The sequence below is a fragment of the Candidatus Goldiibacteriota bacterium HGW-Goldbacteria-1 genome, assembly GCA_002839855.1.
Classification (GTDB): domain Bacteria; phylum Oederibacteriota; class PGYV01; order PGYV01; family PGYV01; genus PGYV01.
This window is the reverse complement of sequence record PGYV01000006.1, coordinates 115343-173013: the sequence shown is the minus strand read 5'-3', so window position 1 is coordinate 173013 and position 57671 is coordinate 115343. Positions and strand designations below refer to the sequence as shown.

The following is a 57671-nucleotide window of genomic DNA, read 5'->3' as shown; positions in this document are numbered from 1 at the left end:
TTTACAAAGCCGGCTTTAACCACGGTAAAACAGCCCCTTGAAAAACTTGGCTCTGAAGCTTTTGAACTTGCCGTCAGGTGCATAAACGGGCAGGTTGGAAAAGACGAATCCCGCCTTATAATCCTTGACCCCAAATTTATCATAAGGCAGTCGGCGTAGAGCTAAAGTTACAGCTGACAAGTTACAGCTGACAAGTTACAGCTGACAAGTTACAGCTGACAAGTTACAGCTGACAAGTTACAGGTTTTAAAGACACGCATATACCAAATCTAAACCAACCTTTCAAGTATCTGATTTTCGTTCTGGTAGCCGCACCCTTTAGGGTGCGTGGTTTAGATTTGTTTTTAGCAGGGGAATCGTTTTTGCGCGTCCCGTGCATTTTGTGTTTTTACTTCCACTACCGCGGGCTGAAGACCCGCGTCTACCAAATCTAAACCGAGCTTCCGAGCGTCTTTGTTTTATTTATGGGATATGGGTTATAATAGTCTATGGGTTAGGCATTATTCCTCCGTCCCTCTGTGTATCCGACCATCCGTCCCTCAATTTTTACGGGCTGTCCCTGCCAGGCTTGCTCCAACCGAACCCTTTAGGGTGCGTGGTTTAAGATTTTAGCTGTCCCTGCTTCTTACGCTCGTGAACTCGTTTCATCGCAGGGATTTCCGCTCGCAGGCTAGCTTCAACCGCGCCTTAAAAGACGCGCCTACCAAGGCAAGGGCAAACCACCAAAAGGTCTAAACCGAGATGCCGAGCTGCCAACCCTCCGAGCTGCTGTAGTAGGGGGATGTGAATAACTTATTTCCTCCGAATCACACCGGCGTGCGAATTTAATCAGAAAATTTCATTAGAAGTTTTGCGCGCTATAATATATAATAACAAACCTATAAAACGCCAATAAAAGCAGAGAGATTAAAAACAATAACAGTAATACAATAACGTGCGGTACAGGAGGTTTTATCAAAATTGTTAGTTAACATAAGATACATTATGCGACGTTGTGAATATTTGTTTTTTATGTGGAAAACCTGTGCGTTTGTTTCGTGATTTTTGCCATGATTCGCTTGAATTGTTTAGTATTTCTACTTGTAACTTGTAACCTGTAACCTGTAACCTGTAACCTGTAACCTGTAACTTGTAACCTGTAACCTGTAACTTGTAACTTGTAACCTGTAACCTGTAACCTGTAACCTGTAGTAACTTGTAACCTGTAACCTGTAACCTGTAACCTGTAACCTGTAACCTGTAACCTGTAACCTGTAACCTGTAACCTGTCAGCTGTTACTTATCTTTAATCAAATCCTGCGATATTTGCCCTTTTCTGCGTATTTCCCCCAATTCCTGTATCTGTGTGTCAATTTCACCTATAAATGCTCCGGAAATGGCTTTTAAGGCGGTATTTTTAGCTTTTAGACGGGATATCATGGCATCTATGTCGTTTATAACCAGACTCTGCCTGGTATATATGGTCTTAAGCAGTTCGGCCTTATCAGAGCCGTTTTTAAGGCTTATGCTGGCCTGGTCCAGAAACTGGTATGCCGCAAGTCGTTCAAATTCCAGTTTGTCGCCGTAATTTATTGCGGCTACAAGGCTGTCTGTAATCTCTGAAGGATTTTTTAAGGATTCATACAGGCCGGCCCTTTGGCTAAGGATATCCAGCTTAACCTGATCGCTTTGATGGTTTAAACTGTTTATTTCATTTATAAGCCGGCTGCGCTGCTGGACCGTGCGTTCGCGCCGGTTTCTGTCGGCAAAATTCCATAAAGATGCCTTTGCCGGATTCATCCTTAAGGTGTTCAGGATTCTTTCTTTTTCTGCAATTGTTACAAGCAGCTCCTGATGTTTTTTAACTGATTCAGATGCCAAATCGGTTAAAACCGCATCGGCCGGTAAAGCCTGCCATAAAGTTAAAATTGTAATTAGTACAAAAATAGATTTTTTAATCACCGGTTTTCTCCGTGATTGAATATTTTTGAATTTTATACTGCAGTGTCGTCCTGCTTATCTGAAGTTCTTTTGATGCTTTTGTCTGGTTGTAATTATTGTTTTTCAGCGAGGCTTCAATAATCTTTTTTTCAAAGGCCTCCACTATATTTTCAAGTCCGCCGTTTCCCGGTGATTCCGCCTCTGCGGCCGGTTTTCCAAGGGCATCTGTGATGTTAAGTTCGCTGCCCGTGGACAGTATTACCGCGCGTTCAATTATATTCTGCAGTTCCCTTACGTTGCCGGGCCAGCTGTATGCTAAAAGCGCGTTTTTGCCCGCCGTGTTAATCGTAAAACTGCCGCGTCTTGACGCAAATGTCTCCGCAAGAGGCTGTATATCCCCTTTTCTTTCCCTTAAAGGCGGTATGTTAATCGGGAAAACATTTACCCTGTAAAACAGGTCTTCCCGAAACTCCCCTTTTTTTATCAGCTCTTCAAGGTTTCTGTTTGTGGCGCACAAAACCCTTGCGTTTGTGGATAATGATTTACTGCCGCCCACGCGTTCATAAGTTTTATTTTCAAGTACGCGCAGCAGCTTAACCTGAATGTCGGGCGGAATGTCGCCAAGTTCGTCAAGAAAAAGCGTCCCGTCCTGTGCTGTTTCTATCCTTCCTTTTCTAAGCTTGTCAGCGCCCGTAAACGCGCCTTTTTCGTGGCCGAACAGCTCTGACTCTATGACGCCTTTGGCATACGCGGCGCAGTGGACAGGCACAAAAGGCCCTTTTCTGCCGCTTAATTTATGTATGGTGTACGCGATAAGTTCTTTGCCCGTACCGGTTTCCCCTGTAATAAGCACCGTGACGTCGTTTGCGGCTATTTTTGAAATGCCGGTTTTTATAGAATTTATTTCCGGGCTTGTCCCGGCTATTTCGCCAAAGGCGCTGTCCTGCTGGCTTACATATAAGTTCTTGTCTTCTTTAAGTTTTTTAATTTTAAGAAGATTTTCTGTTTTTATTTCAAGTTCTTCAAGCGAAAACGGCTTGGGAACGTATTCATCGGCGCCGGCTTTCATAGCTTCTATGGCGCTGTTTATGGAAGAAAAAGCGGTCATTACTATTACAGGGGAATCCGGGCTTAGTGTTTTAAATTTTTTAAGCAGTTCAATTCCGGTAATGCCGGGAAGTTTTATGTCTGTAATAAGAATATCAAATCCATTGTCGCTAAGCGCGGTTAAAGCTTTCTCCGCGGAATCAAAAGCCGATACTTCATACCTGTCCGACAGCGCGGTTTCCACTGATTCGCGTATGTTTTTTTCGTCTTCTACAAGAAGCACCCTGTTCATCGTTAACCCTTTTTCTGCCCTATTGTGATTATAAATACGTTAAGGCCGTTTTCTGATTTGTATTGAATTTTGCCGCCGTGTTTTTCAATTATATTTTTTGTAATGGCAAGGCCGATTCCCATGCCGCCGGGCTTTGTGGTAAAAAACGGAATGAATATTTTTTCCGCCGCATCTGCGTCAATTAACTGCGCGTTATTGGTTATGGTAATTGTGCGCGCGGGCTCATTATATGTCAGTTTAACCGACAAAGCGCCTGCTTCATAGCTGTTCTTGACAATGTTTTTTACCGCCCGTTCCATAAGAAGAGTATCTATGTTTATAGAGGCTGTCCTGGGGTTTATGTGAATTTCCACATCCGGATACTGGTCTGTTATAAGCGCCATAAAATCAAGCGCCGGAATCTCCTCTCGCATTACGTCTTCTTCTTTAGCGAAATGTATAAAGCGGTCGGTAATGTTATTTAATCTCATTATCTCTTCGCGGATTTTTTCCGCCAGTTTAACGCTGTTTTTTTCCTGTCCCGGCCTTTGTATAAGCTCTGCCAGTGCGTGAATTGCGGCGGCCGGGTTTTTAATCTCATGCGCCAGCCCCATGGCGGTTATCTGAATCTCTTTAAAACGGGTTTCCTGTGATTCTTTCAGAGCCTGAACCATGTTATTTATACCCTGCTGCAGATAGGTGATTTCATCAAATCCGGAAGGTATTAAAGGGTTTTCAGCGCCGGACGAAATCTGTTCCATCGCGGTAACGGTCTGCCCTATCCTTTTTGTGACAAAGTAAGAGAATATAAAAGCCAAAATCATTGAAACAAGAAGCAATAATGCCACTATGGTAAGCTGTGATTTTTTAATATTTGTAAAAGCCTGAAGGGACTCCCCTTTCTGTTCAAGGGTTATGGTGCCGTAAGTTTTTCCGTTTCTTGAATAGTTATGGTAATATTTTTTTATGGGTACGCCGTTGTCAAAAAAAGTGACGGAATATTGCGACCCCATTGCCGTAATGTAACTGTCTAAAAGCGGCTGTGATTGTGATGTGGAAGCGCTTATACCGCCATTAATGCCGAATAAGGTGATATCGGTTTTCCAAAGTTCGGCCTGCTTTTTAAGGGCATCCATAAAATCTGAATATATACCGGTTGAAGCGTAATCTTTTGAAAGTGAAAAAATTATGGGGTCTGTGAATGAATCAATGTGCTGCGCGACCGCTTTTAACCTGCTGTCTGTTTCCGCGTCAAGGATGTTTTTAAAAGCGGTGTTCACAAAAAGGTTAAGCAGAAAAACGTTAATAAGCAGTATTGCCGCGAAGCCGGAAAAAATTTCCCATTTAAGCAGTTTTTTATGCTTCATTTTTAGAAACTGACGGAAGAACCAATTCCTGCGGTGAAATAGCTGTAATTGTACAGGCCAAAGGTTTCATACTGCATGTTGGAATTATAATCCGTAAATGAGGCTTTCGCTGAAACTTCCCACCATTCAAATATTAAATGTTTAAGGTCAAGCGATACTGTATAGTTGTTGTCTTTCTGAAGGTCGGGCTTATATAAGCCCTCTAAATCCTTTGCGTAACGGGTGTTGTAGTTAACTGCTTCCACCATTAAGGCAATAACGGCTGTTGTGGTCTGGCCTTTAAATAACAGGTCCGGGATGCCGTAGTGAATGGTGAAGTTAAGCGTGTGCCCCATGTAATTGTAATAATTTTTAATGTACTTGTCGTCTTCGGGTTCTGTGGTTCCAAGCTGGTCGTAATAATTCTGGTTGGTCAGTTTTACCGTAAGCCCGTATCCAAAAGATACCCCGCTGTAGTCATCAGCGTAATAAGGAATTTCAAGGGTTAAGCGGGAATACTTATCAACCCTGCGTTCATCGGACAGCACTCCGTCAAGGTAAATGATTTTCTGTTCCGTATAAGGCGTGTATTCGTATGAAAATTCAAAGTTTGTAAACCAGTTGGAACTTCCCCATTTGATGTTATCAGAGGCATAAATGTTGTATGAAAGGCTGTCTTTTTCTTTTGTATAAGTGTTGGGGTTGGAATTATTACCGATAAGCTCCTGAACGTCCGGGTCTGATATAAGTGTTGAATAATTAGGAAAACGCCTGTCGGTGTATTTAAACCCGGCTGCAATTTCATTGCCCATATCCCCGATGTCAAAGATATTGATATTTTCAAAGTAGAACCCTTTATCTGCATAATCGTAAAGCCCTTTGCCAACAACTTCATCCTGAGTCTGTTGTGAAAAGTCCTTTCTGTAAAAGCCGCGCAGCCTTAATTCCCATGCGCCGGGGTTAATTTCATAGTTAACACCGTAAGAGATGTAAGCATCCAGCCACTGTGAAAACAGAAAACGCTCATCGTCTATGTTCAGGGGCTGGGCTGTAGAGGCGTAATTTAAAGTTACAGTGGGTATAAACCAGAGCTGCGGCAATAAATCCGTGTTTACCATAAAAGAACCTGCGGCATCAACAGCGCCGCTTAGTTTTTTCTGAAGTTCCTCATCAACGGAGGTATAAGGATAAGCAATATTGGCGTTAAGGTCAAGCGCGGGCGTAAATTCCCAAGCAAAAATACCGGTTATAATTAACAGTAAAAAACATAATGATAAAAATAATTTCTTCACAAAAAGGCCTCCCCTAAATATTTTTTATGGAGTAATTATAACCTTATAAACTGATAATTTCAATTTTAAAATTTGTGTGTGGCCGACAAAGAGATATATAAGTTATTCCCTGTGGAATTGTCCGAATACCGCAGAAAACTGTATTCGGGGCGGATTTCCACGGACATATCCTCTGAAAACTGATATCCCGCTTTTACATCTGCCGAATATGAATGGAAGATATAATGCCCTGCCTCGGGGATGTGATATTCTTTAAATGATAACTTAAGGGCAAGCGAGACAGGGTTAAATTTCTTTTTTAAAGAAGCATAAATCGTGTATTTTTTAAACGAAACGGCGGCATCAACGCTTGCAGCCTCCGCGGAGGTATTTAAAGTTGCCCCGGCAGCGTCATAAACAGCTGACGGATTTATTGAATAAAACACATAATTTCCGGATATTCCGGCTGTAAGATCATCTTCAAAATAATATGATGCAGACAGTTCGGGGGCCGCAGTTGTGTAAGATACGTAGTTTTTTTGTGAATCAGCCCTTCTTCCGGTGTAATATTCGTTTAACACGGGATAACTTACGGTATCAACCGCAAAAGACGCGCCCGGTGTTATTTCAAGGGAATCAAATAATAACGAGGGTAAAAGAGAAACGCTGTGTGATATAAGTCCCACCGGATAACTTACTTCTTCTGCTGCTGTTTCTGTTGCCGAAGAGTAATAGGTGCTGCCGGTATAAAATGTATAACTGCCTAAAAGTGAAAAAATATCATTTATGGGGGTGTAGTAAGAGGCGCCCGCCGAGAACGCGTTTGTATCAACTGATGAAAATGAATAAAGTGCTGTTATCATAAACGCGCTGTCTTCAATTTCCGCGTAAATATCCGCTGAAATTCCTTTTGTCCCTGATGTGTTAAAAAATATTTCTGCCGTAAAATCTGAAGGCAGGGCAAAAGCGGGAATAAAAAAAATAAATATTAAAGGCAGTAATGTTTTTCTCAAAAGCAGGCTCCTATAAATTAAAAAGGGCCGCTTTTAAGCGGCCCTTTTTAACTGAATTTATCTTTTTCCTGACCCTGATTTTGCCCTTTCCTGTGTTCTTTCCTGAACCCTTTCTTTTGCCTGTTCTTTCTGTGTTTCGGACATATTCTTATTCATTTTCTGTGATTTGTTTTTGTTCATTTCTTTATTGCCGCTGCCGTCCTGATTGCCGGCTCTTTCCTGTTTCATTTTCCTTGCCCTTTCGCGTGCCTGAATTTTCTGTTCTTCATTTAAGCCTTCCCATTTTGCTTTAACTTTTTTGGCGGCTTTTGCTTTCTGTTCGCCGTTCATTTTCTGCCACTTTGCGTTTGTCTTTTCTTTTGCTTTAAGTTTCTTTTCTTCTGACATATTCTTCCATTTTGCCTGCGTTTCTTCCATTACCTGTTCCTGCTGCTGCGGGTCAAGTGTTTCAAATGCCTGTTCCTGTGCCGCTGTCTGTATCGGCTGTGTTGTCTGTTCTGCCGCGATAAGCTGAGTGCCTGACAAAAGCAATCCTGTTACAAGTGCGAAAATAATCTTTTTCATTTCTTCCTCCTTCTACCCCGTTTAAGGGAAAATCTTAGTTGTTAGGGTTTAACATTGTCCACCAAAGCAGTTTGGAAACTATGTCTATATCCTGACCGTTAAATTCTGATGATGTAAGGTTAAGTTCCACGTTGGTGAATTTAAGGATATCCGCAAAATCCCTTAAGCCGCCGTTCCACTGCTGAATTGTTCCATAATCGTTTATTAAATACAGTTCTGTCTTTAACCAGCTGCCGTCGTTGTATCTTTTTGTCTGAACCCACTTAAGGTCGGCATTAACCGCTTTGTCGGGGGGATTGGTAAAGGCAATATATTTATTATCTGTTGTTACAACAACATTGGTATAAGCGTAAGGATCTCCGGTTGCTTTCCATGCGGCATACTCTATATCGTTTTTTCCTTCTAGCGGGAGAACAATGTCGCCCGTAAAGGTCTTGTCATCCGCCATTTTTATCCATTTGTATTCCATCGGAAGCAAGTTCTGCCATAATTTGGTCCTGTCAGCGATATATTTCTGATGTTCTTTTATGTCGCCGTCAATCCACAGTGCTGTTTCGTATTCCGGAAGAATCCATAAGTTAGAATCAGCGCCTAATCGTTTGGGCTGAGCAAACAAAAAGTCATCATCAGCATTTCCTGAATATACCATTTCATAACCGTTTCCGCCCAGTACTGCTTCCTGATATCCGTATTTTAATATTGTTTCAACGCGGTGTTCGGTATTTGATATAACGACGCGTTCCTGTGTCCTGTAGAACTTTGGCATATCAATAGAAACCCACGCTTTCTGCCACGCTGAAGAGGGTATTATTTTTGGGAGAGGCGTGTTAAACATATTCATAGCGCGAAGGTAATCTACCCTGTCATCCCTTAATGTGATTGAAAGCAGGTCCACCTGGTTTGGCGCGGGCCTGAAAACGTATTCTTCTATCCTTACCCTTCTGCCTTTAACATCTGTCATATTTTTGCCAAGGTGAAGGTCGGCTTTCATCTCGTTGTTAACAAACCTTAAATCTTCCCATGAATGTTTTAACGCGGAGTTCATTTCGCCGCGCAGTTTGTTTTTAAAGTGTTTCTGTATACGTGCCTGTGCTTTTCTGGTGTCCTCGGTATCTTTTCCGCCGAGGGTCAGTTTAGTTTCGGCTTTGCCCTCTGTCTTGCCTTCTTTTTGAAGTTTCTTCTTTATCATATACTGAATAACGCCATCGCCGTTTTCCTGTTTTAACTGCCTTATAACTTTTATTTCTTCCCTCATAGAATCAAACCTGCGTTCAAATTTCCACATGGAGCTTAAATCTGACGGAGAAGACGGCCTTAAAGCGCCCCTGTTTAATTTTGATTCTTTTCCTTTTCCTACCATTATTCTATTATTATTTCCCTGCGCGAAAAAAGCCACAAGCCCTTCGTTTACCCCAAGCGAAGCGCCGTTGTCATCCGCGTCTATCGCAAGTTCTGTCCCTTTTACGGCAGCGACTGCCATTTTAGTATGAATTTCAAATGTGGAATCTGCGTCGCGAAGTTTATCAACAACGGCAAGAAGGCGGCCCTTTAGAAGGTTAAAAACCGTTACTGCTGATTTGTCTCTTTTAAGTTCGGTTAATTTAAGTTCGGCATTGGACTCAAGGCGAACCATTGTGGCGTCGTCAAAGGTGATTTCAATGTAGCTGTCAGAAAGCGTCTTTATTGACGAGCCTTCAAAAACAGGCATACTTATAGACGCGTTAGCCCGTTTTTTAGCGTCCGGCGCTGTTACGTAAGCCTCTCCGCCGTAATCGGATACCACGGCTATTGAGTGAATAATTGAAGCCGCATTTAAGTTTAAGGACGCAAATACCAGGCAGATTACCGCTAAAAGTGTTTTTGTTATGGTTTTCATTTTCATTACCTCCTAATTTTATTTTCCTGCATCATATTAATAGCAATATACGTGCCGGAAAAAAAGCTATAAAAATAAGGGGTTTTTATGGAAGGGGTGCCGGATTTCCGGCAGGAATGAGTATTTTTGGGCAGTTTATTTCTTGATTGGTGCTGTTGGTAATTTTGCCCTGTCAAACCAGAGATTTTCAATTGCCTGAATTGTTCTAAAGAATTCATCCACGTCAAAGGGCTTGGTGATGTAACAGTTTGCTTTGTTTAAATAACTCTCCGAGATATCAGCCGGCGCGTCAGAACTTGAAAGCACAATGACCGGTATTGAAGAAAGTTTTGGGTCGTTTTTTATCTGTACAAGTACTTCCTGCCCGTTTACTTTTGGCATTTTAAGGTCAAGCAGAATTACATCCGGCACGGGCGCGTTTTTATACTGCCCTTTCTTATTTAAAAAGTTAAGGGCTTCTTCGCCGTCAGACAGTACTATAATTTCATTATGATTATTTTTCTGTTTCAGCGCTTCTATTGTCAGCCGCACGTCAACAGGATTATCGTCAACTATAAGTATTGTTACGTTTTCCATGAAGTCCTCCTTTTTTTTTATCTGATTATTGATTTTACAGTATAAATTATTACCTTACAACTGTTAATTTTTCATTCAATGGTATAAAATTTTTGTATTTATATATTAATTTGCGTTGTAAAGCTGAGATTTTTTTCTGTAAAGTGCGGAACCGGATTTAATGATACTAAGCAGGTGCGCGTTTTCAAAAGGTTCTGTGAAAAAATACATTATTCCCTGCTGCCTTATTTTTGTTTCGGATTCTTTGCCGGTGTCAGTGCTGATAACAATAACCGGAAGAAGGTCATCCTGTTTTTTAAGCAGTTTCAGATTTTCAAGGTCTTCCTGTGATAACTTATCGGCGATTGTATAAATGACAGAGTCGCAGTTTATCTTATTGATATATTCAGGAAGGTCTTTGGAATAAAAATGTGTAACCGAAAAATCTTCAGGTTCAAAAAGTTCTGTAATGCCTTTTAAAACCGGGCCGTGCGTTCCGAAAAAAACTATTGTCATCTGTCTGCTTTGTGTTGATGTTTCCTGTGACATAAAATCTCCTGAATCATTTTTAATATACCCGGGTGGCACTGGAATTAGGGGAATTTGGGGGTTTGGGAGGGTTAAAACGACCAGTGCCGCCCGAAGTATGAGGTAATGTGTTTTTCTTCTAAAGAACCATGTATTTAATGAGTTATTTTTTAGGTGGCAGCACTGAACTGGGGAATTAGGGGGGTTGGGAGGGTTAAATCGTCCAGTGCTGCCATGTTCCATCTGTGTTTTGTTGTTTAAGAGCGTTTTGCAATCCTTATATAAGCAATATGCGTGCCAAATGTATTTTTGTTATTTATAAAGGGAAAATCAGGAAGTGTATTGTAACAGCACTCCATTTTGCAACAGGCAGGTGTATGATTATTAGGACAGTGAAGAAACTATCGCAGAGGCTTAGATGTTTAGAGGCTTGGAATGCTTGGAGGCTTGGAGGCTTGGAATACAAGAGCGTTGGTAGGCGCGCCTTTTAAGGCGCGGCAGTTGTAGTTGGTTTAGATTGCATATTAATTGTTAAGCACGTTTCTTATGATTACGCGGATTTAATTTTTGTATTTGTTTTGTCAATTGTCTAACCGTCCGTTCTTACCAAGCCTCTAAGCATCCAAGCGTCTAAGCTTCTATCAGTACGAAATCCCGTACTTATTCAGCTTCCTGTAAAGCATATCCCTGCTTATGTTAAGGGCTTTGGCCATTTCTGTTTTGTTCTCGCCAAATTTGTTTAAAGCCCTTATGAAAAATTCTTTTTCTGCTGTTTCGATAAAGTTTTTTAAAGTCCCTGTATTATCACCGTCATCCTGTGAAATCTGTACGGGAGAGGTCTGTTGTTTTTTTCTTACCGCTTCCGGAAAGTCGCTTATTTTAATCTCCTGCCCTTCAGACATCACAACCGCGCTGTTTACAGCGTTCTTAAGTTCGCGGATATTTCCGGGCCATGAATAAGCTGTAAGTGCTTCAATAGTTTCTGTGCTGATATTCTTATCGATGCCGGACTGATTTATAAAGTGGTTTATAAGAAGCGGTATGTCGGACGCACGTTCTCTTAAAGCCGGTACCGCTATTCTTAAAACGGATAAACGGTAATAAAGGTCTGTCCTAAACCTGCCTGCGGTTATTTCATTTTCCAGAACTTTGTTTGTAGCCGCAATTATGCGGACATCTGAATGAAGCTCTTCGGTGCTTCCCAGCCTGCGGAAGGTGCCTGTTTCAAGCACGCGCAGCAGTTTAACCTGAGAGGCGCCGTCCATTTCCCCTATTTCATCTATGAAAAGCGTGCCGTTGTCTGCCAGTTCAAACAGGCCTCTTTTTTTACCTGCGGCGCCCGTAAAGGCGCCTTTTTCGTGGCCGAACAGTTCGTTCTCTAAAAGGTCGTGCGGCATCGCGCCGCAGTTAATTGCGATAATAGGCCCGGAAGAGCGGCTGCTTTGAACATGAAGCGCGTTGGCTATAAGTTCTTTGCCTGTGCCGCTATCGCCTTCTATAAGAACCGGAAGGTCTGAAGGCGCGGTTTTTTTAATGAATTTCATCATATTTAAAACAGACGGAGATTCACCGATAATTACAAGGCGGTCTTCGCCCTTTTTAATACTTTGTTTTTCGATATTTTTGGGGGAAGATAATTTTTCTATGGCCCATAAAAGGCGTTTTGAATCATCAGGCAGGATAAAATAGTCATCAATGTCCATTTCGAAAAGTTTGCTCATGATATCGTCCGCTGCATTTCTTTCTGCTATTGCCGCCACTTTTGAACCGGAACGCTCTTCACGAAGTTTCTGAATCAAAGCGTAAGATGTGTCAAAGTCAAAAGAAAGCGATATTAAGGCAAGGTCAAAGTAAGGAATTATATCTGAAGGGACAGAAATATTTTCTTTTTTTTCAAGGTGTAAAAATTCCACGTTATTGGATGATACCAGCTGCCTGAAATAATCCGCCTTTTCTTTTGATGCGTAAATAAGTATTTTCATTTAATCCCCTTTTTACCATTATAGCAAATACGGGAATGAATTGACATAGCGGTTTTAAAAGGCTTTAAGCGTTTCAGTTCAGCCCGAGGCCCGCCTTTGTTTTAGGGGAAGCTTAAATTTGAATACAGAGCCCGGCCCGCCTTCGCCGTCAGATTCCACCCATATTCTGCCTCCGTGGCGTTCCACCACTTTTTTACACAGCGCCAGCCCTATGCCGGTGCCCGGAAATTCATCTTTTGGATGAAGGCTTTCAAAGATTTCAAATATCTTATCAAAATATGTTTTATTTATACCGATACCGTTGTCGGCAACAGCAAATACCACGTTATCATTTTCAATAAAAGAAGTTATTTTTATTTCGGGGATTTCTGACCGGTTATATTTAATGGCATTTTCAATCAGATTGGAAAAAACCTGTTTAAAACCTGTGCTGTCGCCTTCTATGATAAAAACTTCGCCGCTTTCGTATTTGATTACTGCGTTTGAATACATCTTTGAATAAGACATAATTACTCCATTTATAAGTTCTTTAATATTAATGGTCTCAATACCGCTTTCAAACCTGCCGGCTCTGGAATATTCAAGAATGTCCTGTATCTGCGTTGTCATGCGTTCGGCCGCGGTGGAAATAAAATTCAGTATTTCTTTTACTTCGTCATTAAGTGAAGGGCTGTATTTTTTTTGCAGCAGGTCTGAATAAAGGCGCAGGATACGCAGGGGTTCTTTTAAGTCGTGGGAAGATACGTAAGCGTATTGCTCCAGATCCTCGTTAGAACGCTTAAGTTCTTTCATTGTCTTTTCAAGTTCCATGATTTTATCTTTTATACTTACGCGCATTTTTTCAAAGTTTTCCGCAAGTACCGATATTTCATCATAGCCATAAGTGTCAATTCTGTAATTTAAATCGCCTTCGGTAATGGCTTCGGTGGCTTTTGTAAGTTTTACAATTGGAAGCAGGGATTTATAAACAAAAAATGTTAAAAACAGCATTCCTGCAAGAAACGCCGCCCCTCCCGCCGCTATGAATCCGGCGTAAAAAGGTTTGATTTCAGAGTACTTTTCTTTTACCGGAAGTGAATAAACTATAAACCAGTCCCATGACGGGTAATGTTTAAAAATATACCAGAATTTTTCATTTTTGATATTATCCGTGAATTCGCCGCTGTCTTTTGATATTATTTTATTTTTTAAGCGTTCAGGTATTTCTTGTATTTTGATGCCGGTATGTTCCTGGTGTGAAAGTATTTCGCCGTCATGTTTAATTATCAGTATAGAAGCGCCCTTTTCCAGGTTGTTGCAGTAGGTTTTATGTATGTCGAAAAGCGCGGAATCCTGAAAAGCTTTACGGTAAGCATCAATGTTTTGTGACAGTATTAAACGGTCATTTTTTCTTTCCAGAATACCGGATATACCGTCAAATTTATGCGTGATTAGTTCGGTTTTATTATTGTCAATAATTGTTTTAAGGCGGGTGCCGGTAAGCAGAATATAAAAAGCGGAAGACAGAAAAAAGGTGAATATTGCAATGACGAAAACGGCTGTTGTTATGCTGTATCTTTTTTTGTTCATTCTCCCGCAAACCTCGCCTGTTCAATAAATTCCATGGGGAAAATTATTCCCAATTTTTTCGCAAGTTTCATATTAAGAATTACAATTGCGCGGTGTGACTTGGTAATTGGTATTTCAGAAAGTTTTTTGCCGTTTAAAATATCCAGCGCGGTAAGCGCCGAGTACTCTCCGAATTCGGAATTATCCTTGGCATAGCTTATAACTGAAATATCCTCAAGATGCGTTGACACCGTGAATGTTATTACTTTTATATTTTCAAGCACGAACGATTCCGCCTCTGACGTGTTCCATCCCCTAATGCCCGGATTATTTCTTAGAAATAAAGCGTCTGAAGTTTTCTGCATTTCCAGAAAAGCTTTTTTCCACGAATCAAAATCAGTTACAAAACGGACTTCTGAAAATGATACTTTAAGAATATTGTTATAATATTTCAGCGAATCCCTGTCAGTTTCGGTATCGCCGGTAAGCATCGCGATTTTATTGCCTTTTGAATATTTTTTAATGGTTTCAATAAGTTCAAGAAGCAGCTCTACTTCCAGCTGGCCTGTGGCATTCTTATAGGGATATCCGTACTGTTTTTCGTCCCAGTTTACACCGTTAAATACAACGGGAATTTCAGAATTCCTGAAATACGGCATGATAACATATTTGCTTGCTGCGTCATCAAAAGCCAGAATTATATCGGGTTTATATTGGTTTATTTGTTCAACAGCTTGTTTTGCTTTTTGTTTTAGTCTGCCTATATCCGTAATGTTTTTAGAGTCCAGATAGAATACCTGAACATCAATACCTTCGGGTTTTAGTATTTTTAAAGCCGCATCGCGGCTCATTGAATTAGGGATGTAATCCTGATGATATGAATCAACAATAAAAACTTTTTTGCCTTCTTTTGTAGGTTTTGAAGCCTGTTCTGCCGGTTTGCCGCAGCCTATAAAAACCGCTGCCATGCTTAAAGTCAGTAAGAAAAAAAATAATTTTTTCATATAACTGCCCCTGATAATTATATTAAATCCTTTAATAATAATAACATATAAAGGCTATAATACAACCAATCAGTTACCGGCGGTTAAAAAACAGATTGTTATATTTGCCGGACTTGCATCCAAATATATATGCTATTTATTCTTGCCGCAGCAAAGTTTATACTTTTTTCCGCTTCCGCACGGGCAGTGGTCATTTCTGCCTATTTTGGGCTGGTCGCGCCTTATTGTTTCCACCTTTGACGGGGCTTCGCCGGAATTGGCGTACATTTCCCTTTCGTCCAGTTTTGCGGGCTGCTGCGCAACAGGCATTGAAAATTCAGGGCGCAGTTCCTGAGTACGCGAGCTTGCCTGCCTGCGTCCAAGCTGGTTTTCGTTTACCACCTGAACCCTGAAAATAAATTCCACGGTTTCGTGTTCAAGGCTTACCATCATGGACTGGAACATACTAAAACCGTCCTTTTTGTACTCTATTAGCGGGTCTTTGTGAGCATAAGCCCTAAGCCCAATGCCCTCTTTAAGGTGGTCCATGTTGTACAGGTGTTCTCTCCATTTGGTGTCAATGACCTGCAAAAAGATGCTTCTTTCAATTTCCCTCATAAGGCCTTCGCCAAGTGATTTTTCTTTTTTATCATAAGCTTCTTTAACAGCGCTAAATACGTCTTCTTCAAGTATTTCCCGGGTAAGCTGTGATACGTCTTTTGTCTTTGGGTCTATTGAATATTCCACTCCGTATGTTGAAAAAAGCCTGGTTTTAAGCTGTTCGAAGTCCCATTCTTCGGGGTAAACTTTTTCAGGTGCTACGTCAAAAATAATGTCCTTTGTCACTTCTGACATCATTTCAACTATAGTGTCTTTAATGTTTGCGCCTTCAAGTATAAGCTGGCGCCTTGAATAAATTGCCGTCCTCTGCTGGTTCATAACGTCGTCATATTCAAGCAGGTGTTTTCTTATGGAAAAGTTGTGCCCTTCAACGGATTTCTGGGCGCGTTCTATAGATTTGCTTATCCACGGATGCTGAACTTCTTCGTCTTCGGTCATGCCAAGCCCTGTCATCATGCCTTTTATTTTTTCCGATCCGAAAATACGCATAAGGTCGTCTTCAAGCGAAATATAAAAACGTGATTCGCCCGGGTCGCCCTGCCTTCCGGAACGCCCCCTTAACTGATTGTCAATTCGCCTGCTTTCGTGGCGTTCCGTGCCTATTACGTAAAGCCCGCCAAGTTCAAAAACGCCTTCCCCAAGTTTAATGTCAGTGCCTCGTCCTGCCATGTTGGTGGCAACTGTTACGGCTCCCGCCATACCTGCCATGGAAACAATTTCAGCTTCTCGTTCGTGGTTTTTAGCGTTTAGCAGTTCGTGTTTTACGCCGCGTTTTCTTAAAAGTTCGCTTAAATGTTCGTTTTTCGCGATAGAGGTTGTACCCACAAGCACGGGCTGCCCTTTTTTGTAGCGCTCCATAATGTCATTGGCTATGGCTTTGTATTTGCCCTTTTCGTTAAGGTAAATCATATCTGCTTCGTCTTTTCTTACCATAGGATTGTTTGTAGGAACCACTATAACGTCAAGCTTGTAAATCTGCCAGAATTCTTCAGATTCTGTTTCCGCTGTACCGGTCATGCCGGCAAGTTTTTCATACATCCTGAAATAGTTCTGAATGGTGATGGTGGCAAGTGTCTGGTTTTCGCGTTCTATCTTAACACGTTCTTTTGCTTCCACGGCCTGGTGAAGCCCGTCCGACCATCTGCGGCCCGGCATAAGCCTGCCGGTGAATTCGTCAACTATGGTTACTTTTCCTTCTTTTACTATGTAGTCTTTATCGCGCTTGAAAAGCGTGTGTGCTTTTAATGCCTGGCTTATGTGGTGCACGGTTTCGATGTGCTGCGGTTCATAAAGGTTATCAATTTCAAGCAGTTTTTCCGCGGTGGTAACACCGGCTTCGGTAAGTGTGGCGTTATGCGCTTTTTCGTCAATGACATAATCGCGTTCTTTGACAAGTTTGGGTATTATGCGGTCTATGCGGTAATACATGTCCGTGGATTCTTCGCCGGGGCCTGAAATTATCAACGGGGTTCTGGCTTCATCAATTAAAATACTGTCAACTTCGTCCACTATGCAGTAATATAATTTTCGCTGTACGCGTTCTTCAGGGTAAACAGCCATATTGTCCCTTAAGTAGTCAAAACCAAATTCTGAATTTGTGCCGTATGTGATGTCGCAGGCGTATGCTTTTTTTCTGTCCGCGTTTGGCATGTTGTTTTTTATGCATCCCACTGTAAGCCCCAGAAAACGGTATATCTCTCCCATGCCGCGGAAATTTCCAATACCCATACTGTCGCGTTCCGCCAGGTAGTCATTTACCGTGATTACGTGCACGCCTTTTTCAGTAAGGGCGTTTAAATATACGGCAAGGGTGGCCACAAGGGTTTTACCTTCACCGGTTCTCATTTCCGCAATTTTGCCGGAATTTAAAACCATACCACCCATAAGCTGAACGTCAAAATGTCGCATGTTAAGGGCTCTTTTGCCGGCTTCCCTTACAACCGCGAATGCCGCCGGCAGAATATCTTCAAGGGTTTCCCCGTTTTTTAAACGTTCTTTAAATTTTACGGTTTCCCCGCGCAGTTCATCGTCTGTCATTGCGGCTGTCTGCGGCTCCATTTCATTTATTATATCAACTGTCGGCTGCAGTTTTTTTATTTCCCTGTCATTTCTGGTTCCAAACATTTGTTTTAGAAAATTCAGCATATGCATGTCCTCTCGTTATAAGCGGCTTTTAAGCCGCGTAGTTTTAAATTTATGAATTCTTTGGGAAAGCGGTTTATTCCAGCGTATAGTCTTTGCTTTTCTTTTTTTTGCCGCTGGATTTAAGAATGATAAGTATAATGATTATAATCAGCAGGATAATTCCCGCAAGAATGGCGTATATCATCATAGGGTTAAACGGTTCCGCGAATACTTCAAGCGGGAATGTTTTTTCCACGGTTCCTGATGTAAGTTTAAGGGTAAGCTGTATATTTACAGGGCCGTCGTAGCCGGTGATCCTTTCCACGTTGTAATACAGTTCTTTCTTTTCGCCTTTAAGTATTGTCTGAAGGTCCTTTATGTTTTCGGTAATTACTATCCTTGGGTGTGCCGCGCGCAGTTCCGCTATTGTGTTATTTGCTAAACCCAGGCCGATATTTTCTATTGCCATGGTAAGCCTAAGTTTCTTTTCGCCCGTAAGCATCGGAAGCATTCCGTAATAATTTGCGGAGTTTTTATTTATCACCACTTCCTCAACTGAAAGTGAAGCCACCTGAAAATCGGGTAAAGCTGCCACTGTGGGAACCGTAGTAGGTATTGCTGTGGGTGCGGGCCTATATACAGATTTCTTTTTTGGTATTGGTGTCGGTTTTGGCGTGGGTTTAGGCGTCGGTTTTGCGGTAGGCGCAGGCACTGCCGTAGGCGCAGGTTTTACAATTGTAGAATTAAGAAGGCTGCCTGTTGACTGTTCTTCAACGGTATCCACCTGAATAAGGTCATCATCATTATCATAAAGCCCCGCCATTATGTACACAGGCAGAAACAGTATTATGGTTACTATAAATGCAGCAAATTTTTTGATCATCGTATCCTCCGATTTATAATTGTAATTATAATATCACAAAAGCTCTTATTTTCAAGAGGTTAATTGTTGCATAATTGCAAAAGTCGGTGTTTTAAGCTGTAAACAGAAGCAGAAAAATTAAAACCGATTTGTCCTGTTCTCGTAGGGGGCGTGCTCCTGCGCGTCCCGTGTATTATGTTTTTTTTCGGTTTGTTGATAATTTTTTTGGGTTTTGGAGATGTAATAATATTTTATCAAGTATCAAATCAAGACCTGACCCCTATTTTAACAACCAGAAAAAATGCTTTTTAACACTTGTAAAAAAGGGCGCAAAAAGATCATTATCCCAACAACTACAGCCATCACTGATGCGAGTAATACAGCCCCTGCCAACATGTCTTTCACAATACCTATTATTATGTTTTGTTTTGGATGCAGCTTATCTATTAGTTTTTCTAGAGCTGTATTGAATATCTCAAGAATTATTACCGCAAAACAAATAATAATAACTATAACTGCTTCGATTCGCGATATTTTAAAGATAAAAATAGATACAATGGCTATTAGTCCAATTATTAGCATGTAAACAATATTATGCTGTTCCTTGAATGCATAAATAATCCCATTTATTGCATATCCAAGACTCTTTATAAATTTATTAAATCTGCTCATATATAATCCTTAATATTTTCTTTCATTATATGTAACTTTATTGATTACGTCAATGAAAGTTCGATGTTGGGTTGGAGCTATCAAAAAGTATTAATTAAATACGGTATTTGTACAACTACCCCTCCTACTCAACGTTTTACGCAACCGGATGCACAATAAAAATATGTAAAAAAGGAAAAAAGGGGTCAGGTCTTGACTTGATACCTGACAAATTCTTTTTATATATCTTTTCAGGCAGATTCTTTATTTCGTATGTTTGCTTTATTTTCTTTAAAACTTGCCAGAACGTCTTATGCGTTTACCAATTGTTTTTTAGTTTGTTAAGTTTTTTATCGGTTTTAGAGATGTAATAATATTTTATCAGGTATCAAGTCAAGACTTGCCCCCCTTTTTTTAATTACTACGAAACATAAACAACAGTTTCCGAAGTCACTACCCATTTCCCATATTTCTTTTTCATCAGCAAATAGCTCCCTTTACCTCCTGTACCGTCAAACTGATTTAAAACAAAGATCAAGACCGTATTTCCGTCCTTTGAAAAACCACATCTTGAAAATATCGCAATTCCTGAAGCGCCCGGATGTTCTTTGTAAAGTTCAGCCCATCCATCTGACTTTTCTTCAGCTTTATTTTTTTTGCCATTTTCCAGTCTTAATTTCTCCGCTTCAAAATTATAGTTTTTAATATCCGTTAACTTAAGATTAACCGATAAACCCCTACTTAGATCAACTGGTTCACTGATTTTTAATTTAACTTTGTTAATTTCCTCATCAACAACCGTTGATTCCGCCTTTGCAGGTTTACCCTTAAGCAAAACATATTTTGATTTCAGAGGAATTTTTTGTTCTACTAAGTATTCTTTATCGTTCTTAAGCATATAATCCGTGTATATTTCCCTTGTCAGATCTTTTATATACCTGCTAATAAATGAATATAATTTATCATCAGCTACTGCAAATCTGTTTTTTTCTGTTATATTATTCAGCATAAAATATTTGGTATTGATACTTTTCCACGAACTGTCAGCCATTATATATTCAGCCGCTGCCGCAAATACCAGATACTCTTCCTTGGTTATACCACCGACACTTACTGTTTTATCCGCAGCATACAGACCATAAGCAGCCGCTAACAAAAAAATCATAGCCAGACTTAAAATGCGTCTCATATCAGATTCACCTTTAATAGAACTTTATTTTTTAAAAACAGGGTCAGGTCTTGATTTGATACCTGACAAATTCTTTTTTATATATCTTTTCAGGCAGTTTTTTTATTTCGTATGTTTGCTTTATTTTCTTTAAAACTTGCCAGAACGTCTTATGCGTTTACCAATTGTTTTTTTGTTTGTTAAGTTTTTTATCGGTTTTAGAGATGTAATAATATTTTATCAGGTATCAAGTCAAGACCTGCCCCCTGTTTTTTCCTCAACGAAAATAATTTTTAATTGTAAATTGTACGTCTTTATTTTTCGTAACATCTGACAACATATCACCAAAATCGGATTTTACATTCAAATATATGAGGGATAAGAGATTCCCGTGCTAATACTTTTCCTGTTTTTTTACTGCGCCGTTGGTGTCAAACTGGGTAATTTTTGTCAGTTTGCCGTTTTTATAGGCGGCTTCGGTTTCTATTACGCCGTTGGGGTAAAACGACACGTAATTGCCGTCAAGCACGCCGTTTTTGTATGATTCTTCTTCTTCCATTATACCGGTTTCATAAAATAATCTGAAAATGCCGTGCTTCATGCCATTATGATAAGTACCCTGAAGTTTTATTTTACCTGCGGGATAATACTGTGAATAGCTGCCGTGAAGTTCGTTGTTTTTAAATTCCCCTTCTTCTTCCAGAAAACCGCTGCCGGAAAAAAGGGAAAAACGGCCGTTTAAGTTGTTGTTTTTATAGGTCATTTCTGACATAAGCGCGCCGTTATCGCCGTACATGCGGGCAACCCCGCTTATTTTTTCGCCTTCGCGTTTAATTGTGCCGTCGCTGCTGTATTGCCAGGTGGCTACCGGCCTGCCGTTTTTAAAGAAACGCTGTATGTTTGCCTGTACTGTCGTTGTTAAAAGGTCCATAACTCTCCCTGTTATTTATAACAATAATTATATAATGTTTATTGTTTTTTGTAAATAAACTAATAAAATCAATAATTTCATATTATTTTTTTGACCTAAGTTTTAAGAATATAATGAATAAGAGGATTAAAGAGGCAAGTATGGAGATTAAGACTGTCTTTAATCCTGAAAAATCTATTTTAATCTTTTTAGCGTCTTTGGGGGTTTTCCAGACTTTAACAATGCCGCTGCCCATACCTGCCGCAAAGAACTTTCCTGACGGAGAAAAAGCAATACTGTAAACTTTGGATGGCAGGTTAAATTCTGACAGTTTAGTGCCGGTTTTTGAATTATAAAAAATAATCCTGCCGCTGCTGTCCCCTGCCGCAAGGTATTTTGAACCCGGCGAAAAAGCAATGCCGCGGACACCGCCGCTAAAAGAGGCGTCTGACCACAGTTTAAGGCCGTCTTCCGCCCTGTAAACGCTTAAAATATTGCTGTTACCGCCCGCGGCAATAAGTGAAGAATCCGCTGAAAATACCGCTGAATTTACCGGCTGCCCGTGTATTATAGAGCGTTCTTTTTTTATGTTAATACTGCCCGGCATGAACATTTTCTTAATGCCGGTGCTTTTGGCTGTACCGTAAATATCTATAATATTACCTGATGCGGTAAGAAACCTTTTTTTATCGCCGGAAAAATCCACCCTGCTGTAAACCGTATTTGCCGCTGCAGAAAGTTCTTTTATTTTGTTGTGGTTATTAAAGGTGTAAATATAAGTTTTGTTGGACGATGCTGCGGCAAATAAGGCGCCGTCGTTTCCGGCCGCGCAGGATAAGGCGATGGTATCTGACGGCTGCAGGCTTTTTATAATATTACCGGTTGAAATATCCCATAATTTCACCGCGCCGGAATAGTCCGCGGAAATAAGTGTTTTGGCACTAAATGAATACGCAATGGCGGATATAGGGCTGCCTGCGGGCATTTTAAGTACGGCTTTTGTTTCGTTAAGGTCAAGTGTCCGTATGGTACCGTCAAGGTAAGCTGCCGCAATATCATTATCAGATGACAGAAAAACAACGGATGAAGCCGGAAGTATCGCGAAACGCATGTCTTTAAACGGTTCTGCCGTAAAGTGCGGCGCCGCAAAAAGATTTACCGATGTAAAAAAGTATGTTAACAAAAGCGCTGTCAATTTCATTTGTTTTTCCTGCTTTCTATTTTTGCGTGATATGACGGGTCAATCTCCATTACTGTCTTGAAAATTTTTTCCGCTTCTTTATATTTGCCCTGTTCATGGTATAAAAATCCGAAATCATAAAGTATTTCAGCGTTTTTTGGCGCAAGCGCGGCCGCGGTTTTATAAGCTTCTTCCGCGGGAATATATTTTACCTGTTCGTGCAGTATGTGAGCAAGCAGAAAGTGATGCATAGGGTCATTTTTATTTATCTCAACCGCTTTTTTTGCGGCGTTTTCGGCGTCTTCGTATTTTGCAAGCCGAAGGGATATTTTAGCAAGGGCGGCGCATGCTTTTTCAAAGCCGGGATTTTTTTCTGTTAATTTTTTAAAATATTCCATGGCTTCATCTGTTTTTTTAAGTTCCTGAAGGCATATGGCATAATTGAATCCGGCATTAAGGTCGTCGGGTTTTGCGTTAAGATAGGCGGCGTAATTTTCAAGCGCCTGCGCGTATTTTTTTTCGTTAAAATATACTGTCGCCAAAGATAATCTGGATTTTGTTTCGCCCGGGCCTTCCTGAAGTATTTTTATATATGTCTGTTCCGCATCGTCATATTTGCCTGCGGATGTATATGCGGCGGCAATCTCTTTTAAAAGAGGGATGCGTTGTTCTGTGAAATTCAGCGCTCCGTTAAGCGCTTCTGCCGCCTGCAGAAACTGCCCCTGCCCTTTTAGGGCTTTTGCAAGCCCGGTATATGCGGGTATAAAATCCGGGTTCTTTTTTATAAGCATCTGATACTTTTCGGCGGCGTTTTCATAATGCCCTTCGGCAAAGCTTAAGTCCGCAATGTTGGTAATCATCCGCGGGTCATCAGGCGCAAGTGCAAGGGCCTGTTCAAAAGCTTTCAGTGCGCCGGCGTTGTTATTGGTTTCTATTAATACAGTGCCTAAAAACGAGTGGTACTGCGGCACAAGCGGCGCTTCCCGCGTAAGTTTTTCAAGAATTTCCGCGGCTTTGTCAGTTTTGCCGATGTTTTTTAGGCATACCGAAAGGTCAAAACGCGCCTGCAAATTGGCAGGTTCGGCGGAAATGGTTTTTGTAAGGTGTTGTTCTGCCTGCGAATAATTATTTTCTTTCATAAGAAGCTGCGCGGCTTTAAAGTTTATGAAGGAATCGGCAGGGGCGATTTTAAGGGCGTGTTCAAGGTGTTTTTGGGAATCTTCAAACCTGTTTCTGTTTAAGTAAATTTCTGCTAGGCATATGTGGCTTAAGGCGTGTTTTGAATCCAGATTAAGGGCCGCGTGAAATTCCTTTTCCGCGTTATCGGTTTCGTTTTTTTCCATTTGAATAATACCCATTTTATAATGAATATCAGCCCCGCCGCCCGAAGAGTTTATCGCGGTTTTCAGTATATTCTCACTGTCCTCTTTTCTTCCTGCCTGCGCGTAAAGCGCGCTTAACTGCATTGCTGTGTCTTTGTATCCGGTGTTATTTTTTATAATGGCTTCAAGATGAATTATGGCATCATTCTCTTTTTTCAGATTTTTACAGCAATGCGCAAGCCCGTAATGGCAGTCGCTGCAGTCCGTGGATGCATTCAGTCCTGAAGTATAATATCCGGATGCTTTTTCAAAGTCCCCTTTTTCGGTGGATATATCACCTAAAAGCTGCAGGGCATTATGATTTGACGGGTCTTTTTCCACAAGTATGGTAAGTTTTTTTTCCGCGTCGTCTTTTTTTCCTTTTTTATAATTTATCAGTGCGGCTTTAAATAAAGCTGTTTTATTTTCGGGATCTGTCTTTAAAACAAGTTCAATGTATTTTTCCGCTTCATTATCCCTGTTTGTTTTTTCGGCAATTTCCGCCAGTATTAGCACAGCATTTACGTCTAAGGGGGTGTGGTGAAGGCAGTTTTTCAGCTCTTCTTCCGCCGCTTTTCCATTTCCGGAATAATAAAGGCAAGCGCCCAGCTGGAAATGAATTTTATCATGAAGTTCTTTTGATTCGGCGGCTTTTGAAAAATACTCCGCGCCCGCGCCATAATTGCCGGCCGCATAATAAAGCCTGCCCAGGTAAAATTTATAGGTATGGTTTTCGGGGGCAAGTTCAACGGCTTTTTGCAGGAATTTTTCCGCTTCGGCGGGCTGTTTTTTGCCTTCATAAATAAGCCCAAGGTTAAGCCAGGCGGGCGCGTAATTGGGGTTTATCTGTGTTATTTTGCTGAACGCCGCCTCTGCCCGCGCCATATCCCTCTCTGAATAATATAAAAGCCCCAGCTTGTAGAAAGCGTCGGTATGTGACGGATTTAGTTCAAGAGTTTCGGCATAATGTTCTTTTGCGTCCTCTATTCTTTTTTCGGAAGCGTGAATCATTCCCATTATGTAATGGGCTTCCGCGAAGTCCGGCCTGATGCCCGTGGCTTTCTTAAACCATGATATGGCTTCGTCCTTTTTACCGGTTTTATAACAGACAACACCAAGCGAGAAATATGCTTCGGCGTATATCGGATTTATATCCACCGCTTTTTTAAATTTTTCTTCCGCCAAAGCCGGATTATTCTGCATATAAGCTGAATGCCCCATTATGTAATGTGTTTCGGCAAGGTCGGGATTGATTTCAATGGACCTTTTTAAAAGCGGGGCGGCCTGCTCGTGAAGGTTTTCAGCTTCAAGAAGCCTGGCGATTTTGGTAAGAAAAATGCCGGCGCTGTGGTAATGTTCAAGAGTTTTGCCGTAAATGATTTCGTCCCTTACCGCCCTTGGTGAATCCCGCAGCACGCCGTTATCCATAATATTGATGTCAAATTTTGTATTGCCGTCGTCATAGCGCAGCATAAAGTGAACGGTAGAGACCACGCCATAAACCGGAATGTAAAGAGATTCCGCGAGCATAAGGTAGATAAGCCCTATAGTGCAGGAAATGCCTGTTTTCTTTTTTAATACGGCCGGAATGGAAAGGTATTCATACAATTCATATGAATGGTTAAAGTTTTCTTTTTTTATTTTACCCGCGAAAAAGTCATCCGCTTTTGGGTCGCATTTAAATCCCCATTCGCCAAAAAAGACGGAATTAAATATCTGTATTTTTTCTTTTGGAATCGGGTCGCCGGATATTTTTTTTCGAAGTTCTGTGGACATCGCGCGCAGTGAGGCGCGGGCTTCTGTTTCGTTATTTTTGGGTTCAATAAGTGAGGACAGGCCAAAAACTGAATTTTCAAATTCAAAAGAGTGCTTATCCGGAGGAAAGACAGACTGGAAACGGTTCAGAAAGTCGTCTGAAAGTTTCATTGTGTATCAGCCTTTTTTATCATTATGTTTTCTCCCCGTCTAATTTATTTTATTATATAGGAATAACGGGAAGAATTAAAGGGGAAATATAAGAAGTGCTGAGGGACGGATGGTCGGATGCACGGAGGGACGGAAGAAAGCTAAACCATAGATTGTTAATCTGCGTATTATAACTGATGACACAATTATTTCTTATAGGGAAGGTTTGGTTTTGTTCTGGTAGGCGCACCCTTCAGGGTGCGGCAGTTGATTTATTGATTTAAAAGATAAACATTAAATTCAAAAAAACGCGCGGGCTAAAGACCCGCGTCTACCACTGCGATATAACCAAATCAAAAAAACGCGCCCTAAAAGGACGCGGCTACCAGAGCAAGATAAATAATGCAGAAACTTGAGGGCTAAAGACCAGCGTCTTTTATTGCAAGAGGTTTAAACTGTCCCTCTGTGCATCCGTGCATCTGTCCCTCTGTGTTTAATCATTCCCTGCCGCTATTTCTGTCCTTTTCCTTTTTGTCGGGTCAAGGATTTTTTTCCTCATCCTGATGTTAACGGGGGTGATTTCAAGCAGTTCGTCGTCGGCTATATATTCCATAGCCTGTTCCAGGCTGAATTTGCGCGGCGGTTCCAGGTTAATGGCGTCATCTGTTCCGGAAGCGCGCATATTGGTAAGTTTCTTGCCTTTGCAAACGTTAATTATCATGTCGCTTTCACGGGAATTTTCCCCCGCTATCATGCCCGCGTAAACTTCAGTTACGGGAGCGATGAAGAACGCGCCCCTGTCTTTAAGCTTATCAAGAGAATAAGCAACGGAAACACCGTCTTCAAGGACAATAAGAACGCCTTTATTTCTTGTGGGAACATCGCCTTTATAAGGGCCGTAATCATGAAAACTGTGGTTAAGGATTCCTGTGCCGCGGGTTTCGGTCATGAATTCATTCCTGAATCCCAAAAGCCCCCTTGTGGGAACGTGGAATTCAAGCCTTGTATAGCCGTCTTTGCCGGGAACCATATTGATAAGTTCCCCTTTTCTTATTCCAAGTTTTTCCATGACCACGCCTACAAAAGCCGCGTCCACGTCAATTATGGCGTGTTCTATAGGTTCGCATTTCTCGCCGTCTATCTGGCGGAAAATAACCTGCGGTTTTGAAACCTGAAGTTCAAAACCTTCACGCCTCATATTTTCTATCAGGATTGAAAGCTGAAGTTCGCCCCTGCCCTTTACAAGAAAAGAGTCCGGCGAATCTGTAGCTTCAACTATTATACCCACGTTGGTCTGAAGTTCTTTCATAAGCCGGTCCCAGATATTTCTTGAGGTTACAAATTTGCCTTCGCGCCCCGCAAAAGGCGAATTGTTTACCATAAAGGTCATGGCAACCGTCGGCTTGTCAATGTCAATTGAAGGCAGGTCGTCGCGGTGTTCGGGGTCTGTTACGGTTTCGCCCACGTCAATTGAATCCATGCCCGCAAGCGATACAATGTCGCCCGCAAATGCTTCTTTAAGTTCAACCCTGTTAATGCCTTCGTAAGTGAGAATTTTTGTAATTCTGTAATTTTCAAATTTACCGTCTTTTTTTATAAGGGTTACATTGTCTCCGGTTCTAACAGAACCGTTGTGAATTTTTCCTGTGCCTATTTTGCCGATATAATTATCATAGCTGATGGCGGATGTTAAAAACTGAAATGGTTTTGTCCTGTCGCCGGATGTATTTGCCACGTGGTCAATAATCATATCCAGAAGCGGTATCATGTCTTTTGATTCGTCTTTAAGGTGAAGTTTTGCATAACCGTCCCTGCCGGAAGCGTAAATTACCGGAAAATCAAGCTGGTGGTCGGCCGCGTTTAATTCCACAAAAAGGTCAAACACCTGGTTTAAGACTTCATCAGGTTCTGAATTTAAGCGGTCTATCTTATTTATTATAACGATAGGCATAAGGCCAAGTTCAAGGGATTTTTTCAGGACGTATTTTGTCTGCGGCATAGTGCCTTCAAAGGCGTCAACCACAAGAAGCACGGAATCTACCATTGAAAGGATTCGCTGGACTTCGCTGCCAAAGTCAGCGTGTCCCGGCGTATCCACGATATTTACTTTGTAACCGCGGTAAGTGTAAGCCGCGTTCTTTGAAAATATGGTAATACCCCTTTCGCGTTCAAGGTCATTGCTGTCCATAACGCGTTCTTCAACTTTTTGATGTGATTTAAATACACCCGCCTGCCTTAAAATACAGTCAACAAGCGTGGTTTTTCCGTGGTCAACGTGCGCGATAATTGCGATATTCTTGATTCTGTTCATATGATTACCTTCCTGCCATATTAGAATGGTCTAAAAAAAAATAGAGACGCGTAATAAAGCGTCTCTTTTAAGACGTATATTATAAAAAAAGCCCGGGCTGCAAGTTTAGCAAGCCCGGGTAAAAGCTGAACAGAACCTGTTTCTGCTGCAACTTCTGCTGCCAAAGCAATTTCTGTGCTAAAGCGGTATCTGTTGCACTTTCTGTTTCCGGTTCTTTTCCACTTCTACCTTCTTCTTACAGATTAAATATAGCAGATAAAGGGCGTAATAGCAAATGATTTTAATAATATGGTATGCTATCTTGCTTTCTTTAATTCTTCAAGGTTGTCTGCCGCAAAACGGTCATTGGGGTCTATACGCAGCGCTTTTTCAAGGTATTCTTCGGCTTTCATAGTCCGGTTAATTGATTTATAAAGCCAGCCCGCAAAAGCGTTAAGGGCGGAACTTTCAGGGTCAATTTCCAGCGCTTTTTCTATAAGGATGATTGCCCCTTCGTAATCCTTTACGCGCCAATGTATTTCCGCGTTATCCCAGTAAAATCCGGGATTTTTGGGGCAAAGTTCCAGCGCTTTTTTGAATAATAAATCTGATTTTTTATAGTCCTTCATATCGCGGATAACACCGCCTATTATTCCAAGATACAGCCCCACCGCTTCCCTTTTATCCATGCATTTTCCGTAATACTCGGATTCGCCGCGGCAGACGGGATTATACTTGTCCTGGTAATCATAGTATTCCCTGCCGCTGCTTGTGGCTTCTATATTGATCGGACTTTTTCCTTCGGGCTGGTACCTTGCGTAAACGTGGCCCGGAACGCCTATCACGCATATGGGAAGCCCGGTTTTTTCGCCAAGCATAAGGGTGATATAGGAAAGTTCGGAGCAGACGCCGTCCCTTCTTGAAATTACTTTGTTCATCAAACGTATTTCAAGCCATTCTTCGGGTGTCAGGGGTTTGTTGTTGTCCAGAAAATCAATTACCTTTTTATTGTATTTGAAAGTTTCAGTTTCAAAGATATACCTGTTGAAAGTTTCAACTATTATTTCATCATTTGCCTCGTCGCCTATCTGCTGTTTAATTTTATCAGCCATTTTCTGCAGTTCGTTATTCATAAGGGCGGTGTCAGATTTCGGGTCAAAAAGGCGTGATATTTCCAGAAGGGTTATGCTAAGGTCAAAATCTGACGTGCCGGGCGGCGGAAGCACGCTGTTTAACTGTTTTTCAAAAGTGTCTTTTGGGGTGCATCCTGCGGCAAAAAAAAATAGTATTGCGGCGCATGAAATAAAAAAGGGCTTCATGTTATTTTAATACCGCTTTTTTTATATTTACTCCCTTATAATAATATTTCAGAATGTCTTTGTATGGGTAGCCTTTTTCTGCCATTCCCGCCGCGCCTTCCTGTGATAAGCCCACGCCGTGGCCCCAGCCAAAGCCATTAAAGACCGCGTCGCCGCCGTCAATCTGTACGTTAAAGTTTGTGCTTCTTAAGGCGTCAACACCAAGAGCGGTCCTGAAAACATTGCTTTTAATGAATACCGTACCGGCGCTTCCTTTTACGCGAATCATAAGCGCCCTGCCGCTGTCAGAACGTTCAGGTACATTAATATCAAAAATTTCACCTGTGGAGTTTCCGCTTTTCCCAAGTTTTTCTTCAAGTGATGTCAGGCTTATTATGTATTTCCAGGAATAGTGTTTACCGTCACGGCAGTAAGGGTCATCAATAACCTTAAGATAAGGAAGAGTTCCGCCCCAGACTTCCTTGCTGTCAGCGGTTTTTCCGCCGCTGTTGGCGTGAAAAAATGCCTGTACTACATCAGTGCCGTATGTCATTATCAGGCCTCGTGTCTCTTCGACAGCTGCGTTTGTGTTTTTGTGTTCCACTCCGAATCCTTTATATACCTGAGAAATGACAGTGCTGTCAAGGTCGTAGCGTTTATCTTTGGAATTAAGTTTGTTGTAAAAAGCAAATGACCTTGCGGCCACTGCCTGTGATTTTAAAACTTCGGTGTGCCAGGAAGGCAGAATTTCCGACGGCAAAACGCCGTAAAGATACTCTTCTATTGAAAGCCTGTTAATGGCAAGAATTGTTTCGTTTTCAGCTTCTATAATAAAAGTTCCGCGGTATTTTTTAGAACCAAGGCTTATCAGCTCTTTAGATGTTATTTCAATTCTTGTATACTGCGTGGCATCGCCGTTAAGCGTGATGGCGCCTGCCACTGCCTTAATTTCGCAGCTCTTGCCAAGATTTTTACCGCTTTCCTTTAATGTCATATCTGAAGCTGATGAAAGGTTAAACGGGCCTTTCATCTTATTGATAAGGACATTTATAACAAGCGTTTTTTCCTCGCCGCTTTGTTCGTAATCGTCCGGGTGCCAGCTGGATGAAGGCGTTGCAGCGGGCGCGGGCGTTTTATTTTCCACAAGAGTTATGTTATCAGCGGCCGCCTTGGCAGCGGACCGCGATGATGTCACTTCCACATGGCCGGGAGGAAATGTGCCGCGCATTGAGACGCAGGATGAAAATATAAAAAGCGCTGCTGTAAAAATTAAGGCGGAAATAATTTTGTCTGTTTTCATTATTCACCAATTAATAATATTTTTTTCCTTAAAATACGCGTTATTTTGTTATCTGAATATATTCAAACGCCGCGTCAGAATTGCCTTTGTTCCACTGGTTTAAAACAAAAACACCGGCTTTAACCGCCGATGCGGCTTTAAATTCCACGGGTTTAAAATTAAACCATGTTATACCGTCAACACTGCACGATGCCGTGAACATTTCCCCTTTTCTTTCCATTCTAAGATATGACAATTCAAGGGTATAAGGAATTTCTTCGGAATAAAACCATTTGCCGCCGGCCGCGCCGGAAACATTTATGACGTTGCGGGTCTGAAAATGAAGCACCCTGTCTATCCTTAAGAAGTTATGGTTGTCCTGCCAGATTACTATGCCGGCGCCGCTTCCGTTGTTTGACGGGGTGAAATTCATCTTTGTTTCAATTGTAAAATCGCCGTCTAAATCCGCAAGTATTCTGGGGGCGTCCGTATTTGAATCCATAAAAATATCATGGCCGTCGCCGCGCGCCTGTATGTAAAGGCGGCCGTCTTTAATCTCGTATGAACAGTCATTTCTGTTGTCATACCATTTCAGCGCGGGCTGCATCTTTGGGGTGTCAAAGTCTTCTCTTAAGCCCTGAATTGCTTCAACAACCGCGGCGGGAACGGCAGTGCTTTTAACCGCGGGTTTTACGGCCGTAGGGGCGGCTTTTACAGCTGTTTTTACGGCTGTCGGTGCTGTTGCAACTGTTGCCTTAACAGCGGTTTTTACGGCAGCCGGGGCTGCTTTAACCGTATTTTCAGAAACCTTGAATTCGTCCAGGTCAATTTTTATTATCTGTTTCGGGTAAATGCGGTCAGCGTTTTTCAGGTTGTTATAAAGGGCTATTTTTTCATAGTTCATTTTTTTGCCTGTAAACTTTCCGCTGATTTCCCACAGAGTATCGCCTTCCACCACTTTATATTCTATTAAGTTCTGCGCGAAGACGTTCATGGCTAAAAACATAACGCTAAGAAATACTGCCTGTCTTGTTTTATTCATTCCCCTGACCTCCAAAAAATTGTTTTTGTGCGGTATCATAATGCAGGTTTAATATTAATATAATAACAAAAAATACAAATCTCTGCACGGTTTTATTAAGCGTGCAGGTGCGGTGCGTCTGTAAAGTCCTTTTTTTTCGTAGGGGACGTGCTCCTGCGCGTCCCGTGATTTTGCCCTTTGTCCAATCTGAATTATTATAAATACAAAGTCCGGACAGCGTGAATGTCGAGGTATCGCCCGCATTCATGCGCTGTCCCTATAAAATCATTTGTTTTCTCAGTGACATGATCCGGATATATTTATATTATTTTTTCCAGCTTAACCTTATATTGCCTTCGCCCACAAGTTTTTCAAGAGAGATAAGCAGGTTTTCGTTCACGCTTATTTTTTCTTCAAGTACGGCTTGGGCTTCCCTGCCGTCGCCGGTAATTATATGCATTACAACTTCTGACAGCCCTTTGTTCTGTGACATCAGGTTTTTCATTTCCTGCAGGGTAAGCTGTTCCAAGCCAAGTTCGCGCACCGTAATGTGAAGGTACTTGCCCAGCGCGCTGTATGCGTCATCCAGGTTAATTACACTTTCCATACTTACAAAGGGTTCTGCATCCATGAAAACAATTTTTCCGCGTACCATGCACATCAAACTGTTGGAAAAAATGCTGTTTTTATCTTTGGGGAATTTATCGCCCGCTATTATTTTTATTCTGCCTGTTAACCCTTCAAGGTGAAAGTGCACGCGTTCCATTCCGCTTGGGGTTATTTTCTTGGCCAGGTCGTGGACTATGCCGCCTATTATCACCTGTTCGCCGGAATTTACTTTTCCTGTTAAAAGTTCACTTATCGGCTGTGACACGCTTTCAAGCAGTTTTCTGTAACGTGCAAGCGGGTGCGAAGACACGTACAGGCCAAGGACTTCTTTTTCATACGACAACTGTTCGCTTTCACTCCACTTTTGAATATCAGGTATCTTTATATCCTGCGGAGCGGTTTCGAACAGGCTGAACTGGCCGCTTTCCATGTCCCGCTGCGCCATTTCCGCGCGTTTCATGGCATCGGGTATGCACGCGAATATCTGCGCCCTGTGCATAAGGGTGAAATCAAACGCGCCGCTTTTTACAAGCGATTCTATTGTTTTGGAATTAACCGAATGCAGGCTGACTTTTTCGCAGAAGTCATAAAGGTCTTTATAATCCCCTTTTTCTTTTCTTTTGGCGGCTATGTCCTGCGCCGCGGATGTGCCCACGTTTTTAACCGCGGCCAGCCCGTAACGGATGGAATTTTTTTCCACTTTAAAATCCGTGTCGCTTTTATTTATGTCAGGCGCCATAACCTTTATTCCGTTGGCGGCACAGTCTTCAACGTAAATTGCGGCTTTGTCAATGCTGTGCATGACCGATGTTAAAAGCGCTGCCATGTATTCCGGCCTGTATAAGGTCTTTAAATATGCGGTCTGGTATGCCACCACCGCGTAAGCCGCGGCGTGCGATTTGTTAAAGCCGTACTGTGAAAACTGTTCCAGCTTGTCAAAAAGGTCTTCGGCGGCCTGCGGTTTAATGCCGCGGTCTGCCGTGCCTTTCATGAACTTTACTTTTATCTTGTCCATTTCGGAAGCTTTCTTCTTGGACATCGCCCTTCTTAAATTGTCGGCTTCCGCCATGGAAAACCCGGCCACCCTTACGGCTATCTGCATTACCTGTTCCTGATAAATGGCAATGCCGTAAGTGTTCTTAAGCACGGGTTCCAGTTCCGGAAAATCGTACGTGACTTTTTCCGTCCCCTTTTTTCTGCGGATGTATTCATCTATCATTTTCATCGGGCCGGGGCGGAAAAGCGATATTATGGCAATAATATCTTCCAGGCAGTCGGGATTAATTTTTTTAAGAAGGTCCCTCATTCCTTCGCTTTCAAGCTGGAACACACCCTGCGTATTGCCTTCGGCAAGCAGTTTATATACTTTGGGATTGTCAAATGTGCCGTCGTCAGGCAGAACGTCAATGCCGCGGGTTTCTTTTATATTTTTTATGGCTTTCTTTATTACGGCAAGGTTTCTTAAGCCAAGTATGTCAAATTTAATAAGCCCCATTTTTTCCAAAGAGCCCATTTCCCACTGGGTCATGTAGTTTAAAGTTCCGCCTTCGGAATCGTCCTTGTCTTTTGGCACGGCTATGGGCACATAACGCGTAAGTACATCCGGCGCTATTACAACGCCGGCAGCGTGCGTGGAATCCTGCCGCAGCATGCCTTCTATTTTCATGGCGTAGTTGATGATTTCTTCATATGTTTTTTCTGAATTTACAAAAGAGATAAAAGCTCCGTCTTTTAAAATATCGGCAAAACTGACTGCCGGGCCTTCCGGCACTTTTTTTGCAAGCATGTCCACATCCCGCAGCGGGACATCCAAAACTCGGCCGACGTCCCTTATGGAAGCGCGCGGTTTTAACTGCTGAAACGTTATTATCTGCGCTGTTTTGTCTTTGCCAAAGCGGTCAACTATATACTGCACCACGCGGTTTCTTTCTTCGTCAGAAAAATCAAGGTCTATATCGGGCGGGGATACCCTGTCCGGGTTTAGAAAACGTTCAAATAATAGTTCGTATTTTATGGGGTCAATACTTGTAATTCCAAGCACATAGGAAATTAAAGAACCTGCCGCGCTTCCCCTGCCGGGGCCTACCGGGATGTCGTTGTCACGGGCGTATTTAATTATGTCGCGGACTATAAGAAAGTATCCGGTGTAATCCATTTTTTTAATTGTGGAAAGTTCGTGTTCAAAACGTTTCTGAATTTCATCCGTCAGTAAATCGCCGGGGTACTTTTCTGCCAGCGCTTCTTTTGTTATTTTGTCAAAATATTCGTTATATGTGCCGTCCCAGCCTGTAATTGTGTATTTAGGCATGTGACACTTGCCCGGCGGCAGTTTGGGCAGTTCAAAGTTGCATTTTTCTGCAATTTCAAATGTGCGCTCCACGGCGCTTTTGTCATCAGGGAAAACTTTGCACATTTCGTCATAATTTTTAAAATAAAATTCATCTGTCTTGAATTTCATTCTGTCCGCTTCTTTTAGGGTCTTGCCTGTCTGGATGCAGAGAAGAATGTCATGGGCGCGGGCATCGTCTTTTTTCATATAATGGACATCATTGGAAACCGTAAGCGGAATGGAAAGCTCTTTGGAAAGCTCTTTTAAACCCCTGTTTGCCAGAAGCTCTTCTTCCAGCCCGTGATTCTGCATTTCAAAGTAATAGTTGCCTTCCTTGAACATGGAAAGGTACTCTTCCGCGGCTTTTTTCGCGCCTTCGTAATCGTCAGAGATAAGTTTAGACGGCACTTCGCCCTGTACGCACGAAGATAGTGCAATTAACCCTTCGGCGTGGTCTTTTAAAAAAGCTTTATCTATTGTCGGTTTATAATAGAAGCCGTCAGTAAAGGCGTAGGAGGAGATTTTAATAAGGTTATTCCAGCCGGTCTCGTTTTTTACCAGTAAAACAAGGTGGTTTTTCTTTCTTTGATTGTTTTTAATATCGTCAACTATGTAGGTTTCAAGGCCAAGGATTGGTTTGATGCCGGCGTGCGACATGGCGGTATAGAATTCCACCGCGCTGTACATATTGCCGTGCTCTGTGGCCGCAACTGCCATCATTTTGTTGTCTTTGGCGGCCTTTATCATGTCTTCAAACTTGCACATGCCGTCCAGCATGCTGTACTTTGTATGCAGGTGCAGGTGTATAAATTTAGATACCAAATCCGCCTCCGGTTTTCTTAATATATCCTTAAAATTGTAATGATTTTAACACAGAAATAATAAATTGACTACACGGGTTTTGGGTTAAGGGCAAATGGCGGTAAATGGAGGCTTTAATTAAAAACACACCCCGGGAGGCATGTTACACAGTTTTTAATAATAAATACCAAACCGTATATATCGCCAAAAATGAAAGATATAGGTGAAGCTTAAGAGCCTGCTTTATTTAGTGATTAAACAGCTGTCAGAAAAACATTTTGATATCAGAAAGTATTTTTAATGTCAAATCACTTCTTTCCCTATAGTCTTTGTTTTCAGGGGAAAAACCAAGATTTTCAAACCGCAGGCCTATGTTCGCCTGTATCCCGTTTATTGCCATACCAAGCCCTGTATTCAAACCGACAATAACGGCATTTCTGTTTTCTTCGCTTCCCATTGGGTGAGATTCGCCGGTTATTTCGCCGTCAAGTTTGCTGATTGAATGGTCTCCGAAAATAGTGCAGTCAATGCCAAATCTTAAGAATGTTGTTTTTTCCAGCCCTATTTCAACACCAAGTTTACCGCCGTAATCTATGAAATATGAGAAGTTTTCACCGGTGCCATTAGGGTCTTTTGCGTAGCTAAGCAGATTGTCATAAAAGATTTCAAATGGTATTAAAAGTGATTCGGATAACCTGAAAGATGTTCCTGCTGCTGCTTTTGTAAACGAAAGGCTGTTTTTGCTTAGAGTATCTCCGCCGCTATTCTTTATGTCGTAACCTACAATTCTGTATTCTAATTTCACGCCCGGTATAAGAAGGCCCAGATCCCACCTTGACGCGGCGGCGAAATTAAAACCCATACCGCCTGTAATCGGCGTAAAAGAATCGCTTGTTTCGGTCGTGATATTGGTGGCAAGTATCTTATATATATCTTTTTCGCTGATTTTAAATGTATATCCCGCGATTAATCCAACCTTACTCATAAAGGCCATATTTCCTTTTCCGTTATAGGAAGTTCCTGTTTCAACCAGAAAACCCGAACCTTCATAATCGGTGAAACTTTCATGTTCCTGAATTAAGTTCTCCTCGTATTCGTATTGATGTATGGATATAAATGATAGAGGATGCATCAGATATTCAAATTCAGCCATTTCAAGGTTCATGTCCAGGTTGAAAACTCTTGGCGCCAGCGGTTCAGTTTTATTCCCTGCGGATGCCGCAAATGCCCATCCGCCGTTTTTTGAATCCGGCATTAATAAAGCGGATACCTGGTAAATCATTTTATCAAAATAAACGTTATTATAATCATCTTCGTCATTTCTTTCTGATTTTAAACCGTTTCTATAATAGCCCACAAGCCCCGCAACGCCAAGGGTATCTGACAGTTTAAACGCGTATTCGGCCTCTCCCGCAATAAGGCCCTGGGTGTAAGTATAAGTATGTGTATCGCTTGTGGTTGATGAAACCTTTCTGTTTGAAACCGTTGCGGAAAGATAGGGTTTTACAGTAAGAACGCTGCTGTCAGAAAGCCACAAAACAAGGCCGTTGTTTGAGGATTTATACACGCCTGTGCCAATTGTAAAGCCGCTTCTCTCGTTGGTTGTTTCAGATGCATCATCTTCTATGCTCTTGCCGAATGGAATTGCAATATCCGGATAAATGTTTATGATGTTTTTCGCGGGCCTTATAAGTATCGCGGAAGAGAAACCGATACTGTACAGGTCAAAAGTGTTGGATATATCAGGAAGAACGGCTTCCTGCCCTCCCATAGCTGCGGTTCTGCCCGGCCCCCCGTCATAGAATCCTGCAATAGCGGCCGATACGGAAAATATAGATAATAAAACAACCAAAAAATATTTTTTCATTAAACACCTCCTGAAATTAACCGCCCAATACTTAACAAAGTATAATCATTTTACTTGGTTAGTCAAGAAATTATTGTAATTTAGGGGAAGACGGGATGCGGTAATTTTCTTGTTTTAAAGTATATTTAAAGTGATATTTAAACTGTATAAACAGCATATAAGCGAACCTTATCCCTGTTTTTTTAATCCTGCCGGGGTATTAATACATATACATTAATAGATGTGTGTTAAAACATAAAAGCTGCAAGTAAGGGCTGACCTCTTCCATTAATGTCGGTCTTACCGGCAGCCCAAAGGCGGCAATCTATGGCTGTTTTTGTGACATCATGTATTTGGAACGTTCGGCCTGCCAATAAACGTATTTCCATTCCGGCGCCAAAGAATAAGCCCGGCTGAAAAAATAGTGTGAATTTTTATAATCTTTTGACATGTAAAGGATTCTTCCGAAAAATTCCATCAGGTCTGCCGTGTGGAATATTTTTTTATCCGGATCCTGTGCCGCGGCAAGCAGGTCATTATATCTTCCGGTACTGCCGCAAAAAAGGACGTATTGCACGTTTAACAGAGTGTTTGCCAGTATTTTAGCGGGGTCATTGCCGGTTATTTCCAGATAACTTTTTGTCAGGTCAAATCCTTCCTGATATTTTTGCTCCCAGGCTTTCACCTGCTGCTTTTCCATTTTTGTTTTAAGGGAGCCAAAGTATTCAGCAATACCGCTTCCCTGCTTTGCGGGTATTTCGTACAGGGCATATGTGTGAAGGTTATTACCCTGAAAATCATAAAAATACTTTACAGCGGTTTCCGGGAAAACCGTTTTTACGTTTTGGCGCATAAAATAGTTGGTAAGCAGAATAACGGTTTTAGGTTCTTTGGCGGGGTTGTGTGCCGCTTTTGTACGCAGGTACATTGGAAAATTGCCGTAAACCACCCCTTCGTGAATAAGAATATAATCATTATTGGCGTATTTTTTATTTATATAATCAGCGGCCTGTTTGTCCCTGTGCGAAATATTCATCTGCGCCGGCCAGTAATTAAAATGGTATAAAAGAATAAAAATAAACAACACGGTATGCGCGGCAACGGCATAAAGCGCGTACTTTCTGTTTAATATGTGATTAAGAAAAAAACCGGCTGTTATAATAATGAACGGCAGCAGCATTACATGGCGCAGGTGGTGCGCCGCATCTTTGCTTATAAACAGCGTGGCGCTTGAAATAACAAGGCCTGCCAGTATGATTCTGAATATCTTTTTTTTTATATTTATAAGAGCCAGTATTATGCCTGCTGCCAGGAACAAAAATTCTGTGGCAGAAACGGCGGGCTGTGTGTGGGAAAGGTGGTTGTATTGCATTGGCTGTAATAAATAAACAAACAGGTTTTTAAGGTTCAGCACAGCCTGAAATACCCCGTCGGAACCCTTAAAAACAGTCATACCCATCGCCCACGAAGGCCCTTTTGTCTGCATAAAAAGCAGCATGTAAAGGCCCAGAGATACAGCTATGATGGAGGATAATACCAGAATCTTTTTCAGCCCTATTTCCTTTCTGTATTCAAAAAGAAAATACGCGATAAACGCGGTTATCAGAACCCAGGACGAATACGTAAATAATCCGGCGAAATAGACCGCGCCGGTAAGGTACAGAAATCTCTCTTTTTTATTTCGTATGTAGTAATTAAGAAATGTGAATATAAGGACGGCAAAAAGAGGCACATAAATGTTTTCCATAAGTTTTCTGCTTAAAAAAAGCGCCCACCCTGATGTTAAAAACAGAAAAGCCAATACAATGCCCAATTTTTTATTTTTTAAAGAATCTCCAAAGAAATAAAGCGCTGCGGCTGTCAGTACCGACACAACCGCGGGTATAAACCTTAAAAGGTCTATGTTTTCTTTGACAACAGCCATTACAGCCATAATCACGCCCAAACTGAAATAAAGCAAAGAAGAACCGAACCTTGTGCTGTATCCGAATAATTCTTTCTGCCCTGTCAGCCTGAAATACGCTTCTGTCAGCTCGTTAAGTTCGTCTGTATAAAAATCATACGGCATTGAAGTAATTGAAATAAACCTTAAGGCCAGCGCCGCGGCAATTGCGAATATAAAAAACTTATACATCCGCGAATAATCTTTTTCGCCGGTTTCAAAAACGGGCTTATCGCGGTATTTAATGTATATTACAATAATAACCGCGGCTGCGGCAATTGTTGCCGGTATGTTATAGAATCCGTAAATGATTGAAAATGCGGTAATTATAGCGGCTGAAACCGCCAAAGGCAACAGGTGCGTGTTTTCTTTCTTTGTGCTGTCTTTAATATTCATTTTCACTCTTAAATACCCCAAATATTGTTTTTTAATGGTTTGTATGGTTAAAGTAAGTTATATGGCATTAACCATAGCGTATATATTATTATGAACCCGTTTATATGTAAATAGTTCATTTTATCGTGAATAGTTAAGCGGTTAAGGGTTTTATATTTATTGAAGTTTGTGTTTTTGTATAAGAGGCGGATATATCAGTCTTTGTTAATGATATTGTCTGTAAGCGGGGTTTGGCACCGTTCTTAATGCATTCTAATAATCGTTTAACCGGTAGAAATTATCTGTTTAAACGCAGTTGAAATTCTTCGGGAGCTAAAACAGGAATTACTGAATGCTTATAGTCCTTTTTATTGCCCGTTACAATGCAGTCCGCCTTTACGCCGATTGCCGAATAATACTGCAGTGCATCCTCGAAGTCTTTAAAATCAGATACAATGGACATATCAACGGCTTTTGCGTCAACAGGCGCTATGTCAAAAAGCATTTTGGTTTTTTCCAGTATTTTTATGGCAGTTGTCCTGTCTGTTTCTTTTTCAAGGATATAATGAATTATACTGATGCTTACAGCCGACAAATATGTTTTTAGGCCATGCCTTTTTGCCGCGGCTACGGCAGCCATAGAAGCGTTATAAGTGTTCTTTCTTTTTAGATGAATATCAAGTATTACATTAGCATCAAAAAGAACGGTTTTCATTTATATTTTTTCCGTATATGTTTCTTGTATTCTTCTTTAGGATTGTAATCCTGTTCTTTTCCGTATATTACACCGGAGATTTCCTTTAAAACCGGCAAATCATTATAATTATCTTCGGTGTGCGCCGTAAGTGATTCAAAATATGATGCAGCCATTTTAGATACGGAAGTTTTATTCTTTTTTGCGGTCAGTTTTGCCTTTTTTATTGTATTTTCATCAAGCAGAAGCGTAAGTTTTGTCATAAGCACCTCCTATACGTATAATGTTATCAATTTAATACGTATATGTCAAGACGCGGATAAGGGGTACGGCCCGTGTCTTTATTTCTGCGGATAAAGGTTATCCATCGGGACCGTTTCCAAAATGCCTTTGTCAGGCCTGGCCCACCATAAACCAAACCAATTTCTGCCGTTATTTCTGTACATAACGTGAATGTCATGCATGCCCTTTGAAAGTTCAATTTCGGCTTTTGTCTGATTGCCTGACAGAATAAGGTTGTTATCTATAAGCAGTTCTTTTCTTTCGTTTGTTTTTACGTCAAAAATATACTTTCCAGGCGTGTCTATCCTTATCTTGCCGTCCCAGCAGACGGTAAAATGGTTTGCATTTTTAGGAAAATATGCCCATTCGTGAAGTATCATGGGTTCTGACCGCACTTCAAGCAATTCGCCGTAACCGCAGTTGCCGCCGGAATAATAACGTGCAGTAAGCCCCCTTTCGGGGCTGTCAGATAAACCTTTTAGGGCTTCTTCATAAGGAACTTTGTAGGCGATAAAAGCTATTACTTTTTCGTCGTTATATTTTTCCATAAAATCAACACGCTCTCCTGCCGGATAATATGCCTGAAGGGCCGGAAGCATAGAGAAATATTCCCTTTCCAGAATGTAAACATAATTTTTTCCGTAAGCGGGATTAACGGGAAAGTTATAACCGGTTGTAAGTTTTTCATAATTATTTTTTTTCTTTGCCATAAAGGCTATCGTAACATCGGGAGTGTTTTGCTCTGATCCGAACATAAAATACGGCGTCATTATGGCCTGCCAGCTGCCGCCCAATTTTATCACATATTCCGCGGCTTCCCTTTTTTCTGTTTCAAAAGCGCGGTATGCGTATTTGTGCCTGCCGTATTTTATAAAATACTTGTCATAATTAATAACACCTGCAAGAACGACGGCTAAAGAGATTAATACATATATAATTTTTTTCCCTGCCGATGACGCGGAACGGATTAATCCCGACAAACCAAAGGCGGTAAAAATATAAATCAAAGGCATGGTCATAACAGATCTGCTTGGGTACGGCGCTTCTATGAAAGCGGCCGCGGCGGCCGCGAATAGGATAAATGTGAAGACGAAAATGATTCCGAAAAGATTACCGGTAAAAGCTGCCGCTAAAAGCATAAAAAATCCGGCGGCGGCAAATATGCCTGTAAGAAAGTCCATAAGGGGCAACCCGTTATATGCACCAAGGTTTATGGCGTTACTGCCGCTATGATTGAACATAAGAAGCACTTTTTTTATGCTGATTAGATAATTTAGTATGGGATTTTCGTGCAGCCAATGGTGCCTGTTTTGCACCTGCATAAGATATAAACCGGAAGCTCTCATCATGAAAGAGTCAAAATGTTCCATGACATATACCAGAAACGGGACCATAAATATAACCGCTGTTATAAATGCGGCGAATAATTTTATATAATTAGCTTTTAAAAATCCCCTGTCAATGAATAATGCCCCTATGATAAACAGTAAATATGCAACAGGCACAATTCGCGCTGCCTGATATGTCTGAACGGATAATGCGAGAGCGATTCCGAAAATAATAAAATCGGCAGTTTTCCTTTCGTTGTAAATTTTTACCGCGTAGAATAAAGAGATAATAAACGGCAATATGGCAAATCCCGCGTGATAAACAAGCCGGCTATATGCAACCGGGTAAATGCCAAAGGCAAAAAACATTGACGTAAAAAATGCCGTTTTCCAGCCAAGCATATACCGTATAAGGAAATAAAAACTTACCGCCGCTAAAAGCCCCGCGATAGCTGTCGCGGCCCTTGCCCCCATTATACCTTCGCCGATAAACGGGAAAAGGCCGCCCATGAAATAGTTATATAAAGCGGGGTTATCGGTGATAGCCCTGATATATATGGGCAGGGCGGAATCGGCGCCGTTTGGCGTGACGCCCCTTATGATATCCATTGCGTCTTTGACGGCCTTTCCTTCATCACGGAAGGATCCCATAGGCACCGTGTCCAAACTGTGAAACCTGAAGAAAGCCGCGGTTATGAAAAATATAGCAAACCCTATTATTTCAAATTTTCCCGGTTTTTCAAAAATATCTTTTAAAAAAGGCAGTTTTCCAAGAAGTTCCGCGCCTTTGTCGTGTTTTATTGCGATGAAAAAAGGGATAAGAGAAAGCAGAAAAAAATAAGCGCCCGGCAAAGCATGCGGCTTTGCGTACATTAAAGATTGCCCGATTACGATAAGAATAAAGCCCGCTATTACCGATACAAATCTGATAATTCTGTTATTTTCCAAAATATTCTCCTGGTGAATGCGTGTTTGAAAATAAGTATATATTATCATATATTTTAAAAAGGTTTATAAAAAATCTCGCTTAAATAAAACGCTAAAAATGATAAGCGGCGCTGTTGTTTCTTTCTGCGAATAAATTAATAAATATATTTTATTGTTTATTTTTTTGTAGAATCTATTGCATGGACGCTTTAATAAAACGAAAATGTTCTTGATAAAAAAACACATAGATGATTTTGTTTGTGTTTTACTTTAATTATTTTTATGTGTGATTAGTTGAAATATGACTGCTCTTTTCATCCCTTTGAAGTCGTTAAATGTGGATAGGTATGTCCAGTTCTTGTTGTGGAAAACTTTTTTAATGTCCTCTTCCATGTTATCCCCAATTTCCAAAACCATATAACCGCCGGGGTTTAAAATGTTCACTCCGGCAGAGGCAAGCCTTTTATAAAATGAAAGCCCGTCTTTTTTGTCGGTAAGGGCGGCTGCGGGTTCGTGTAATACCTCTTTTTGCAGTTTGGACATGGCCGTTTTTGTTATATACGGGGGGTTGGATATGATAATGTCAAATTTCAAGGGTGATTTGCGGGTTAAGGTAAAAAAATTGCCCGATTTAGCTGTTATACGCCCTTTTACGCCGTACTTCTTTGCGTTAAGGTTAGTAAGCGATATTGCTTTTTTTGATATGTCTATGGCTGTTATATGGGCTATTTTGGGGCATTCCAGGCACAGGGTCACGCTTATTATTCCGCTGCCGGGGCCAAGCTCTGCCGCCTGTGTTTTGGGTTTAAGCGGAAGTGATTTTACCGCCTCTATTACCGCTTCGGTATCCTGCCGTGGAATCAGCACGCCTTTTCTGCAGGCAAATTCATTGCCGTAAAAAAAAGCCGTACCTGTCAGATATTGCAGCGGCATTCCTGCCGCCCTTTTATGGGCAAGCTTAAACAGCTTTTTTGCGGACATGCCGGGAAGACTGTCCTGAAAGCGGGCATATAAAGAGGGCTTGTCAATACCGGTAAGAAACATCAAAAGTTCCGCGGCTTCAAATTTTGAAACCTGTTTATCAAGCCCCCTGCCGTCTGAAATATAATCCGCGGCTTTGTTAAGAGCTTCGTATATTTTCATAATATCAGATGCTTTTTTCCATTAACTTTTTGGTGTTCTCTTCGCTAAGTTTTTCTATAAACTGGTCAATGTCGCCCTGCATTACGCCTTCAAGGTTGTATGATGTAAGGCCAATCCTGTGGTCGGTTACCCTGTTCTGCGGATAATTGTATGTCCTTATTTTTTCGCTGCGGTCGCCGGAACCAATCTGCGAACGCCTTTCGCTGTCGGTAATCGCCTTTTCATCGCCTTCGGTCTTGGCTTTAACCCTTGCGGACAGAATTGAAAGCGCCTTTTCTTTATTTTTTATCTGTGACCTTCCGTCCTGGCAGTAAACCTCAATACCTGTGGGTATGTGGTGCGCCCTTACCGCGGATTCAGTCCTGTTGACATGCTGTCCGCCTGCGCCGGACGCGCGGCATACGTCTATGCGTATTTCAGCCATGTTTAAATTAAATTCTTTTTCTTCCTGTTCCGGCAGTACATATACTGTTGCCGCGGAAGTGTGAACCCTGCCGCTGGTCTCTGTATCGGGAACGCGCTGTACCCTGTGCGCGCCGCTTTCATAGCGCAGTTTGCCATAAGCACCTTTCCCGTTTACAAAAAATATTATTTCCTTAAAACCTCCAAGTTCCGTGGGGCTGCTTGTAACGGTTTCAATTGAAAATCCGTGGTTTTCCGCGTACTTAACATACATGCGGTACAAGTCGCCCGCAAAAATTCCGGCTTCATCGCCGCCTGTACCGGCGCGGATTTCCACTATTGCGTTCTTTTTATCGTTAGGGTCGCTTGGGGTAAGTATTATTCTTAATTCTTCGCGCTTCTTTTCCAGTTTGGGTGTTAAATCTTCAATTTCCGCTTTTGCCATATCTACAAGTTCTTTTTCCTGCTCTGTGCGCATCATGTGGTCGGCGTCTTTTATGGCGTGGTCAAGCGTTGTATAGGCGTCATATATCTCCACTATTTCCGAATATTCCGAATGCTGCCTTGCTTTTTTCTGGAAAAGTTCGTTGTTGGAAATTATCTGCGGGTCGGAAAGTTCCGCTGTTAATTTTTCATATTCGCGTTTTATTTTTGCCGCTTTTTCAAACACTTTATTGCCTCCGGTTAAGTTAAATTGTATTTTTATATATAAAAAAAACACCCGCTACTCCCTTACAAAGGGCAGGCCGGGTGCTTATATAAACAGCTAAAGTTTTACTGCTGCGGGTCTATGCTTTTTTTCCAGTTTTAAAACTTCATTAATTGAATTTGCGGCAACTTCAAGCATCTTAGCATCCGGTTCTTTTGTGGTTATTTTCTGAAAAGCCAGCCCCGGCGCTATAAGGATTTTTATAAAAAAGTTATTCTGAAATTTATCAGAGAATTTTAACAGTTCATATGACAGTCCCGCAATTGGGATTAAAAGCGGAATTTCCAGCAGTATTCTCTGCCAGATCTTAAATTCCGGCGGAAGTAAAAGCACAAAAATTATTATGCTTACAAGCATTGTCAGAAAAATAAAAGCTGTGCCGCATCTTGGGTGAAGCGTTGTGTATGGCAGCATGTTTTTTTGAGTAAGTTTCTTGCCGTCTTCAAAAGTATAAATGGCTTTGTGTTCCGCGCCGTGGTACATAAAAAGGCGTTTAACGTCTTCCATAAAGGAAATTGCCCAGATATACAGGAAAAATATCGCAAGTTTAAAGGTAACAACTATAAGGTTAAACCAGACCCTGTTTTCCGCAAGCCCGGGAAGCGCTTTTTCCAGCAGTTTGGTTCCCTGCACCGGAAGGTAAATAAAAAGGAAAAGCGCAAAGGCAAAGGATATAATATAAGTGACTGTCATTTCCAATTTTTCTTTTTTCTCTTTTTTTTCTGTTTCTGCTTTGGATAATTTCTTTTTCTTTTTATTCTCGTACCCCTCTTCGTATATCTGTGCCGAATAATCAAGCGCTTTAAACCCAAGTGTCATGGATTCTATAAGGGAAATAAATCCCCTTAAAACAGGCCATTTTAAAAACGGGTACTTTTTTGTGATTGAATTAACCGGCGCTGACATTGATTTAATTGTACCGTTTTTGTGGCGCACGGATACCGCGTAATAGTTTGGCGAACGCATAAGCACGCCTTCAATAACGGCCTGTCCGCCCACATTCATTTTTTTGGAACTGCAGGAAGCGGGTGTTTTTGTTTTTTTAACCTTCATTTTTATCCCTTGTTGTCAGAATTGTATTTTTTTCTGACCTCTGTTATTTTACCGCAGGTCATCTTGCCTTCCGGGCACGGACCGCCTACGCAGCCGGGCCCCGCGTTTTTAAATATTAAAGGCGCAGCTATCTTTGCCTCTGCAAGCATCAGGTCGGACATTTCGTGAATTTCCCACTGTGCCCTGTTGCAGCACCTTTTTTCAAAGAAGTGCAGCAGTTCCCGCGCGTTCATAGTAACCACTATTTTAGTTTCCGCCGCGTTTGGAAGCGCATACCTGGCATCTTCTTTAGGAATGCCGGCATCTGTCATGGACTTGTAAAATGTATTAATGGAATCCATCATGGAATCAAACTGTTTTTTAAGTTCGGGTTTGTCTTCTATGGTATGTGGGGTGATGTAATCAAAACCGGATTCGTTTACATATCGCTGGCTCTGCTGCGAATAAGACGCGATTCTGTGGCGCACCAGCTGGTGTGTCAAAGCACGCGACACGCCTTCTATAATAAAACTAAAAGACATGTGTTCAAGGACAGAATAATGGCCAAGGTCATTTATTTTGTTGATAAATGAAGCAATAGTCTCATCGGTAAGTGTTCCGGTTATTTTATCATAGCCGCCGCTGGAATAACAAAGTTTACCCGCAATGGCGGCTATTTTTTCGCCGTCAGCTGTATGTGACAGAAGTTTTACAAACACGGCCATATCCGCCGGACTTCCGCTATGCCTTTGTTTCCTCTTTCTTGGTGCTTTTTGCAGCCCTTTTCTTAAACTTTTCCACCCTGCCGTCAGTGTCAAGGAACTTCTGAACGCCTGTATAGAATGGGTGGCAGTTTGAACATACTTCCACTTTTAAGTCTCCCGCTGTGCTGTTTGTTTCAAATGAATTGCCACAGGCGCAAACTACCATTGCTTTTTTGTAATCCGGGTGTATTCCCTGTTTCATGTTTCTGGTACCTCCATTAATCTGTTTTCATGGCATCAATAAATGCCTTATTATTCTTTGTTTTGGATATTTTGTCAACTAAGAATTCCATAATTTCCGCGGGCTTCATTTTGCTTAAAAGGGCTTTTCTAAGAATCCACAGTTTGTTAATTTCTTCCCTTGAAAGCAGAAGCTCTTCTTTTCTTGTGCCGGACTTGCTGATGTCAATTGCCGGGTAAAGGCGTTTTTCCGCAAGTTCGCGGGAAAGGTCTATTTCACAGTTGCCTGTGCCCTTAAATTCTTCAAATATAACATCGTCCATTTTGCTGCCTGTTTCAATAAGGGCGGTGGCTATGATAGTCAATGAACCGCCTTCTTCAATTGCCCTGGCTGCTCCAAAGAAGCGTTTGGGTTTTTGTAATGCATTACTGTCAATACCGCCGGAAAGGACTTTTCCGCTGGAAGGCGCGACAGAGTTGTAAGCGCGCGCAAGCCTTGTGATACTGTCAAGCAGGATAACAACATCCCTTTTGCTTTCTACAAGCCTTTTGGCTTTTTCAATGACCATTTCAGCCACCTGAATATGCCTTGTAGGCGGTTCGTCAAAGGTGGAAGAGACAACTTCGCCTTTTACCGTGCGTTCCATGTCTGTTACTTCTTCAGGGCGCTCGTCAATTAAAAGGACTATTAAATAAATTTCCGGATGATTTTCGGTGATGCTGTTCGCTATTTTCTGAAGAAGGACTGTTTTACCCGTCCTTGGGGGGGCTACTATAAGCGCCCTCTGGCCTTTGCCAAGAGGCGTGAAAAGGTCCATAACCCTCATGGAAATGTTTTCCCTGTCTTTTGTTTCAAGGTTTATCTTATGTTCCGGATAAAGCGGGGTTAAGTTATCAAAGAAAATTTTGTCTTTAATTTTTTCCGGGTCTTCGCTGTTAATAGTGCCCACTTTTAAAAGCGCGAAGTATTTTTCCCCTTCTTTTGGTGGGCGTATCTGCCCGGCTATCATATCGCCTGTCCTTAAGTCAAACTTGCGAATCTGCGAAGGCGACACGTAAATGTCATCCGGCCCCGGAAGATAGTTATAGTTTGGCGAGCGCAGAAAACCAAAGCCGTCGGGAAGAATTTCAAGTACGCCTTCCCCGAAAACAAGCCCGTCTTTCTGGGATTCGGTCTCCATAAGCTTCATGATAAGATCCTGTTTCTTAAGGCCGCTTAGGTTGTCAATCTTCATGTCTTTTGCGATCTTCTGAAGTTCGGATACTTTCATTGTTTTTAGTTCATTTACATTCATTAATTATTACCTCCGGGATTATAAAGGGGAAAATTTTCTGCCCTTTTTTGGAATTTCATACGGATGTGTCCCTGTATTACTTTGCTTCCATAACAATATTATAGATTTATTGCGAAAAAGTCAATTAAAAATATGTAATATTTTTAATATTTAATATGCTGAATCTTTTACATCTGTGGTGATATTTTCTACGGCAGGTATTTTTTAAATACCTGCCGTATGAATTGTTTGATAAATCAGAGTACTAAATCAATGACTTTATGTGTAAATAATATCTCAGTAAGAGCATCCCGATGCATATAAATGATGCCTGTAACTTGCGAAAGTGGTCCATGTGCCTCCGCTTGGCATAACTCCGGCTGTTTCTATTGCTGCAATAGTTGTTTCGCCGCCGACATACCGGCTATAACTTGTATAAGCGGCATCTGTAGAGCCGGGCACCCATTCATCCGCGGAGAAAACGAACCAGAAATCAGTTCCCGCAGTTAAAATGTAAGGCGTTGAAAGTGAAGATGTGAACCATCCGGCGGAAGCTGCTGTTTTTACGCCTGTCCATGCAAGCATACTGCCGGGGGTTCCGGAATTATCGCTGTAAATCCCAATGCAATACTTGCCGGCTGCCGCCATTTCTATAGAAAGGGCCGTAACTGATGTTTCCGCGTTCGGGGTAAATTTATGCGCGTATAAATTATTGGGGCCCGAACTTCCGCTTGAACTATTGGAATTTGAACCGAATTTTATACCGCAGTCCATAGTTGCTGTCAGTGTGACTGTGGGAGTTACGGTTGATGTTTGAGTTATTGTTGATGTTGCGGTAATTGTTGGTGTTACTGTAAACGTGCCGATAGGCGTGGCTGTTGCCTGTTCCGCCTGCGGTGATGAGGGTGAATTTTTATTGCACGCGATAAGAAATGCTGAAACTAATAAGGCTGATAGAAGAATAACGGTTAATTTTTTCACAATAGCTCCCTTTTTTAGATTAAAGAATATTTTGTTTATTTATCTCATTAAATAAATGGTCGTTTTGTTCGGCATGTCATAAATTTCCATGCTGTATGTGTAGCCTTCTGTTTTACCTTTAAGTTTTTCTGCGAACTTCGGGTAAACTTTTGTAATGCCAAGCAGAATTGAAAGCGGGTTTGTAAAAGGATGAGTCGCAACAAGGCTCTGTTTTGATTCAAGAATCTTTACTTTAAATTTAGAAGTCACAAGCGGGGCTTTTTGGATATCATTACCTTCAAGAATGCATCCAATCTCGCTTCTTAACTTCTCTTTGGCAACTGACTTTGGGTCATCAAAATAAATTCCAAAACCTTTTGTCGGGTTTACCCCGAATTCAGCAACAAGGGTCTGATAAACATCCATTCCCGCCTTGTTTGCTTTCGCGTAATCCCCTGTCTGTTCAACATAAACAACAACATAAGGCCCGCTTAAAGCTTCCGTTACCTGAACTTTAAAGAACAGCCCTGCGTGGATTAGCAGCCCCAATAAAGCGGTTAAAACAATTCCAAGTGTTATTCCGGTTACAGCCAATACTTTTTTCATAATTTCCCTCCGTTTTTAAATTTCCCGGAAATGATTATACCACAAAATAAAGAATTTTTATTTTCCTGATTTTCTTATCTCTACACGCCTTATTTTTCCGCTTATTGTCTTGGGCAGTTCGCTTACAAATTCAACTATCCTTGGATATTTATAAGGCGCGGTGACTTTTTTTACGTGTTCCTGAAGTGCTTTTATAAGCTCGTCTGAAGCGATGAAGCCTTTTGCCGGCACCACTGTGGCTTTTGCCACAAGGCCGCGGTCAGGGTCAGGCACTGCTGTGATAGCACATTCAAGCACTGCCGGGTGTTCAAGCAGCGCGCTTTCAATTTCAAACGGCCCTATCCTGTATCCGGAACTTTTAAAGCAGTCATCCGCCCTTCCCACAAACCAGTAATAACCGTCTTCATCCCGGTAAGCCATATCGCCGGTCTGATAAATGCCGTTATTCCATACTTTTTTTGTAAGGGCTTCGTCGCGGTAGTATTCATCAAACATACCCGCTGCTTTGCCGTTTGCCGTGCGTATTACAAGCCGGCCTTCTTCGCCCGCTTCACACGGTTTATCGTCATCGTTAAGCAGGTCTATATCAAAGCCGGGCGTGGGTTTTCCCATAGAACCGGGTTTTGGTTCAAGCCACGGGTAGGTGGCAACCGCTACCACGGTTTCGGTCTGGCCAAAGCCTTCCTTTATTTTATGCCCGGTCTGTTTTAAAAACTGGTTATATACTTCCGGATTTAAGGGCTCGCCTGCCACAGTGCAGTGTTTTAAAGCGGAAAAATTATAACCTGTAAGGTCTTCCTTAATGAAGTATCTGTAAATAGTAGGCGGAGCGCAGAAAGTGGTGACCTTTGAATCTGCCACAACATCAAGCAGTTTTTTGGGTACAAATTTGTCATAATCATAAACCATTACCGCTGTCCCGCAAATCCACTGGCCGTATATCTTTCCCCAGGCAGCTTTTGCCCAGCCGGTATCCGCCACGGTAAGATGAAGGCCGCCCGGTATCACGTTCTGCCAGTACGCAGCTGTAAGTATATGCCCCAGCGGATATGTGAAATTATGTTTAACCATTTTAGGCATACCTGTGGTGCCGGATGTAAAGTAGGTCAGAAAAAAATCGCTGTTTTTTGACACATCATTACCTGAAGGCCTTTGGAAATTTTCACTGCCTTCGTCAATTGCCGTGTTGATGTTTATCCAGCCGGGTTTATCGGTATGTAATGCGGCTTTAAGTTTAAGTGTGGGTGAATGCGCGGATGCGGCTTCCACATTACTGATTGTTTCATCTTCTTCGGTGGTTATAATCATTTTAATATCAGCGGCGTTGTTGCGGTAAGTGATATCTTTAACGGTAAGCATGTGTGTGGCAGGGATGCATATGGCGCCTATTTTATGAAGCGCCACGCATAAGAACCAGAATTCGTACCTGCGTTTAAGGATAAGCATTACAGGATCGCCTTTTTTAATCCCCAGCTTTACAAGGGCTGATGCCGCTTTATTGCTGTATTTTTTAATATCAGCAAAGGTAAAAGACGCGGTGTCCCCTTTTTCGTTTATCCAATGAAGCGCCCTTTGGGCGGGTGCTATTCCTGCCATTTCATCCACAACGTCAAAGCCGAAATTAAAATTGTCAGGAATTTTTACCCTGTAATTATCGCGAAAATCCTCATATGACGTGAAATCCCTGTCAACGAAATGTTTTAAGAGAGATGCTGAATGGTTATGGCTCATATTATCACCGCAAGAAACCTTGCGTCCCTGCCGCCGGTCGCGCACATTGCGTGAGCGTGTCCGGAGTCAAAAAATATGGAATCGCCTTCGTTGAGGATTATTTCGTTGTTTTCTATTATTATTTTAAGGGTTCCTTCCAGTATAAAATTAAATTCCTGCCCGGTATGTTTGTTAAGTGTCTTTGGCATTGTCTGCCCCGCTTTAACTTCAAAAACTTCCATTTTTTTATGTATAAAGTTGTATGCCAAATCGCTGTATGTGTACTCTTTTTTGCGTTCAACAGAAGGGCCGGTGCCTTTTCTTACCACGCTGTACCTGTGAAGGCGCGGTTCTTCACCTGTCAGAATTGCCGTAAGTTCCACATTAAATACACGTGATGCCGCGTATAAAAAACTTATGGGGATGTCACTCTGCCCGTTCTCGTATTTTGAATACTGTTCATCTGTAACTTCAAGCAATTTGGCCGTATCCGGAATGCTTTTTCCCGCAATTTCCCTAAGCGTCTTTATTCTGGCTGCCACCATCTTTATTTTTTCCATGTTTGCTCCCTTGATTAATTTGCCTGATCAGATTTGATTATTTATAATAACAAAAATGAGGCTGATTGTTAAATGGTATTTTGCATAAGGTAATTTAAATTAAAAAACAGGCGGTTTAATGCGGCGGCTTTGGTATAATTAATAATATAAAAAATTTAAAAGGATATTAAATGAACGAGCAGATACTTTCTATTATAATAACTTTCGCGGGAAGTTCTATAAACAGTATTTCCCAGGCGCTTCAAAAAATAGGCCTTGATACCCGCCGTTCTGAAAAGGCAAAAGGTTTAAGCATATGGTTATTTGGGTCGTGCCTTATGGCCACCACCCCTTTTATTTTTATGTACGCAACTTCCCTTGGCGGGGTTTCGATAGTGGGGGCCATGTCCGGAACCGGCCTTGCCGCGTTGATTTTATTTTCGCATTTTGTTATGAAGGAAGAAATTAAGGCTAATGAACTGGCGGGTGTAGTTTTGATACTTGGCGGTTCGGTGCTTATAGGTATTTTTTCAAGGGGTGAAGCGATTGAATCTTTTATAAATTTGTTTTTATTATATACGTATCTTGCAGCGGTTGTTCTGGGTTATATTCTTATAGCGCTTTTTGCGTTTAAGGCGGAAAAGATGACAGGTGTTGTTTTAGGCGGCTTTGCCGGGTCTTTGGCCGGGTTTATTACTCTGTTTCAGAAAGTGACCACATCAAATCCGTTAAATTCGGCTTCTGTTTTTTTAAATCCGTTTTTTTATACCTGGCTTATTATAGGCGCTGTAGCCTTCATAATTCTGCAGTTTTCATATACAAAAGACAGGGCTATCCGCATAATTCCGTTTTTTGCCGCAAACTCCATAGTTGTTCCGGTGATTGGCGGAGTGGTTTGTTTTCAGGAATCACTGAACGTTTTTCAGTGGCTGGGCGTATTTTTAATTTTTATCGGAGTTCATGTAAAAAATACCGGCAAAAATTGCACGGATTAAATACCCGTTGACAAAGCATTTTACCTGTTATATAAGTATTTATCTGATTAAACCATATGCCGCTATCGTCTAACGGTTAGGACACAGGGTTCTCAATCCTATAATCGGGGTTCGATTCCCCGTAGCGGTACCAGATTTAACAGACAAGGAGAGGTTTTATGTCTGACGAACACAGCCACGAAGAGCATAACCATTCACACGAAGGCCATGATCATAATCATAGCCACGGGCATCACCACCATCACGTACAGGGTGAAAAAGGCCTTGTATTAAGCATTATTATCAACGCTGGAATCACAGCGGCGGAAATTATAGGCGGTATTTTATCCGGTTCCCTTGCCCTTTTATCAGATGCCTTTCATAACCTGTCAGATGTCATATCGCTTATTATCTCCTATATAGCCATATTGATAGGTAAAAAAACCAAAAGTTTAAGCAAGACTTACGGGTATAAGCGGGCTGAAATACTTGCGGCTTTAATTAATGTGCTGGCTTTATTCTTTGTCTGCGGGTACATCATATTTGAAGCCATAGAAAGGTTTCAGCATCCGCAGCCCATTAAAGTGGGTCTAATGCTGGCAATTGCCGCTATTGGCCTTTTGGGCAACGGAATTTCGGTATTATTACTGTTTAAAGACGCCAAAGAAAATATAAACATAAAAAGCGCGTTTTTACACCTGATGGCGGATACTATTTCTTCTGTCGCGGTAATAGTAACCGCAATTATCCTTATGTTCAAGCCGTGGTATATTCTTGACGCGGCAATATCAGTAATAATTGCAGTTTACATTGCCAAAGAGAGTTTTAGCATCCTTATGGAAACCCTTAACATACTTATGCAGGGCGCCCCAAAAAATTTAGATGACAAAAAGATAAAGCAGAGGTTGAAAGAAGAAACCTCCCTTGGGATAATTGACGTGCATCACATCCATATGTGGGAAATATCGCCCGGGAAAGTGGTTTTTGACGCCCACGTGGCCGTGCCAAAAGATAATTTAAAAAACGCGGACGCGATAATACACGGTATAAATATCATACTTGCGGGAGAGTTTAAAATCTGCCATTCAACAATTCAGCTTGAATCAGAGGAATTTGACCACTGTATTTCCTGCGATATTTAAAATAAAATCGGGCAGCCCGGATTAATTTTATTCCATCATTTCTTCAAGCGCTTCTTCGTCGTGGGCTTTTAATGACAAAAACGCGACGCCAAACTGGCGTTCTGATGCTTTGACCCATTTAATCTCGGCGAAAACCGTAAAATTAGCATCAGGTTTTATAAGTTCTGCTTTAATAATGTCGCCGGGTTTGCCTATGATGTCGCCTTCCACCCTTACCCCGCCTGTGCTTAAGTCCTTACTAAAACCCATTGCCCTTTTAATTTGTGTTGTAAATTCGGTAGGGACAAGCATATAGTTTATTTCATAATTTTTCTCTACTCTTTTTTGTTTCCTTTTTTCAAGATATAATTTGCCTTTTGCCATCTTTTATACCCCTTTTTAAATTTTTATTATTATAACATAATCCCGTAAAATTCAAATTATTTTTCAAGCGCAATTCTGTATTTTTGAAGTTCAGAGGGCACATACCATTTTGTAAAGTTATATCCTATTCCTGCGGCTTCCGGTTTTATTCCGTGTATTCTTTTGTGTATGACGGGAAGCGTGTACGGCGAATAAATAAAGGTATATGGCGCGTCTTTTGCTATAAGGGAGTGTATTTTTCTGTAAATTACCTTTCTTTTCTCTGTATCGTATGTGGACCTTCCGTCTTCCAGAAGCCTGTCCACCTGCCGGTTTTTATAACCCACAAAGTTAAACTCTCCTTCGTTTGTTTTTGAAGAGTGCCAGATGTCATAGCAGTCAGGGTCGCGTGTAAGGCTCCACCCCATTACAACCGCGTCAAACTTCTTTTTATTTATGAAATCGGTTATGAATATATTCCATGCCAGGACGCGCACATGAACCTTGATGCCAAGTTTTGAAAATTCCTGCTGGGCAATTGCGGCTATTTCCTCGCGTTCTTTATTGCCCTGATTGGTGGCAAGGGTGAATTCAAATGGTATGCCCTGTCTGGTCAGGAAGCCGTCATCACCTTTAACCCAGCCGTCTTCTTTTAAAAGCTGCGCGGCTTTTTCCGGGTTGTATTCATAAGGTTTTACACTTTCATCATAAGCATATGAACCGGGGATAAACGGCCCGCTTATAGGCCTTGCCATTCCCCTGCGGACGTTTTTTATTATCTCTGCCGTGTTAATGGCATAACTTAATGCCTGCCGCGTTTTAACGGAAGCAAAAATTGGGTTTTCCTGATTATATCCTATATACGTGTACAGAAAGGCGGGAACAACAAATTTGTTAAAGTTTTTATTAAAATATTCAGTATTTGCTTTTGTAAAATACAAATCTGAAGAAAGTTCCATCATGTCCGCGTCACCGGACTGCAGGTTCATAAACTGAACGGACTGGTCAGGTATTATACGTAACATATAATTTGTAATGTAAGGCGAGCCGTCAAAATGTGTTTTGTTTGATATAAGCTCTAAAGAACGTCCGGTTTTCCAGTTCTTAAAAATATATGGCCCTGTGCCGACGGGTGTGCGGTTAAAAGACGCGGTGTTTATGTCAATGCCGGCAAACAGGTGCGCCGGAAGTATTCCCGTGCCCCAGTATTGCAAAGCGGGTGCAAATGGTTTTTTATACAGTACTTCCAGGGTAAAATCATCAATTATTCTGACGCTTTTTACCGGTTCAAAAAGGCTTCTGTAAGAGGTTTTTGTATCGGGCGCCATATAAGCGTCATATGTAAATTTTACGTCTTTGGCGGTAAATGACACTCCGTCATGCCATTTAACGTTATTTTTTAGGTGAAATATTATGGTCAGCCCGCCGTCTTTAATCTTCCATTTATCCGCAAGGTCTCCGACCAGATTAAGACTTTTATCAAATTTAACAAGGCCGTTAAAGACCAGGTCGTTTATGGCTGCTGACGCGGAATCTGAAGCCAGTACGGGGTTTAGAATGGCAGGTTCGCCTGTGGATGTATCAATAAGCATATCGCCGTAAGCGGGTGCATCGGTATAAGTGCCCTTAAGTGTGTAGGATTCTTTTTTAGAACATCCGGAAATAAGGATAACAGCCGTTAATACTCCAAGGACTATTTTTATCACACGCCACCTTCTTTTTAATAAGGATATTAATAAAAAAGGCCGCGTTATCTTAACGCGGCCTTTTTGTTATAAACTTCTTCTTATTTGTTTTCTACCGGAACTACAGGTGCTTCAGATATGGGCGCCTGCGCCGGAACAGCTGATTCCGACTGTTTTACAGAATCAAGAACTCCGCTGTAGTTGCCTGACCTTTTTGCCTGAAAAAGGGCAAGTGTAAGTGATGTGACCATGAATAATATAGCCACAAAAATTGTGGCTTTGGTGATAAAATTCTTGCTTCCACCCGCGCCAAACATGGTATTAGCAGCGCCCGCGCCAAAAGCAAAACCCACATCCGCGCCTTTTCCTGTCTGAAGAAGGACTATTATTATCAGCAGAAGTGCGTTTATTACGTGTACTACAAGCAGAATGTTATACAGCATTTATATGGCTCCTTTTACTTTTTGAATTTAACTATGGCTTCAAAAGAATCAACTTTCAATGCCGCGCCGCCTACAAGGGCGCCGTCTATATCCGGCTGTGCCATCAGTTCTTTTACATTGTCAGGTTTTACGCTTCCGCCGTACTGTATTCTTATTGAATTCGCGGTAGCTTCGTCATAAATGCTTTTAAGTTCGCCGCGAATCATGGCGTGTACTTCCTGTGCCTGTTCTTTTGTCGCTACTTTTCCTGTGCCTATCGCCCATACAGGTTCATAAGCTATTACTATATTTTTGGCTTTTTCTTTTGGTATGTCTTTAAGCCCATCCACAACCTGAGCTTTTACAATTGTGTTGGTTGTGCCGTTTTCACGCTGTTCCAGGGTTTCGCCCACACACATTATAGGAACAAGCGCGTATTCAAAAGCCACTTTTACTTTTTCATTCACAGAACTGTTTGTTTCGCCAAAAAACTGTCTGCGTTCTGAATGGCCTATAATTACATAATGACAGCCAACGGAACGAAGCATCAAAGGTGAAATTTCGCCTGTAAATGCGCCTTCCTGTTTTGGATACATGTTCTGGGCGCCAAGTTTGATGTTGGAACCTTTGATTATTTCGTTAACAGATGCCAGGTTGGTAAACGTGGGGCAGATTGCCACTTCTGTTTCTTCCGGGTTTACGTCCTTTAAGCAATTCTTTAAGCTTTCTGCCAGCGTTTTTGATTCTTCAAGATCCTTGTACATCTTCCAGTTTCCTGCAATTATCGGTATTCTCAATTTATTCCTCCGTAAAATGTTTTTAGTTTATTATTTGTTTGTTAAAGCAGCCACGCCGGGTAATTCTTTGCCTTCAACAAATTCCATTGAAGCTCCGCCGCCGGTTGAGACGTGTGTCATTTTATCTGAAAGCTTAAGTTTTTTGATTGCGGATGCTGAATCTCCGCCGCCTACCACTGTTACTGCGCCGGATTCCGCAAGCGCTTTGCCCACTTCAAGCGTGCCTTTGGAGAACTGTTCCACTTCAAAAACACCCATTGGGCCGTTCCAGAAAATAGTTTTT

47 protein-coding genes, 1 tRNA gene and 1 pseudogene (2 of these 49 running past the window's edge) are annotated in these 57671 nt (G+C 41.6%); 4 read left to right on the top strand and 45 right to left on the bottom strand.

Features of this window, described 5'->3' with window-relative positions; all coding sequences use genetic code 11:
• A protein-coding gene (locus CVV21_08085; GenBank protein PKL91531.1) for a hypothetical protein crosses the window boundary here: on the top strand, positions 1 to 159 show its 3' portion. 690 nt of this gene lie to the left of the window's left edge; 159 of the gene's 849 nt are visible here — the last part of the coding sequence; its start codon lies off the left edge, out of view; its stop codon occupies positions 157 to 159.
• A 924-nt stretch (positions 160 to 1083) separates the two neighbouring features.
• On the opposite strand, the pseudogene CVV21_08080 reads toward CVV21_08085, so the two are convergent.
• From CVV21_08080 to CVV21_07885, 40 genes and pseudogenes are all read right to left on the bottom strand, one after another.
• A pseudogene (locus CVV21_08080) lies at positions 1084 to 1272 on the bottom strand (hypothetical protein).
• Positions 1273 to 1275: 3 nt separating this feature from the next.
• The gene (locus CVV21_08075) at positions 1276 to 1941 is read right to left on the bottom strand and encodes a hypothetical protein (GenBank protein ID PKL91530.1); all 666 of its coding nucleotides are present in this window, start codon (positions 1939 to 1941) and stop codon (positions 1276 to 1278) included.
• Positions 1934 to 3259 carry a hypothetical protein gene (locus CVV21_08070; protein ID PKL91529.1) on the bottom strand — a complete coding sequence of 442 codons (1326 nt, stop codon included), beginning with the start codon at positions 3257 to 3259 and terminating at the stop codon, positions 1934 to 1936. The genes CVV21_08075 and CVV21_08070 overlap by 8 nt, the downstream gene beginning before the upstream one ends.
• Positions 3260 to 3261: 2 nt before the next feature.
• Entirely contained in the window at positions 3262 to 4605 is a 1344-nt protein-coding gene (locus tag CVV21_08065) for a hypothetical protein (protein ID PKL91528.1), read from the bottom strand.
• A 2-nt stretch (positions 4606 to 4607) separates the two neighbouring features.
• Positions 4608 to 5876, bottom strand: a complete 1269-nt coding sequence (locus CVV21_08060) for a hypothetical protein (protein PKL91527.1) — start codon at positions 5874 to 5876, stop codon at positions 4608 to 4610.
• Between the two features lie 65 nt (positions 5877 to 5941).
• Complete coding sequence (locus CVV21_08055) at positions 5942 to 6868, bottom strand: hypothetical protein (GenBank protein ID PKL91526.1); 927 nt, start codon at positions 6866 to 6868, stop codon at positions 5942 to 5944.
• A 57-nt stretch (positions 6869 to 6925) separates the two neighbouring features.
• Entirely contained in the window at positions 6926 to 7432 is a 507-nt protein-coding gene (locus CVV21_08050; GenBank protein PKL91525.1) for a hypothetical protein, read from the bottom strand.
• A 34-nt stretch (positions 7433 to 7466) separates the two neighbouring features.
• Complete coding sequence (locus CVV21_08045) at positions 7467 to 9314, bottom strand: hypothetical protein (protein ID PKL91524.1); 1848 nt, start codon at positions 9312 to 9314, stop codon at positions 7467 to 7469.
• Between the two features lie 129 nt (positions 9315 to 9443).
• Positions 9444 to 9884, bottom strand: a complete 441-nt coding sequence (locus tag CVV21_08040) for a response regulator (GenBank protein ID PKL91523.1) — start codon at positions 9882 to 9884, stop codon at positions 9444 to 9446.
• Positions 9885 to 9989: 105 nt separating this feature from the next.
• On the bottom strand, positions 9990 to 10412 hold the full coding sequence (locus CVV21_08035) for a hypothetical protein (GenBank protein PKL91522.1): 423 nt from the start codon (positions 10410 to 10412) through the stop codon (positions 9990 to 9992).
• 620 nt (positions 10413 to 11032) lie between these two features.
• A complete protein-coding gene (locus tag CVV21_08030; GenBank protein PKL91521.1) occupies positions 11033 to 12373 on the bottom strand; it encodes a hypothetical protein in 1341 nt (446 codons plus the stop codon).
• Positions 12374 to 12451: 78 nt separating this feature from the next.
• The gene (locus CVV21_08025; GenBank protein ID PKL91520.1) at positions 12452 to 13942 is read right to left on the bottom strand and encodes a hypothetical protein; all 1491 of its coding nucleotides are present in this window, start codon (positions 13940 to 13942) and stop codon (positions 12452 to 12454) included.
• Positions 13939 to 14925 carry a hypothetical protein gene (locus CVV21_08020; GenBank protein ID PKL91519.1) on the bottom strand — a complete coding sequence of 329 codons (987 nt, stop codon included), beginning with the start codon at positions 14923 to 14925 and terminating at the stop codon, positions 13939 to 13941. The genes CVV21_08025 and CVV21_08020 overlap by 4 nt, the downstream gene beginning before the upstream one ends.
• 132 nt (positions 14926 to 15057) lie before the next feature.
• A complete protein-coding gene (locus tag CVV21_08015) occupies positions 15058 to 17670 on the bottom strand; it encodes a preprotein translocase subunit SecA (GenBank protein PKL91518.1) in 2613 nt (870 codons plus the stop codon).
• Between the two features lie 73 nt (positions 17671 to 17743).
• Positions 17744 to 18532: a hypothetical protein gene (locus tag CVV21_08010; protein PKL91517.1), complete on the bottom strand. Its 789-nt coding sequence runs from the start codon at positions 18530 to 18532 to the stop codon at positions 17744 to 17746.
• Positions 18533 to 18796: 264 nt separating this feature from the next.
• On the bottom strand, positions 18797 to 19183 hold the full coding sequence (locus CVV21_08005) for a diacylglycerol kinase (GenBank protein PKL91516.1): 387 nt from the start codon (positions 19181 to 19183) through the stop codon (positions 18797 to 18799).
• Positions 19184 to 19583: 400 nt separating this feature from the next.
• Positions 19584 to 20327 (bottom strand): hypothetical protein, encoded by a 744-nt coding sequence (locus CVV21_08000; protein PKL91515.1) that lies wholly within the window; start codon positions 20325 to 20327, stop codon positions 19584 to 19586.
• 397 nt (positions 20328 to 20724) lie between these two features.
• A complete protein-coding gene (locus CVV21_07995) occupies positions 20725 to 21261 on the bottom strand; it encodes a hypothetical protein (protein PKL91514.1) in 537 nt (178 codons plus the stop codon).
• Between the two features lie 82 nt (positions 21262 to 21343).
• Entirely contained in the window at positions 21344 to 22441 is a 1098-nt protein-coding gene (locus CVV21_07990) for a hypothetical protein (protein ID PKL91513.1), read from the bottom strand.
• Positions 22438 to 25707: a hypothetical protein gene (locus CVV21_07985; GenBank protein ID PKL91512.1), complete on the bottom strand. Its 3270-nt coding sequence runs from the start codon at positions 25705 to 25707 to the stop codon at positions 22438 to 22440. The genes CVV21_07990 and CVV21_07985 overlap by 4 nt, the downstream gene beginning before the upstream one ends.
• Positions 25708 to 26179: 472 nt before the next feature.
• Positions 26180 to 27997, bottom strand: coding sequence for a translational GTPase TypA (gene typA / locus CVV21_07980; protein PKL91511.1), 1818 nt, complete (start codon positions 27995 to 27997; stop codon positions 26180 to 26182).
• Between the two features lie 296 nt (positions 27998 to 28293).
• A complete protein-coding gene (locus CVV21_07975; protein PKL91510.1) occupies positions 28294 to 29295 on the bottom strand; it encodes a hypothetical protein in 1002 nt (333 codons plus the stop codon).
• A 1-nt stretch (position 29296) separates the two neighbouring features.
• Positions 29297 to 30574 (bottom strand): hypothetical protein, encoded by a 1278-nt coding sequence (locus CVV21_07970; protein PKL91509.1) that lies wholly within the window; start codon positions 30572 to 30574, stop codon positions 29297 to 29299.
• Positions 30575 to 30614: 40 nt separating this feature from the next.
• Positions 30615 to 31634, bottom strand: a complete 1020-nt coding sequence (locus tag CVV21_07965) for a hypothetical protein (GenBank protein ID PKL91508.1) — start codon at positions 31632 to 31634, stop codon at positions 30615 to 30617.
• A 265-nt stretch (positions 31635 to 31899) separates the two neighbouring features.
• Complete coding sequence (locus tag CVV21_07960; GenBank protein ID PKL91507.1) at positions 31900 to 35334, bottom strand: DNA polymerase III subunit alpha; 3435 nt, start codon at positions 35332 to 35334, stop codon at positions 31900 to 31902.
• Between the two features lie 244 nt (positions 35335 to 35578).
• Positions 35579 to 37180 carry a hypothetical protein gene (locus CVV21_07955; GenBank protein PKL91506.1) on the bottom strand — a complete coding sequence of 534 codons (1602 nt, stop codon included), beginning with the start codon at positions 37178 to 37180 and terminating at the stop codon, positions 35579 to 35581.
• A gap of 304 nt (positions 37181 to 37484) precedes the next feature.
• Positions 37485 to 39497: a hypothetical protein gene (locus CVV21_07950; protein PKL91505.1), complete on the bottom strand. Its 2013-nt coding sequence runs from the start codon at positions 39495 to 39497 to the stop codon at positions 37485 to 37487.
• A 277-nt stretch (positions 39498 to 39774) separates the two neighbouring features.
• Positions 39775 to 40191, bottom strand: a complete 417-nt coding sequence (locus CVV21_07945) for a hypothetical protein (protein PKL91504.1) — start codon at positions 40189 to 40191, stop codon at positions 39775 to 39777.
• Positions 40188 to 40433 (bottom strand): hypothetical protein, encoded by a 246-nt coding sequence (locus tag CVV21_07940; protein PKL91503.1) that lies wholly within the window; start codon positions 40431 to 40433, stop codon positions 40188 to 40190. Before CVV21_07940 ends, CVV21_07945 begins: the two co-directional genes overlap by 4 nt.
• Positions 40434 to 40511: 78 nt before the next feature.
• The gene (locus tag CVV21_07935; GenBank protein PKL91502.1) at positions 40512 to 42776 is read right to left on the bottom strand and encodes a hypothetical protein; all 2265 of its coding nucleotides are present in this window, start codon (positions 42774 to 42776) and stop codon (positions 40512 to 40514) included.
• Positions 42777 to 42977: 201 nt separating this feature from the next.
• Complete coding sequence (gene prmC / locus CVV21_07930) at positions 42978 to 43850, bottom strand: peptide chain release factor N(5)-glutamine methyltransferase (GenBank protein PKL91501.1); 873 nt, start codon at positions 43848 to 43850, stop codon at positions 42978 to 42980.
• A gap of 4 nt (positions 43851 to 43854) precedes the next feature.
• A complete protein-coding gene (locus tag CVV21_07925) occupies positions 43855 to 44922 on the bottom strand; it encodes a peptide chain release factor 1 (GenBank protein ID PKL91541.1) in 1068 nt (355 codons plus the stop codon).
• 96 nt (positions 44923 to 45018) lie between these two features.
• Complete coding sequence (locus CVV21_07920) at positions 45019 to 46014, bottom strand: DUF1385 domain-containing protein (GenBank protein PKL91500.1); 996 nt, start codon at positions 46012 to 46014, stop codon at positions 45019 to 45021.
• Positions 46015 to 46016: 2 nt separating this feature from the next.
• Positions 46017 to 46712 carry a thymidylate synthase (FAD) gene (locus tag CVV21_07915; GenBank protein PKL91540.1) on the bottom strand — a complete coding sequence of 232 codons (696 nt, stop codon included), beginning with the start codon at positions 46710 to 46712 and terminating at the stop codon, positions 46017 to 46019.
• Positions 46713 to 46734: 22 nt separating this feature from the next.
• Positions 46735 to 46959, bottom strand: coding sequence for a 50S ribosomal protein L31 (locus tag CVV21_07910; GenBank protein PKL91499.1), 225 nt, complete (start codon positions 46957 to 46959; stop codon positions 46735 to 46737).
• Positions 46960 to 46975: 16 nt separating this feature from the next.
• The gene (locus CVV21_07905) at positions 46976 to 48232 is read right to left on the bottom strand and encodes a transcription termination factor Rho (protein PKL91498.1); all 1257 of its coding nucleotides are present in this window, start codon (positions 48230 to 48232) and stop codon (positions 46976 to 46978) included.
• 276 nt (positions 48233 to 48508) lie between these two features.
• Complete coding sequence (locus tag CVV21_07900; protein ID PKL91497.1) at positions 48509 to 49192, bottom strand: hypothetical protein; 684 nt, start codon at positions 49190 to 49192, stop codon at positions 48509 to 48511.
• A 39-nt stretch (positions 49193 to 49231) separates the two neighbouring features.
• Positions 49232 to 49777, bottom strand: a complete 546-nt coding sequence (locus CVV21_07895; protein PKL91496.1) for a hypothetical protein — start codon at positions 49775 to 49777, stop codon at positions 49232 to 49234.
• A 57-nt stretch (positions 49778 to 49834) separates the two neighbouring features.
• A complete protein-coding gene (locus CVV21_07890) occupies positions 49835 to 51508 on the bottom strand; it encodes an acetyl-CoA synthetase (GenBank protein ID PKL91495.1) in 1674 nt (557 codons plus the stop codon).
• Positions 51505 to 52047: a transcriptional regulator gene (locus CVV21_07885; GenBank protein PKL91494.1), complete on the bottom strand. Its 543-nt coding sequence runs from the start codon at positions 52045 to 52047 to the stop codon at positions 51505 to 51507. Before CVV21_07885 ends, CVV21_07890 begins: the two co-directional genes overlap by 4 nt.
• A 170-nt stretch (positions 52048 to 52217) precedes the next feature.
• Here CVV21_07885 and CVV21_07880 point away from each other — a divergent pair, with 170 nt between their 5' ends.
• From CVV21_07880 to CVV21_07870, 3 genes are all read left to right on the top strand, one after another.
• A complete protein-coding gene (locus tag CVV21_07880; protein PKL91493.1) occupies positions 52218 to 53021 on the top strand; it encodes a hypothetical protein in 804 nt (267 codons plus the stop codon).
• Between the two features lie 58 nt (positions 53022 to 53079).
• Positions 53080 to 53154: transfer RNA gene (locus tag CVV21_07875), tRNA-Glu, on the top strand.
• Between the two features lie 25 nt (positions 53155 to 53179).
• Entirely contained in the window at positions 53180 to 54142 is a 963-nt protein-coding gene (locus CVV21_07870; protein PKL91492.1) for a cation transporter, read from the top strand.
• A 27-nt stretch (positions 54143 to 54169) separates the two neighbouring features.
• On the opposite strand, the gene CVV21_07865 is transcribed toward CVV21_07870, so the two are convergent.
• From CVV21_07865 to pgk, 5 genes are all read right to left on the bottom strand, one after another.
• Entirely contained in the window at positions 54170 to 54505 is a 336-nt protein-coding gene (locus CVV21_07865) for a hypothetical protein (GenBank protein PKL91491.1), read from the bottom strand.
• A gap of 56 nt (positions 54506 to 54561) precedes the next feature.
• Positions 54562 to 56190, bottom strand: a complete 1629-nt coding sequence (locus CVV21_07860; GenBank protein PKL91490.1) for a peptide-binding protein — start codon at positions 56188 to 56190, stop codon at positions 54562 to 54564.
• Between the two features lie 80 nt (positions 56191 to 56270).
• A complete protein-coding gene (locus CVV21_07855) occupies positions 56271 to 56609 on the bottom strand; it encodes a preprotein translocase subunit SecG (protein PKL91539.1) in 339 nt (112 codons plus the stop codon).
• Positions 56610 to 56626: 17 nt separating this feature from the next.
• Positions 56627 to 57388 (bottom strand): triose-phosphate isomerase, encoded by a 762-nt coding sequence (locus CVV21_07850; protein PKL91489.1) that lies wholly within the window; start codon positions 57386 to 57388, stop codon positions 56627 to 56629.
• A gap of 30 nt (positions 57389 to 57418) precedes the next feature.
• A protein-coding gene (gene pgk, locus CVV21_07845; protein PKL91488.1) for a phosphoglycerate kinase crosses the window boundary here: on the bottom strand, positions 57419 to 57671 show its end. Its footprint extends 971 nt past the window's final position; only the last 253 of its 1224 coding nucleotides appear in the window; the start codon falls outside the window, past its right edge — the gene reads right to left on this strand; the stop codon is at positions 57419 to 57421.

Coding starts and splice junctions, on each gene's coding strand:
- CVV21_08070 (PKL91529.1), bottom strand. CDS start 3,259: ATGAACAGGGTGCTTCTTGTAGAAGACGAAAAAAACATACGCGAATCA.
- CVV21_08065 (PKL91528.1), bottom strand. CDS start 4,605: ATGAAGCATAAAAAACTGCTTAAATGGGAAATTTTTTCCGGCTTCGCG.
- CVV21_08050 (PKL91525.1), bottom strand. CDS start 7,432: ATGAAAAAGATTATTTTCGCACTTGTAACAGGATTGCTTTTGTCAGGC.
- CVV21_08045 (PKL91524.1), bottom strand. CDS start 9,314: ATGAAAATGAAAACCATAACAAAAACACTTTTAGCGGTAATCTGCCTG.
- CVV21_08040 (PKL91523.1), bottom strand. CDS start 9,884: ATGGAAAACGTAACAATACTTATAGTTGACGATAATCCTGTTGACGTG.
- CVV21_08035 (PKL91522.1), bottom strand. CDS start 10,412: ATGTCACAGGAAACATCAACACAAAGCAGACAGATGACAATAGTTTTT.
- CVV21_08030 (PKL91521.1), bottom strand. CDS start 12,373: ATGAAAATACTTATTTACGCATCAAAAGAAAAGGCGGATTATTTCAGG.
- CVV21_08025 (PKL91520.1), bottom strand. CDS start 13,942: ATGAACAAAAAAAGATACAGCATAACAACAGCCGTTTTCGTCATTGCA.
- CVV21_08020 (PKL91519.1), bottom strand. CDS start 14,925: ATGAAAAAATTATTTTTTTTCTTACTGACTTTAAGCATGGCAGCGGTT.
- CVV21_08015 (PKL91518.1), bottom strand. CDS start 17,670: ATGCTGAATTTTCTAAAACAAATGTTTGGAACCAGAAATGACAGGGAA.
- CVV21_08010 (PKL91517.1), bottom strand. CDS start 18,532: ATGATCAAAAAATTTGCTGCATTTATAGTAACCATAATACTGTTTCTG.
- CVV21_08005 (PKL91516.1), bottom strand. CDS start 19,183: ATGAGCAGATTTAATAAATTTATAAAGAGTCTTGGATATGCAATAAAT.
- CVV21_08000 (PKL91515.1), bottom strand. CDS start 20,327: ATGATTTTTTTGTTAGCGGCTGCTTATGGTCTGTATGCTGCGGATAAA.
- CVV21_07995 (PKL91514.1), bottom strand. CDS start 21,261: ATGGACCTTTTAACAACGACAGTACAGGCAAACATACAGCGTTTCTTT.
- CVV21_07990 (PKL91513.1), bottom strand. CDS start 22,441: ATGAAATTGACAGCGCTTTTGTTAACATACTTTTTTACATCGGTAAAT.
- CVV21_07985 (PKL91512.1), bottom strand. CDS start 25,707: ATGAAACTTTCAGACGACTTTCTGAACCGTTTCCAGTCTGTCTTTCCT.
- typA (PKL91511.1), bottom strand. CDS start 27,997: ATGAACAGAATCAAGAATATCGCAATTATCGCGCACGTTGACCACGGA.
- CVV21_07975 (PKL91510.1), bottom strand. CDS start 29,295: ATGAAGCCCTTTTTTATTTCATGCGCCGCAATACTATTTTTTTTTGCC.
- CVV21_07970 (PKL91509.1), bottom strand. CDS start 30,574: ATGAAAACAGACAAAATTATTTCCGCCTTAATTTTTACAGCAGCGCTT.
- CVV21_07965 (PKL91508.1), bottom strand. CDS start 31,634: ATGATACCGCACAAAAACAATTTTTTGGAGGTCAGGGGAATGAATAAA.
- CVV21_07955 (PKL91506.1), bottom strand. CDS start 37,180: ATGAAAAAATATTTTTTGGTTGTTTTATTATCTATATTTTCCGTATCG.
- CVV21_07950 (PKL91505.1), bottom strand. CDS start 39,497: ATGAATATTAAAGACAGCACAAAGAAAGAAAACACGCACCTGTTGCCT.
- CVV21_07945 (PKL91504.1), bottom strand. CDS start 40,191: ATGAAAACCGTTCTTTTTGATGCTAATGTAATACTTGATATTCATCTA.
- CVV21_07940 (PKL91503.1), bottom strand. CDS start 40,433: ATGACAAAACTTACGCTTCTGCTTGATGAAAATACAATAAAAAAGGCA.
- CVV21_07935 (PKL91502.1), bottom strand. CDS start 42,776: ATGATAATATATACTTATTTTCAAACACGCATTCACCAGGAGAATATT.
- prmC (PKL91501.1), bottom strand. CDS start 43,850: ATGAAAATATACGAAGCTCTTAACAAAGCCGCGGATTATATTTCAGAC.
- CVV21_07920 (PKL91500.1), bottom strand. CDS start 46,014: ATGAAGGTTAAAAAAACAAAAACACCCGCTTCCTGCAGTTCCAAAAAA.
- CVV21_07910 (PKL91499.1), bottom strand. CDS start 46,959: ATGAAACAGGGAATACACCCGGATTACAAAAAAGCAATGGTAGTTTGC.
- CVV21_07905 (PKL91498.1), bottom strand. CDS start 48,232: ATGAATGTAAATGAACTAAAAACAATGAAAGTATCCGAACTTCAGAAG.
- CVV21_07895 (PKL91496.1), bottom strand. CDS start 49,777: ATGAAAAAAGTATTGGCTGTAACCGGAATAACACTTGGAATTGTTTTA.
- CVV21_07890 (PKL91495.1), bottom strand. CDS start 51,508: ATGAGCCATAACCATTCAGCATCTCTCTTAAAACATTTCGTTGACAGG.
- CVV21_07885 (PKL91494.1), bottom strand. CDS start 52,047: ATGGAAAAAATAAAGATGGTGGCAGCCAGAATAAAGACGCTTAGGGAA.
- CVV21_07880 (PKL91493.1), top strand. CDS start 52,218: ATGAACGAGCAGATACTTTCTATTATAATAACTTTCGCGGGAAGTTCT.
- CVV21_07870 (PKL91492.1), top strand. CDS start 53,180: ATGTCTGACGAACACAGCCACGAAGAGCATAACCATTCACACGAAGGC.
- CVV21_07865 (PKL91491.1), bottom strand. CDS start 54,505: ATGGCAAAAGGCAAATTATATCTTGAAAAAAGGAAACAAAAAAGAGTA.